Source organism: Burkholderia seminalis (genome assembly GCF_001718535.1).
GTDB lineage: Bacteria > Pseudomonadota > Gammaproteobacteria > Burkholderiales > Burkholderiaceae > Burkholderia > Burkholderia seminalis.
On the sequence record NZ_CP013398.1, the window covers coordinates 1359058 to 1414892 of the forward strand.

Below are 55835 nucleotides of genomic sequence, written 5' to 3' on the forward strand. Positions count from 1 at the left end.
CGCGGCCATGCCGGGTGCGAACGCGACGATCTCGATCGCATTGTCGGTGGCGCCGACGTTGAGTGCCGGGAACGTGCCGTGCCGCACCGCGCGGATGCCGGTCGGGCGTTCGCCGAGCAGGTTCGCCACTTGCCGCTGCACGCGGGCGAATTCGTCGAACAGGTCGTTGCCGAAATGGATACCGCTCATGGGGGTCCTCCTGAACAGGGAACACGGGAGACGTGACGGCGCGACGCCTGCGGCGGGCGCGACGGGGGCTCCACTGGATCGAAACGGAGGCAGTGCAACGGATGAGGCACTGCCCGACGACGGGTAATTAGTGGCCGCCATCGCGCATTTCAAGAGGGAATCCGCAATCCGCGTCAACGCATGCGCACGGGATTCGATGCGACAATCGCCGCGAGCTATCCGCAGAACAACCACACGGGACAACCATGGACATTCGACGTATCGCGATCGTCGGCGCCGGCGTGATCGGCGCGAGCTGGGCGGCTTTCTATCTGACGCAGGGTTTCGACGTCGTCGCGACCGATCCGGCGCCGCAAGCCGACGCGCGGCTGCGCGACGCGCTGGCCGCGTTTCTCGGCGAGCGTGCCGCCGAACTTTCCTCGCGGTTGTCGTTCGACGCCGATCTGGTGCGCGCGCTCGACGGCGTCGACTTCGTGCAGGAGAACGGCCCGGAGCGGCTCGACCTGAAGCGTGCGCTGTACCGCCAGATGGACGACGTGCTGCCCGCGCACGTACCGATCGCATCGAGCTCGTCGGGCCTGAAGATGTCCGACATCCAGACCGCGTGCGCGAAGCATCCGGAGCGTTGCCTGATCGCGCATCCGTTCAATCCGCCGCACCTGATTCCGCTCGTCGAGCTGGTCGGCGGCGATGCGACCGGCCAGGACGTGATCGCGCGCGTTAAGGATTTCTACGACGCGCTCGGCAAGCAGACGATCGTCCTCAACAAGGAGATGACCGGCCACGTCGCGAACCGGCTCGCGGCCGCGCTGTTCCGCGAGGTGTATCACCTCGTCGGCGAAGGCGTCGTGAGTGTCGCCGATGCGGACAAGGCCGTCGCGTGGGGGCCCGGCTTGCGCTGGGGGCTGATGGGGCAGTGCCTGACCTATCACCTCGGCGGCGGCGCGGGCGGGATCGCGCACTTCCTCGAACACCTGTCGGGGCCGATCGCGAGCTGGTGGGACGACCTCGGCACGCCCTCGTTCGATCCGGAGGTCGATCGCCAACTGAACGAAGAACTGCGCGCGATCCAGGGCGAGCGTTCGATGCAGGCGCTGGCGGCCGAGCGCGACCGCTTGCTCGTCGAGCTGATCGATGCGCGGCGCCGCAGCTTCCTGCCCTGAGCGCGCGGCTTATTGCTGCGACGCGGCCTGCGGTGCGGGCGGCGCATGCGCGAGCCAGGCAGGGCTCGCGGCCTGCACGAGTTCGCGGTTGCGTGCCCGCGTGGCGGCATCCGGCGGGTAGTTGCCGTCGTTCGTCGGCAGTTCGCCGTCGAGATAGGCCTGCTTGAGCTGGTCGATGACTTCCGCGCGTGTCAGGCCCTGGGCGGGCGCCGACGCGTCGGTTTGCGCAAAGGCGGGGGACAGCAGCGCGGCTGCGGCGGTCGCGACGGCGAATCGCAAGACGTTCATGGTGGGCTCCGATCAAGGGACGGGGTACCGGATGCGCGCGGCGATCGCCGTGCCTGCCGATGGGTCCCATTGTCGCGAGCGGGTGCTGCGCGGACGATGACGCGTTCCGGGCAAAGCTGTCAGGTGCGGGCGCGGCCGTGCATGCGCGCGGCGCGCCCGGTGCGCCCGGTGCGGTTACAACCCGGCCGCCGCCGCGATCAGCGTGGCTTCGAGCGCGAGCGTCGAGCGCGACGCGGCTGCCGGCCGGTCGATCACGTATTCGAGTTCGCCGAGTTCGGGCAGCCCCGCGTCGAGCCGGGCGAGTCCGGCCGGGATCACGTAGCCGGCGAACGCGCTGACGCCGAGCCCCGCGCTCGCGGCCGCGCGCAATACCGCGACGCTGCTGCTGACCACCGCGATCCGGTACGGCCGCCCGATGGCCTCGAGCGATTCGAGCACGCGGCGGCGCGACACGCTCGGCTCCGGATGCATCGCGAGCGGCAGCACGGCCTCGTGGCCGGTGAGCCGCGATTCGGGGCCGGTGCACCAGTACAGCGGTTCGCTGCGGATCACGCGGCCGCGCCGGCTGCCCGCGATACGCTTCGCGAACACCAGGTCGTGCCGGCCCTCGTCGAGCGCATCGAACAGGTCGCCCGACAGCCCGGTCGAGATCGCGAGCTCGACGTCCGGATTGCGCTGCACGAAGCTCGCGAGCGCGGCCGTCAGGTGGGCGGACGCGAAATCCTCCGACATCGCGAGCCGCACCTTGCCCGACAGCGGCGGCCCGCACACCGACGTGACGGCTTCGTCCATCAGCTCGAGGATGCGCACCGCGTAGCGGAACAGCGCGTCACCGTGCTGCGACAGGTGCACGTTGCGCGTGTCGCGTTCGAACAGCGGCCGGTCGAGCAGCTCCTCGAGGCGGCGGATGTGCTGGCTGACGGTCGACTGCGACAGGCTCACGCGCTCGGACGCGGCGGTGAAGCTGCCGGATTGGGCGACGGCGACGAAGCTGCGCAGCAGCTCGGGCGGTAACGGACGCATTGCTAAATCCACTGAATCGGTTTCGACAACTTCATAAATGGCGGGAATCGGCGGCGCTAGTATCGGATCACGCGCCAGTGCGGCCCGCAACGGGGGCACCGGCGCGTAGCCCGCGTCGTGCCGGCGGCTGCCTCGATCAGTCTACGGCATCCGGCGTCCGGCCCGAAACCGCATCATCCCATCGACCGCCCGAGAACAGGCCCGCCAGACGGGCCGCCGGGCCGCGGCGCACCGCCGCAGGAGACAAGTCCGTGCACGGGATCGCCGTGCGGGGCCGGCTCCCGCGTGCGTCCGGCGCCCGTCACGAAGAGACTGGAGACGACTCATGATCATCTACGGAACCGCGCTGCTGGCGTTTTGCCATCTGGCCGGACTGTTTCTCGGCGACCTGCTCGGCAGCGCGATCGGCGTGAAGACCAATGTCGGCGGCGTCGGCATCGCGATGCTGCTGCTGATCTGCCTGCGCCTGTGGCTGCACCGGCGCGGCTGGCTGCCGAAGGAGACCGAGGCCGGCGTCGGTTTCTGGGGCGCGATGTACATTCCGGTCGTCGTCGCGATGGCCGCGAACCAGAACGTCGTCGCCGCGCTGAAGGGCGGTCCCGTCGCGCTGCTGGCCGCCGTCGGCGCGGTTGCGATCTGCGCATGCTGCATCGCGGTACTGGTGCGCACCGGGCGCGACGACACGGCCTTCGCGGGCGTGCCGCAATTCGAAGAACAGTGACGGAGGCCGCCATGCTGCAGATGCTCGAAAAAACCGTCGCCCACAACGGGCTCGTCGCGTCGTTCGCGCTGGTCGGCCTGATCATGTGGCTGTCGTCGATCGCGTCGCGCAAGCTGACGTTCGGCCGCGTGCACGGCTCCGCGATCGCGATCGTGATCGGTCTCGCGCTCGCGTACGTCGGCGGCGCGTTCACCGGCGGCGAAAAGGGAATCGCCGACGTGCCGCTGTTCGCGGGTGTCGGCCTGATGGGCGGCGCGATGCTGCGCGATTTCGCGATCGTCGCGACCGCGTTCGAAGTGCAGCCGACCGAGGCGCGCAAGGCCGGGCTCGTCGGCGTCGTGTCGCTGCTGCTCGGCACCGTGCTGCCGTTCATCGTCGGCGCATGCATCGCGCGCGCGTTCGGCTACACCGACGCGGTCAGCATGACGACGATCGGCGCGGGCGCCGTCACCTACATCGTCGGGCCCGTCACCGGCGCGGCGATCGGCGCGAGTTCCGACGTGATCGCGCTGAGCATCGCCACCGGGCTCGTGAAGGCGATCATCGTGATGGTCGGCACGCCGGTCGCGGCCGGCTTCATGGGCCTGAAGACGCCGCGCTCCGCGATGATCTTCGGCGGCCTCGCGGGCACCGTCAGCGGCGTGAGCGCGGGGCTCGCCGCGACCGACCGCCGGCTGGTCCCGTACGGCGCGCTGGTCGCGACGTTCCATACGGGCGTCGGCTGCCTGCTCGGGCCCTCGGTGCTCTACTTCACGACCCGCGCGCTGGTCGGCGCATAGCGCCCCGCGGTGCGGCTCCCGCGCGTGGGCCGCATCCATCGCGGCGTCCTCTGAGTCGCATTCGTCAACATCATCAATCGGCGGCGGCGCCCGGCTTAGAATGCCGCTGAACCATCGAAGCGGGAGAACTGTTCATGACGGGATGGAATCACGCGCGGCAGGCGCGCGATGCACGGCTCGCGGCCGGCGCGGCTTACGCGCAGGGCAAGCGGGTCGATGCGCGCGACACCGTCGCGTTGCTCGAAGCGGTGCTGCGGCCCGGCGACCGCGTGTGCCTCGAAGGCGACAACCAGAAGCAGGCCGACCTGCTCGCGACGGCGCTCGCCGACGTCGACAGCGCGAAGATCCACGACCTGCACATGGTGCAGTCGGGCGTCGTGCTGCCCGAGCATCTCGACGTGTTCGAGCGCGGCATCGCGAAGCGCCTCGATTTCGCGTACTCGGGCCCGCAGTCGCAGCGCATCGCGAAGCTGCTGTTCGGCGGCAAGATCGCGCTCGGCGCGGTGCATACCTATCTCGAGCTGTTCGCGCGCTACTTCATCGATCTGACGCCGCAGGTCGCGCTGATCGCGGCGGTCAGCGCCGACCGTGACGGCAACCTGTACACGGGCCCGAACACCGAGGACACGCCGACCGTCGTCGAGGCCACGGCATTCAAGGACGGCATCGTGATCGCGCAGGTCGATCGCATCGTCGACAAGGTGCCGCGCGTCGACATCCCGGGCGACCGCGTGCATTTCGTCGTCGAGGCCGGCCGGCCGTTCTACGTCGAGCCGCTGTTCACCCGCGATCCGGCCGCGATCACCGAAACGCAGATCCTCACCGCGATGCTCGCGATCAAGGGCATCTACGAGCCGTACGGCATCAAGCGCCTGAACCACGGGATCGGCTTCAACACGGCCGCGATCGAGCTGCTGCTGCCGACCTACGGCGAGAAGCTCGGGCTGAAGGGCAAGGTCTGCACGCACTGGGCGCTCAATCCGCATCCGACGCTGATTCCCGCGATCGAGTCGGGCTGGGTCGAGCAGGTGCACTGCTTCGGCTCCGAAGTCGGGATGGACGACTACATCCGCGAACGGTCCGACGTGTGGTTCACGGGCCCCGACGGGTCGCTGCGCTCGAATCGCGCGTTCTGCCAGACGGCCGGCCTCTACGCGTGCGACATGTTCATCGGCTCGACGCTGCAGATCGACCTGTCCGGCCATTCGTCGACGGTCACGGCCGAGCGCATCGCCGGCTTCGGCGGCGCGCCGAACATGGGCAGCGACGCGCGCGGCCGGCGCCATCCGAGCGCGCCGTGGCTGAAGGCCGGCGCGGAAGCCGACCCCGACACGCCGGCGGCGCTCAGGCGCGGCCGCAAGCTCGTCGTGCAGATCGGCGAGACGTTCGGCGACAAGAACGTGCCGATGTTCGTCGAGAAGCTCGACGCGCTGAAGCTCGCCGACAAGCTGCAGCTCGACCTCGCGCCGATCATGGTCTACGGCGACGACGTCACGCACATCGTCACCGAGGAAGGGATCGCGAACCTGCTGATGTGTCGCGACAAGGACGAACGCGAGCACGCGATCCGCGGCGTCGCCGGTTATACGGAGATCGGCCGCGGCCGTGACCGGAAGATGGTCGAGCGGCTGCGCGAACGCGGCGTGATCCGCCGCCCGGAGGATCTCGGCATCGATCCGCTCGACGCCGACCGTCGCTGGCTCGCCGCGCGTTCGATCAAGGATCTCGTGCACTGGTCGGGCGGGCTCTATGCGCCGCCGGCGCGGTTCCGCAACTGGTGAGGAAGAGGGCATGGAACAGTTGAACTATCGCTTCACCGCGCGCGAACGCGCGAAGGGCGAGCAGGCCGCGGCGCTCGTCGGCGTGGTCGCGTCCGGCAATCTCGAGGTGCTCGTCGAGCGCGTGCTGCCGGGCAACGAATGCGAGATCGACATCCGCACCGCGGCGGTCGGTTTCGGTGCGGTATGGCAGGCCGTCGTGTCGGATTTCGTCGAGCGGCGCACGCCGGGCGGCCTGAAACTGTCGATCAACGACGGCGGCGCGCGGCCCGACATGGTGTCGCTGCGGCTCGCGCAGGCCGTGCGCGCGATCGAGGGGGATGCACGATGAGCGACGTGATCCACGACGCACCGGCGTTCGTCGCGAACGGCGCGAGCTGGTACGAGGCGTCGGCGCGGCAGCGCATCGACGGACTGCTCGACACGGGCAGCTTCGACGAATTCCTCGGGCCGGCCGAGCGCGTGACGAGCCCGCACCTGCCGCTGTTCGACCTGCCGCAGCAGTTCGACGACGGGATGGTGGTCGGCCACGGGCGGCTCGATGGCCGGCCGGTGTTCGTCGCCGCGCAGGAAGGCCGCTTCATGGGCGGCGCGTTCGGCGAGGTGCACGGCGCGAAGCTCACCGGGCTGCTGCGCGCCGCGCGCGAAATCGGCAAGCCGGTGCTGATCCTGTTCGATACGGGCGGCGTGCGGCTGCAGGAAGCGAACGCGGGCGAGCTCGCGATCGCCGAGATCATGCGTGCGCTCGTCGACGCGCGCGCGGCCGGCGTGCCGGTGATCGGGCTGATCGGCGGGCGTGCGGGCTGCTACGGCGGCGGCGGGTTGCTCGCCGCGTGCTGTTCGGCGCTCGCGGTGTCGGAGCAGGGGCGCATCAGCGTGTCGGGCCCCGAAGTGATCGAGACCAATCGCGGCGTCGAGGAATTCGATTCGAAGGATCGCGCGCTGATCTGGCGCACGATGGGCGGCAAGCACCGGCGGCTGATCGGCGGTGCCGACCGTTACGTGGCCGACACGCCGGACGCGTTCCGCGCGGCGGCGCTCGAGCTGATCGGCCGCGCGCCGAGGTTCGATGCGGCGATGCTGCGCGCGGAACAGGCGCGCCTGGAAGCGCGTGTCGCCCGGTTCGGCGCATGCAGGGATGCGCTCGACGTGTGGCGCATGCTCGGGGCCGATCAGCCCGAGGCGATTCCCGGCATGCCCGACGACGCATTCGCCATGCTCGCCGACCAGTTACAGGAGCCGCAGCATGACGGTCGATGAAGTACTGAATTCGCTGTTTCCGAAGGGCCATTCGATCGTGCGTCACGGCGGCCTGCTGACCGGCCATGCGGAACTGGCCGGCGCGCGGGTCGACGTGATCGGCGTCACCGACCGCTTGCCGTTCGGCATCGACGAAGCGCTGACGCTCGCGTCGCAGGTGCTCGACACGGTCGCGCGCGGCGGCGACACGCCGATCGTCGTGCTCGTCGACAGCGACAGCCAGCGGATGAGCAAGCGCGACGAGCTGCTCGGCCTGAACGAAGGGCTGTCGCATCTCGCGAAGTGCCTGATGCATGCCGATCTCGCCGGGCACCGGACGATCGGCGTGCTGTACGGCCACACCGCCGCCGGCGCGTTCATCGCGACCGCGCTCGCGACGCGCACGCTGCTCGCGGTGCCGGGCGCCGAGCCGGAGGTGATGGACCTGCCGTCGATGTCGCGCGTGACCAAGCTGCCGATCGACGTGCTGAAGGAGATGTCGCGTACGACGCCGGTGTTCGCGCCGGGGCTCGACAATCTCGTGAAGATGGGCGCCGTCGACGCCGTGCTCGACCCGGCCCGCGCGCTCGACGCACAGGTCGGCGAATGGCTCGGCAAACCGGCCGACCGAATCGACCGGCGCGCGTCGCGCGGCCGGCCGGTCGCGACCGACGTCGCGCAGCGCGTCGAGGCACTCGCGCGTGCCGCGCGCTGAGCTGCCGCTGCGCCGCCACACGCTCGTCACGCTGACGGCGGCCGGGTGGGACGCGGCGTTCGCGCGCGACCGCGCGCTCGCGGGCGATCCGCTCGTGCGCGCATGGGCCGGACGCGGCTGGCCGCTGATCGTGCGCCGCGCGTCGCCGGATGAAGCCGGCGCCGGCCGCGTGCCGCTCGGCATGCCGCTGCCGCCGGCGGCGGGCAAGCGGCGTATCGCGCTGAACGTCGCCGCCGACGCGCTCGCGACGGTCGGCCCGCTGCCCGCGCTGGCCGATGTGCTCGGCGCCGCGCCCGACGCATGGCACGTACCGCTGCGCGCGCTCGACGCGCTCGGCGCGCGCAGCGGCGTGCAGGGGCGCGTGTTCGGCAGCCTCGCGTGGCAGGCACTGACGGGCGAGCCGTACCTGGGCCCGTCGTCCGACCTCGACATCGTGTTTCCGCTGCCGGATGCCACGTCGCTCCGGCCGTTGCTCGACGGTCTCGCGGCGATCGACGCGCACGCGCCGATGCGCATCGACGGCGAACTGCTGCGCGCCGACGGCGCGGGCGTCAACTGGCGCGAACTGCATGCGCGGCGCCCCGAAGTCGCGGTCAAGACCGCGGTCGCCGTCGAATTGATGGCGGCCGACGCATTCGCCGGAGGCGCGCGATGAGCGCATGGGCTGCCTGCCGCGTAGCGGCGCCGTCGGATGCCGAGCGCATCGCCGCGCTGGCCGAGCGCAGCCTCGTGCTCGAGATCGAGACTTATCCGAAGCCGGGTCTCGTCAGCCATGTCGACACCGGCAGTCACACCGACATGGATGCCGCGACGTTCGCGCGCAGCGCCGCGGTGCTGCGGCCGTACTTCGCGGCACTCGCCGACGCGGGCGCACGCGACGCGGACATGGCGGTGCTGCGCAAGATCGGCCTGCGTGCCGAACACGCGATGCTCGCCGCGACCGGCGGCGTCAATACGCATCGCGGCGCGATCTTCGGGCTCGGGCTGCTGTGCGCGGCCGCGGGCCGGCGCGCGGTGCCGGGCGCGGTGCCTAACGGGACGACGCTCGGCGCGTTCGTCTCCGGCCGCTGGGGTGCCGACATCCTCGGCGGCCCGCGTTTGCCCGACAGCCATGGCGAGCGGGCGAGCCGCCGCTACGGAGTCGGCGGCGCGCGTCGCGAAGCGGCTGACGGCTTCCCGACCGTGTACGGGGTCGGGTTGCCCGCGCTGCGCCGCGCGCGGCGCGACCTGCCCGGCGATCCGGAAGCCGCGCGCGTCGACGCGTGCTTTGCGCTGATCGCCGCGCTCGACGACACGAATCTGTTGCACCGGGGCGGGCAGCACGGCCTCGATTTCGCGCGGGCGACCGCTCGTGCGTTCGTCGCCCGCGGCGGCGTGCGGGCGCGTGACTGGCGGCTGCGCGCGGCCGCCGCGCACCGTGCGTTCGTCGCACGCCGATTGAGCCCGGGCGGCGCGGCCGACCTGCTCGCGATGAGCGTATTCGTCGATGCGCTCGACGCCGACGGGCACCCGCGATGACGCTGGCCATCCTCTGTTCGGGGCAGGGCGCGCAGCGCGCCGACATGTTCGACCTGACGGGCGCCGCGCCGCAGGCCGACGCCGTGTTCGCCCATGCCGGCCGGCTCCTTGGCGACGATCCGCGCGCGTGGGTCCGGCAGGCCGGGCCGGACGCGCTGCGCGAGAACCGCGCCGCGCAGATCCTCTGCACGACCCAGGCGCTCGCGGCCGCCGCGCTGCTCGATACGGCGTGGCCGCGCCGGCGCTGCGTCGCCGGCTACAGCGTCGGCGAGGTCGGTTCGTGGAGCGTCGCGGGGATGATCGAGCCGCATGACGCGCTCGACCTGGCCGATGCGCGCGCGCGCGCGATGGATGCGGCGAGCGGCGGCGACGAGCGGATGGTGTTCGTGCGCGGCCTGACGCGCGCGCGGCTCGCGTCGTTGTGCGACGGCCGCGATGCGGCCATCGCGATCGCGAATCCCGGCGACGCGTTCGTCGTCGCGGGGCGCCAGGCCGACGTCGATGCGGTGGCCGACGATGCGGCGCGCGCCGGCGCATTGCGCGTCGCACCGGTCTGCGTGCGGATCGCGTCGCACACGCGCCGGCTCGCGGCGGCCGTGCCGGTGTTTCGCACGGCGCTTGCCGCGACGCACGTCCGGCGGCCGCTGCCCGGCACGCGGCTGTTTTCCGGGATCGACGGGGCGTCGGTGCTCGACGTCGACGCGGGCCTCGACAAGCTCGCGCGGCAGATCGCGGAGCCGGTCGAGTGGGCGGCCTGTCTCGCCGCCTGCGTCGAGGCCGGTGCGACGGCGTTTCTCGAACTGGGCCCCGGGCGCGCGCTGGCCGAGATGGCCGGCGGCGCGTACCCGGCGTTGCCGGCGCGCAGCCTCGCGGATTTCCGTTCCGTCGACGGCGTGACGAGCTGGCTCGCGCGCGTCGCGGCCTGACCCGCGGCTCGAAAAACGGGCTGAAACACAGTCGTCGCGCCCGCGTTCCAGGCGGGGTGTTGCGCCGGCGCAGCAGCGTCGCAGCCGGTGCTTGCCACGCGAATTGGCATCGCTACAATGGCGCCCGCCATGAGACCAGCCGCCATCCTTCTCGCCGCGCTGTGCTGCGCGACGAGCGCCCACGCCAGCCAGATTCCGTCCGACGCCGCGTCGGTCGGCACATACTTTTCGTATGACAACGCGGCGGCCGACGCGACCGTCGACCTGATCGAACAGGCCCAGCGTCGCGTGCTGCTGGCGGGCTATACGCACGTGCCGCCGGCTGTCGCGGGCGCGTTGCGCGCGGCCCGTGCGCGCGGAGTCGAGGTGCGTGTCGTGCTCGTGCGCTCGCCGCGCGCGGGCCGCTACAGCGGCGCCGGTTTTCTGAAATCCGCGGGCATCGACGTCGCGATCGATTCACGGCATGGCGATCCGGCACCGCGCTTCGTGATCGTCGACGACAGCGTCGCGCTGACGACGCTGTCCGACGGTGCGGCCGCCCATGCGGAAACGGTGAATGTGTTCCAGCGCGCGCCCGAGCTTGCGCAATCCTATGCGCAGTCGTTCTGGCGGCTGTACCGGCAGGCCGGCGGCCTCTGATCCCTTCCTTCGGCGTCGCGTGCGCCGGTATGGCCCTGCTTGCATCGGCGCGGCCGATGCACCATGCTCGTTGACAAGGCGCCGGCGCAGGTTTCGCGCATCCGGCGCAACGGCAGGGAGCCGATCGTGACCGAGTGTTTTGCCGATCGCGCCGATGCCGGCCGCCAGCTGGCCGACGCATTGCGCGATTACGCGGGGCGGAGCGACGTCGTCGTGCTCGCGTTGCCGCGCGGCGGCGTGCCCGTCGCGTATCCGGTCGCCTGCGCGCTGCGCGCGCCGCTCGACGTGCTGGTCGTGCGCAAGCTCGGCGTGCCGTTCGATCCCGAGCTCGCGATGGGTGCGATCGCGACCGGTGGCGCGATGTATCTGCAGCGTTCGGTGATCCGCTCGATGGGCGTGTCGGACGGGCAGCTCGCCGACGTGATCGTGCGCGAGACGGCCGAGCTGCATCGCCGTGAGGCGTTGTATCGCGGCGCCGTGCCGCCGCTGCCGGTCGACGGACGCATCGCGATCGTCGTCGACGACGGCGTCGCGACCGGCGCGTCGATGCGCGTCGCGCTGCAGGCGTTGCGCGAGCGCCGCCCCGCACGCATCGTCGCGGCGGTACCGGTCGCGCCGGCGAGCGCGCGGCACGCGTTCGACGATCTGGCCGACGCCTTCGTCACGGTGTCGCAGCCGCTGCGGTTCTTCGGGATCAGCCCGTTCTACGCCCGCTTCGAGCAGACGAGCGACGACGAGGTGCGCAGGCTGCTCGACGCGGCGCGCCACTGAAGCCGCATCACGGCCGCCTGGCGCGGCGCGTGCGCGGGCGGGCCGCTTCCGCCAGCGCGAACACGCGCTGCAGCGCCGGATGGACGTCGCCGCGCCAGCGCGGCCCGGTAAACAGCCCGTAGTGATCGCAATCGTCGATGTCGACGCGATGGCGTTCGCCGGCCGTGAGGCCGCGGCACAGGTCGAGCGCCGCGTGCGTCTGGCCGGCGCCCGTGACCGCGTCGCGCGCGCCTTCGACGGTCAGCAGCGCGACGCCGCGCAGCGCGGCCGGCTCGACGCGCGTGCCGCCGACGTCCCACGTGCCGGTCGCGAGGCTCATGCGCTGGAACACGATGTCGACCGTGTCGAGGAAATAATCGGCCGGCATGTCGAGCAGCGCCGTGTATTCGAGCAGCGCCCGTCGCGCACCGGCGAGCCCGGCCATGTCGAAGCGTGACGCGGCCAGCGCGTAGGCCTCGATCAGCGTGAGGAAGCGCTGCGGATACAGCAGCGCGATCTCGCCCTGCTGCAGGTAGGTCGGGAACACGTGGCGGCCGTGCCCCGCGAAACCGGGCGGCACGATGTCGATCAGGTGGCGGCGGCACCAGTCGAGCGAGTGGGTGGCGGCGGCGGTGCCGAGTGCGCTCGGGTTCCGGCGCGCGTCGAGCGGGCCGCCGATCAGCGTGATGCTCGCGGGCGGTGCGAGGCCGCGCGCGGCACGCAGCGCGAGCGCGCCGAGCGCCGGCACGGTGGCCTGGCACACGGCGACGACGTGCAGCGGCCGGGCGTCGTGCGCGAGGCCGTCGACGAAGCCGTCGAGCAGCGCGACGTACTCGTCGAGCCCGAAGCGGCCTGCTGCAGGCGGCACGTCGCGCGCATTGCGCCAGTCGGTCACGCAGACGTCGCCGTCGGCGAGCAGCGTCTCGACGGTTTCCCGCATCATCACGGCCGCGTGCCCGGCGAGCGGCGCGCACAGCAGCACCGTGCGCCGTGCGTCGGCGCGCACGAAGCGCCGCAGGTCGCAGAACGGCGTGCGGGCGACGACGCGTTCGTCGACGGCCGGCCGCCCGATGTCGAAGCGCGGCGGCCCGGCCGACGGGCCGAGCAGCGGTTCGAACAGGTCGTCGTAGCACGACGACGCAGCGTGCGGCAGCGTGGCCGCGGGCCATGCGTCGAACGCGTGCCGCGTCGCCGCGCGCCAGGCGCGCATCCATTCCCGCTGCTGCTCGACGAGGGCATACCACATGGCGAACCTTGGGGCGGAAGGGGGCGTGAATCTTCATTATGGTCACTGTGGCCGCGCAGCGGGAGCCGAAAGCGCGGCCGTCTGCTTAGCATCAAGCGTGCGGGCGCGCTGGCCGGTGCGGCGCGACACTGCTACAGTCGTCGGTCCCATCCCCCCCAGAAGCGGAGCGTTTGCGATGAAGCTGATCGGCATGCTGGATTCCCCGTTCGTGCGCCGTGTCGCCATTTCGGCGAAGCTGCTCGACCTGCCGTTCGAACACCATTCGATCTCGGTGTTTCGTCATTTCGAGCAGTTCGGCACCTTCAACCCGGTCGTCAAGGCGCCGACGCTGGTGACCGACGACGGCTCGACGCTGATCGATTCGTCGCTGATCGTCGACTATCTCGATCATTGCGTCGCGCCCGAGCGGCGCCTGCTGCCCGACACCGCCGATGCGCGGTTGCGCGTGCTCGTGCCCGTCGGGTTCGCGCTGGCGGCGGCCGAAAAGACCGTCCAGGTCGTCTACGAGCAGGCGCTGCGACCGGCCGACAAGCAGCACGCGCCGTGGCTCGAGCGCGTGCTGGGCCAGCTTGAGGCCGCATACGGCGCACTGGAGCCGCTCGTCGCGGCCGCGAACGGCTGGTTAGGCGGTGCGCGCCTGCTGCAATCCGACGTGACGGTCGCGGTCGCATGGCGTTTCACGCAATTCATGGCGGCCGATTACCCGGCGCTCGCGCGGATCGATCCGGCCCGCTATCCGGCGCTGGCCGCGCATTCGGCACGGGCCGAGACGCTGCCGGCATTCGTCGAAACGCCGCTCGCGTAGGCCGAGTGCCTTGTCCGGCAAGGGTTTGCCGATTGTTCGCAACCGCTGACAAGTGACTTCGCATTCGCGCTGTTTATCCGGAAGCGGCCGGTCCCTAGAATCCACTCCATCGAATGACGCATTGCCAGATGGAGCCGATGATGAAAGCCCTGATCGAATCGAGCCTGTACCACCCGTCCGTCGTGTTGCCGCTCGCCGCGCTGACGCAGCTGATGGTCGAGCGCGATTTCAATCTCGGCCAGGTCGGATTGATCATGGCGACGCGCGGTGCCCAGGCGGCCGTGTCGCGTTCGCGCGAGCTGATCTTCTGCCGCCATTGCGAAGCGCGCGCGTGAAGGCGGCCGCATCGAAAGGATGAAAAAAAGCCCGGCCGGCGCAAGCCGGTCGGGCGGATCGGGTTCGATCGAGCCCCGGCTGCGGCCGGGGCTTTTTCATTGGGCGACGCTCACGCCCGTGCCGGCGTCGCGACGTCGTACATCTGCGGCGCATCGTCCTCTTCACGCAGCTTGCGCGCGAGCTGGTGCGCCTCGCGACGCGTCGCGACGGCCGGCGGCGAGCCCTTCAGCGGCTGGCGCGCGGTTTCGGCGAGCGCGACGACCGACACGATGCCGATCACGGCGGCGCCCATCATGTAATACGCGGGCATCATCAGGTTGTGCGTCACGTCGACGAGCCACGCGGTCATCAGCGGCGTCGTGCCGCCGAACAGCGATACCGACACGTTGAAGCCGATCGCGAGCGCGCCGTAGCGGATCTCGGTCGGGAACAGCGCCGGCAGCGCCGACGGCATCACGCCGGTGAAGCACGACAGCAGCACGCCGAGGATCAGCAGGCCGCCGAACACCGACGCCGTGGTGCCCGCGTGAATCAGCATCATCGACGGGATCGACAGCACGAGCAGGCCGACACAGCCGGCGAGCATCACGGGCTTGCGGCCGATCTTGTCCGACAGGCGGCCGGCGTACAGCGTCATCGGCATCATCAGCACCATCACGATCAGCACGAGCACGAGGCTGTGCGATTCGTCGAAGTGCAGCGTCGACGACATGAAGCTCGGCAGGTACGACAGCACCATGTAGTCGGTCACGTTGAAGATCAGCACGAGGCCGACGCACAGCAGCAGCGCACGCCAGTTGCGCATCAGCGTCTCGCGGAACCGCGCCTTCGGCACGGCCTTGTCCTGCGCTTCGCGCTCTTCGGCCTGGCGCTTGAACGCGGGCGTTTCCTCGAGCCGCATCCGGATGTAGAGGCCGATCAGGCCGAGCGGGCCGGCGATCAGGAACGGCACGCGCCAGCCCCACGACAGCAGCGCTTCCTGCGACAGCGACGCGGTGAGCAGCGCGACGACGCCGGCGCCCATCACGTAGCCGATCAGCGTGCCGAACTCGAGGAAGCTGCCCATGAAGCCGCGGCGCTTGTCGGTCGAGAATTCGGCGATGAAGGTGGCGGCGCCGCCGTACTCGCCGCCGGTCGAGAAGCCCTGCACGAGGCGGGCGACAAGCAGCAGCACGGGCGCCATGATGCCGATCGACGCGTAGCTCGGGATCAGGCCGATCGCGAAGGTGCCGACGGCCATCATGATCATCGTCGCGGCGAGCACGCGCTGGCGGCCGATGCGATCGCCGAGCGGGCCGAACACCATGCCGCCGAGCGGGCGCACGAGGAACGCGGCCGCGAACGTGCCGAAGGTCGCGAGCAGCTGCGCGGACGGGCTGCTGGACGGGAAGAACACCTTGCCGAGCGTGACGGCGATGTAGCTGTAGACGCCGAAGTCGAACCATTCCATCGCGTTGCCGATGGCCATCGCGCTGACGGCGCGCTTGAGCAGGCTCTGGTCGACGACGGTGATGTCGTCCGCGGCGAGCGGAGCCTCGCCGGACGGCGAAGCGGTGGAAGAAGCAGCGGTCGGGCTGACGTGTGTTGCGGTCAAGGTCATGCACTCCTTTGACTGCGCCGGAACGGGCGGGCCGTCCGACACGGTTTGCCGGCGAGCGCGATGTCGGGTGCGGCGCGTCGGGGCAGACCATTAAGCGCTTACTGCACAAGGGGCAGCAAAAGGCCGTAAGGGGCTGCTTCGACGCGGGCCCGATGGGCCGTCGCGACAGTGCGCTCATGAAGAATGGGCCGCGTGATGCAGGCGGCGGATGCCGGTGCGGACGAAGGGTCCGGTGTTCCGGCAACGCCCCGGAGGGGCAACGAAACGAGAAAAGCGGGCCTGTCGGGCGGGCTTTCCTGTGGGTGCAATTTCGGTCGAAAGGCCGGCCCGCAACGCGCGGACGGGTTTCTCCCGAAATCGAATAGACAGAGATTGAATGTTGAAACAGGCGACATGATAGCACGATGACGGATGATCGTGCAAATTGCCGGGAGACGCCCGCCTGGCGGGGGATTCGGCGCGGCCTGCTCGGGTATGATCGGCGACGCGCGGCGGGGCCGTGCAGCGCCCGGCGACGGGGGCCGAATTCACGAGGAACCGGATGACCGAACTGATCAGGATCGCGGCGCTGTTCGCCGCTACCGCGCTGGCCGAAATCGTCGGCTGCTACCTGCCGTGGCTCGTGCTGAAGGACGGGCGTCCGGCCTGGCTGCTGGTGCCGGCCGCGCTCTCGCTCGCGCTGTTCGCGTGGCTGCTGACGCTGCACCCGAGCGCGGCCGGGCGCACTTATGCCGCGTACGGCGGCGTCTACATCGCGGTGGCGCTGGTGTGGTTGCGGGTGGTCGACGGCGTCGCGCTGACCCGCTGGGACGTGGCCGGCGCGGCGCTCGCGCTCGGCGGGATGGCCGTCATCGCGCTGCAGCCGCGCGCGTAAGCGCGGCCGCGGCGGGTATGGGCAGGCGTCAGGCCGCTTCCGCGGCGCCTTCGTCGGCGGACTTGCGCCACACGCAGGTGCCCTTGACCGACTTGTCGAGCTCGTCGAGCTGCGCCTGGTGCGCGGCGAGTTCGTCGTCGCTCGCGACCACGACGGCCAGGTCGAGCGTGGCGAGCGAGACGCGCTGGCCGTTCGCCGCGCCGCCGTCGGCGCCCGCGTCGTCGAGCATGTCGATCACGAGGCTGTCCTGGCCGCGCGTCATCGCGAGATACACCTCGGCGAGCAGCTCCGAGTCGAGCAGTGCGCCGTGCAGCGTGCGGTGCGCGTTGCTGATGCCGAAGCGGTCGCACAGCGCGTCGAGCGAGTTGCGCTTGCCTGGGAACATCTGCTTGGCCTGCACGAGCGTGTCGATCACGCCGCCGCAATGTTCGGTGAACGGCGGCAGGCCGAGCCGCGCGAATTCCGCGTCGAGAAAGCCAAGGTCGAACGGCGCGTTGTGGATGATCAGCTCGGCGTCCTTCACGAAGTCGCGGATCTGGTCGGCGACTTCCGCGAATTTCGGTTTGTCGCTGAGGAATTCGGTCGTGAGGCCGTGCACCGCCAGCGCGCCCGGATCGCTGTCGCGCTCGGGGTTCACGTAGAAATGCAGGTTGTTGCCGGTGAGCCGCCGGTTCAGCAGCTCGACGCAGCCGATTTCGATGAGGCGGTCGCCCGTGCGGGCGTTCAGGCCGGTGGTTTCGGTATCGAGAATGATCTGGCGCATGTCGGGGAAAACGAAGAAAACAGGGGAACGGCCGGCGTTCAGGCCGTGAGCGATTCGACGCCGCGATTGGCGAGCGCGTCCGCGCGCTCGTTTTCGGGGTGGCCCGCGTGGCCCTTGACCCAGCGCCACTCGACTTCATGCTGCGCGACGAGCGCGTCGAGCCGCTTCCACAGGTCGGCGTTCTTCACGGGTGTTTTCGCCGCGGTGACCCAGCCTTTTTTCTTCCAGCCGTGGATCCACTCGCTGATGCCTTTCTGCACGTACTGCGAGTCGGTATGGACGATCACCTGGCACGGCCGCTTCAGCGCTTCGAGCGCGGCGATCACGCCCATCAGCTCCATGCGGTTGTTGGTCGTGTTCGGTTCGCCGCCGAACAGCTCCTTCTCCTTGTCGCCGTAGCGCATCAGTGCGCCCCAGCCGCCGGGGCCGGGGTTGCCCTTGCAGGCGCCGTCGGTATAGATGTCGATGGTATCGATTGTCATGAATGTTCTTGATGGGTGGTCGGGGAGGCCGCCGGCGTCAGGCCCGGGGCGAGCACGGGCTTCTTCATCTTGATCTGGCCGACGAGGCGCATGCCGCGCACGCGCTTGACGGCCGTCACCATGTAGACGGCGCCGAAGATCGGCCACCAGCGGTCGCCGGCGGCCTCCATGAAGCCGTAGCGGGCCAGCCACTTGTCGGTGACGAGCGGCGGGCGGTAGCAGCCGAAGCGGCCGCGTTCGAGGTCGAAACCGAGCAGCTTGATCCAGTCCTTGAGCCGGATGAACGCGATCTGGTCGCGCGTGGCCGGCACGAACGGGTGGTTCGCCATGCGCCCGAACGACTGGCGCATGCCCCACAGGCTGAGCGAATTGAAGCCGGTGATCACGAGCTGGCCTTCCGGCATCAGCACGCGCTCGGCCTCGCGCAGCAGGCGGTGCGGGTCGGACGTGAATTCGAGCGTGTGCGGCATCACGATCAGGTCGACGCTCTGCGACTCGAACGGCAGGTCGAGCAGGTCGCACCAGGTCGTGCTGCGATCGGCGGGCGCATGCTCGGGTGCGTGCGCCTCGCGTGCCCACGGGTACTGGTACGGCGCGCTCGCGCCGCTCGCCGGGTCGAGCACGAGGCCGCGATACGGCATGCGGTTCTCGCGCAACGCGTCGAGCTGCGGCAAGCCGAGCTGCAGCGCGTGGAACCCGAAGACGTCGGACACGATCCGGTCGAGCTGCGCCTGCTCCCAGCCCAGCACGTAGCGGCCGGGAGGCGAGTCGGTCCAGGCGGGCCAGTCTATAATTTGACGGTCAGACATAACGATGATTGCGCGCCCATGAACGAGCTGGAATACGTGCCGGTTCCGGCATTCGAAGACAACTATATCTGGCTCGTCTCGGACGGCCGCGATGCAATCGCCGTCGATCCGGGTGAAGCCGCGCCCGTACGCCGGGTTCTTGCCGAACGAGGCTGGCGGTTGACCGCTATTTTACTCACGCACCACCACGCCGACCATGTCGGCGGTGTCGAGGCGCTGCGCGATAGCCAACCGGCCGATGCGCCGCTGGCGGTATACGGCCCCGCGGCCGAAGCGATCGGCGTGGTCACGCGGCCGCTGGCGGGCGGCGATCGCGTGACGCTCGACGCGCCGGCCGTCGCGTTCGACGTGCTCGACGTACCCGGTCATACGCGCGGCCACATCGCCTATTTCCAGGCGGCCGGGCCGCGCAACGCGGCGCCGCACGTGTTCTGCGGCGACACGCTGTTCTCGTGCGGGTGCGGCCGCCTGTTCGAAGGCACGCCCGCGCAGATGCTCGCGTCGCTCGACGCGCTCGCGGCGCTGCCGGGCGACACGCGCGTGCATTGCGCACACGAATACACGCTGTCCAATATCCGCTTCGCGCTCGCGTGCGAGCCCGGCAATGCGGCGCTCGCCGCGTGGCGCGACGAAGCGCAGGCGCTGCGCGCGCGTGGCGTGCCGACGCTGCCCACTACGATTGCTCACGAGCGTGCCGTTAACCCGTTCATGCGGGCGGACAGCGCGGCGATACATGCCACGCTCGAGGCCGAGCTGCACGAAACAGTGCCGGATCGTCTGGCGGCATTCACGCTGATGCGCGAGTGGAAAAACCGGTTCCGATGATGATTTCCGGAGGACTCCAAAGCTCAAGCGGTGTCTGTAAAAATTGCTCCAAATGTAGGATTTCGCTGAGTTTTCGGTGTTTTTATTGACGTGAAGCACGCACTTCCGTAGTATCGCCTGCAATTTCCAGCCGTCGGAAGCCGAGATTTTCATGCGACTTATATTGAGTGCGATGGTGGTCCTGCTACTCGCCGCTTGTGCGAGCCAGGCGCCTGTCGCCAACAACGCCGCCGATTCGCAGGCGACGTCCAACTACCTCCGTAAATCAGCCACCGCCAAAGAAACTGTCGACGTCGACAAGCAATCCGTCGGCGACCTGACCAGTGCCGACTCCGATCTGTGGGGGCGCATCCGCCGCGGCTTCCAGATGCCCGACCTGCAGAGCGACCTCGTCGACATGCAGACGACCTGGTACACGCAGCGTCCGGATTACGTGCAGCGCATGACCGAGCGCTCGCAGAAGTACCTGTATCACATCGTCGAGGAGCTCGAGGCGCGTCACATGCCGACCGAGCTCGCGCTGCTGCCGTTCATCGAGTCCGCGTACAACCCGCAGGCGCTGTCGGTCGCGAAGGCGGCCGGCATGTGGCAGTTCATGCCCGGCACGGGCCGCACGTACAACCTGAAGCGCAACATGTGGCAGGACGAGCGCCGCGACGTGCTCGCGTCGACGAGCGCCGCGCTCGACTACCTGTCGCGCCTGCATGACATGTTCGGCGACTGGTATCTGGCGCTGGCCGCGTACAACTGGGGCGAGGGCAACGTGCAGCGCGCGATCGCGCGCAACCAGGCGGCCGGCCTGCCGACCGACTACCAGAACCTGCGGATGCCGAACGAGACGCGCAACTACGTGCCGAAGCTGCAGGCGGTGAAGAACATCATCGCGAGCCCGCAGCAGTATGGCCTGACGCTGCCGGACATCCCGAACCACCCGTATTTCGTGACGGTCACGACCGCGCGCGACATCGACGTCGCGGTTGCCGCGAAGCTCGCGAACCTGTCGCTCGACGAGTTCCGCTCGCTGAACCCGTCGTTCTCGAAGCCGGTGATCCTCGGGGCGACCGAGCCGCAGATCCTGCTGCCGTTCGACAACGCGTCGGCGTTCGAGAAGAACCTGAAGACCTACAACGGCCAACTGTCGACGTGGACCACCTATACGGTGAGCGAGCGCGCGCGCCCGGCCGCGATCGCCGAGAAGATCGGCGTGGACGCCGATACGCTGATGTCGGTCAACAAGATTCCGGCCGGCATGCGCCTGAAGCCGGGCTCGACGATCGTCGTGCCGCGCGGCGACGACGATGACGAGGACATCAGCGCCGACGTCGCCGAAAACGGCGCGCTCGCGATGGAACCGGACGTACCCGACACGCGCAAGATGCTGATCCGCGTGCGCCGCAAGCAGTCGATGGCGGCGATCGCCGGCCGCTACGGCGTGTCGGTCGGTCAGTTGAAGGCGTGGAACCGCACGCACCGCGATCTCGCGATGCCGGGCCAGGCGCTCGTGCTGCACGTGCCGGTCGGCCGTTCGGTGCCGGCGGAACCCGGCCCGGAGCGGATCGCGACGTCGTCCGCCGGGGCGCACATCGAGCGTGCAAGCCTCGCGGTGGGCGGCAAGTCGCACGGCGCGAAGCGCGGTGCGGCAAAGCCGGCCGCCAGGTCGGCGAAGGCGGCGCCCGCGAAGGCCGCGCCGGCCAAGGCCGCGGCACACAAGGGCAAGAAGAAGTAACGCGGCTGCCCCGCGCAGCGGGCGGCCGGTCGGGTTCGCGCGATTGCGCTATCATCCGACGAAATGCGACGAAGCGCCGTCACCGAGGTGACGGCGTTTTCGTTTGTGCGCGGTGCGAGGGCGCCGTTTCGGATGTCTTCATATAACGAGGGGAAGTGATGTCGTCGGTGCAGGTGAGGGTGCTCGCGCTGTTTTCGGTCGGGTATTTTGTGTCGTACGTGTTTCGCGGCGTCAATCTGGGCTTCGCGCCGTTCGTCACGCACGAGCTCGGGCTGTCGGCCGCCGATCTCGGCCTGCTGACCAGCCTCTATTTCCTCGGCTTCGCGGGCGCGCAGATTCCGGCCGGCGTGATGCTCGACCACTTCGGCCCGCGTCGCGTGACGGCCGGCATGCTGCTGTTCGCGGCGGCCGGTGCGGCCGTGTTCGGCGCCGCGCACGGCCTCGGCACGATGATGATCGGCCGGCTGCTGATCGGCGTCGGCGTATCGGTATGTCTCGGCGCGGCATTCAAGGCACTCGCGCAGCATTTCCCCGTCGGCCGGCTGCCGCTCGTCAACGGCCTCGTGATGGCCGTGGGCGGCCTTGGCGGCGTGATGGTCGGCTCGCCGCTGACCTGGCTGCTCGGCTGGGCGAGCTGGCGCGCGATCTGTTTCGGCCTCGCGGTGCTGACGGTGGCCGTCGCGGCGTCGATCGGCTTCGGTGCGCCCGAGGCGAAGCAGGCGCGCCACCAGGGCGGCCTCGTCAGCCAGTTCAAGGGCACGTGGCACATCCTGAGCAGCCGCGCGTTCTGGAAGATCTCGTCATTCTCCGTCGTCACGCAGGGCGTGTTCTACGCGATGCAGTCGCTGTGGGTCGGGCCGTATCTGCGCGATGTCGCCGGTTTCGATGCGGCGCATGCCGCGCGCCTCGTGTCGGTGCTCGGCTTCGCGATGATGGCCGGCTGCGTCGGCTTCGGCGCGGCCGCGCGCGTGCTCGAGCGGCGCGGCGTGTCGGTCTACGCGTTCTGCGGCGTCGGCATGGCGCTGTTCGTCGCGACGCAACTGGCGATTGTCGCGCGCGTGCCGCTGCCGCCGGCCGCGCTGTGGGCGGCATACGGGATGTTTGGCGGCGTCGGCATCCTGACCTACGCGGTGATGGCCGGACACTTTCCCGCGCATCTGATCGGCCGCGCGAACACGACGCTCACGCTCGTGATCTTCCTGCTGATCTTCGCGTTCCAGATCGGCGTCGGCGCGGTGCTGTCGCACTGGCCGGCGGTCGACGGCCGTTATCCGGCGGCCGCGCACTTCACCGCGTGGGGCGTGTTGCTCGCGCTGCAGCTCGCGAGTGCGGCCTGGTACGTGTGGCCCGCGCGCGGCGCTGGCCAAGCGCACTGATCCGGCGGTACGCTGGCGGGTAGGGCGGTCCTGGAAACGGGGCCGCAGCGCGCCGCGCCGTGCGGCAGGGCGCGGCGCGCGTACGATCGGACGGCCATATCCATTGAAGATAGGGCCATTTTCAGGCTATAATTTGAAAGTTTGTGCTGATCAACCTCGCACCCTAGCGCCTACCTCTTTCATCCCGTTCATCCGCCGCACGCCGCCTGCCGGGCGATGCCGCGAAGCCTCGTGCGCCACGCGCCGGGTTCGCGACTCGACAACGCAGGCCGCGTCCAGCAAGCGACCACGCGCGCCCACGCAGCGCGGCGCTCGCGCGGCAGGGTAAACAGGTCGGCAGCAGGGTGTTCCCCAAGGAGCCTCCCGTGTTGCCGTCTTTTTCTCCCGCCTTGCTTGCACTCGCCGACGGCACGGTCTTTCGTGGTTATTCGATCGGGGCCGAAGGCCACACGATCGGCGAAGTCGTGTTCAATACCGCGATCACCGGCTATCAGGAAATCCTGACTGACCCGAGCTACTCGCGCCAGATCGTCACGCTCACCTACCCGCATATCGGCAACGTCGGCGTCAACGCCGAAGACGTCGAAGCCACGAAAGTCCATGCCGCCGGCCTGATCATCCGTGATCTGCCCACGCTCGCGTCGAATTTCCGCATGGACCGCACGCTCGGCGACTACCTGCGCGACGAAGGCGTCGTCGCGATCGCCGGCATCGACACCCGCAAGCTGACCCGCATCCTGCGCGACAAGGGCGCGCAGAACGGCTGCATCCTGACCGGCTCGGACGACGCAGCGAAGGCGATCGAGCTCGCGCGCTCGTTCCCGGGCCTCGCGGGCATGGACCTCGCGAAGGTCGTGTCGACCACGAAGCCGTTCGAGTGGAAGCAGACCGAATGGCGCCTCGAAGGCGGCTACGGCATGCAGGAAGCGCCGAAGTATCGCGTCGTCGCGTACGATTTCGGCGTCAAGTACAACATCCTGCGCATGCTCGCGGAGCGCGGCTGCCACGTGACGGTGCTGCCGGCGCAGGCGAGCGCGGCCGATGCGCTCGCGCTGAATCCGGACGGCATCTTCCTGTCGAACGGCCCCGGCGATCCGGAGCCCTGCGATTACGCGATCGCCGCCACGAAGGAATTCATCGCGCGCGGGGTGCCGACCTTCGGCATCTGCCTGGGCCACCAGATCATGGGCCTCGCGGTCGGCGCGAAGACGCTGAAGATGAAGACGGGCCACCACGGCGCGAACCATCCGGTGAAGGATCTCGGCGACGGCCGTGTCGTGATCACGTCGCAGAACCACGGCTTCGCGGTCGACGCCGATTCGCTGCCGGCCAATGCGCGCGTGACGCACGTGTCGCTGTTCGACGGCACGCTGCAGGGCTTCGAGCTGACCGACAAGCCGGCATTCTGCTTCCAGGGCCACCCGGAAGCGTCGCCCGGCCCGCACGACATCGGCTACCTGTTCGACCGTTTCACCGCGCTGATGGACGCGGCGAAACAGCGCAACGCCTAAGTCACTGACGCAACCGAAGGACGGGAGATTCACATCATGTTCGGCCACGCACTCGGCATCACGGATATCTGGACCTACGTGTTCGGCGTGATCTTCATCATCCTGCTGCCGGGACCGAACTCGATGTACGTGCTGTCGCTGGCGGCGCAGCGCGGCGTGAAGGCCGGCTACCGCGCGGCCTGCGGCGTGTTCGTCGGCGATACGGTGCTGATGGTGCTGTCCGCCGCGGGCGTCGCGTCGCTGCTGAAGGCGAACCCGCTGCTGTTCTCCGTCGTCAAGTACGGCGGCGCCGCGTATCTGCTGTACATCGGCACCGGGATGCTGCGCAGCGCGTGGCGCAAGCTGCGCGCGCGCGGCGACGCACCGGTCGATGCGCCGCAGGCGGTTGACGGCGAGCGGCCCTTCCGGAAAGCGCTGATCGTGAGCCTGCTGAATCCGAAGGCGATCCTGTTCTTCATCTCGTTCTTCATCCAGTTCGTCGACCCGGCATTTCCGCATCCCGCGCTGTCGTTCGTCGTGCTCGGGGCGATCGCGCAATGCGCGAGCTTCCTGTACCTGAGCACGCTGATCTTCGCGGGCGCGCGGCTCGCCGAGCATTTCCGCCGCCGCCGCAAGCTTGCGGCAGGCGCGGCGAGCAGCGTGGGCGGCCTGTTCATCGGTTTCTCGGTGAAGCTTGCGCTCGCGACCATGAGCTGAGCGCTGCCGGCCGACCCACGACAACGATTACTTATTGAATTCACAAGCCATGCCAAAACGCACAGACATCAAGAGCATCCTCATCATCGGCGCCGGCCCGATCATCATCGGCCAGGCGTGCGAGTTCGACTACTCGGGCGCGCAGGCTTGCAAGGCGTTGCGTGAGGAGGGCTACAAGGTCATTCTCGTCAACAGCAACCCGGCGACGATCATGACCGACCCGAACACGGCCGACGTGACCTACATCGAGCCGATCACGTGGGAAGTCGTCGCACGCATCATCGAGAAGGAGCGCCCGGACGCGATCCTGCCGACGATGGGCGGCCAGACAGCGCTGAACTGCGCGCTCGACCTGCATCACCACGGCGTGCTCGAGAAGTTCGGCGTCGAGCTGATCGGCGCGTCGCCGGAAGCGATCGACAAGGCGGAAGACCGCCAGAAGTTCAAGGAAGCGATGACCAAGATCGGTCTCGGCTCCGCGAAGTCGGGCATCGCGCACTCGATGGAAGAGGCGACCCAGGTGCATGCCGAGATCATGGCCGGCACCGGCGGCAGCGGCTACCCGGTCGTGATCCGTCCGTCGTTCACGCTCGGCGGCTCGGGCGGCGGCATCGCGTACAACCGCGAGGAGTTCGAGGAGATCTGCAAGCGCGGTCTCGACCTGTCGCCCACGCGCGAGCTGCTGATCGAAGAGTCGCTGCTCGGCTGGAAGGAATACGAGATGGAAGTCGTGCGCGACCGCGCCGACAACTGCATCATCGTCTGCTCGATCGAGAACCTCGACCCGATGGGCGTGCACACCGGCGATTCGATCACGGTCGCGCCGGCGCAGACGCTTACCGACAAGGAATACCAGATCCTGCGCAACGCATCGCTCGCGGTGCTGCGCGAGATCGGCGTCGACACCGGCGGCTCGAACGTGCAGTTCTCGATCAACCCGAAGGACGGCCGCATGGTCGTCATTGAAATGAACCCGCGCGTGTCGCGTTCGTCGGCGCTCGCATCGAAGGCGACGGGCTTCCCGATCGCGAAGGTCGCCGCGAAGCTGGCGGTCGGCTACACGCTCGACGAGCTGAAGAACGAAATCACCGGTGGCCAGACGCCGGCGTCGTTCGAGCCGACGATCGACTACGTCGTCACGAAGATCCCGCGTTTCGCGTTCGAGAAGTTCCGTGAAGCCGATTCGCGCCTCACCACGCAGATGAAGTCGGTCGGCGAAGTGATGGCGATCGGCCGCACGTTCCAGGAATCGTTCCAGAAGGCGCTGCGCGGCCTCGAGGTCGGCGTCGACGGTCTCGACGAGAAGTCGACCAACCGCGACGAGATCGCGATCGAGATCCACGAGCCGGGCCCGGACCGCATCTGGTACGTGGGCGACGCATTCCGCATCGGCATGACGGCCGAGGAAATCTTCGCGGAAACCGCGATCGACCCGTGGTTCCTCGAGCAGATCGAGCAGATCATCCTGAAGGAAAAGGCGCTGTCGGGCCGCACGCTCGCGTCGCTGACGTTCGACGAGCTGCGCTACCTGAAGCAGAGCGGCTTCTCCGACCGCCGCCTCGCGAAGCTGCTCGGCGCGACGCCGGAAGACGTGCGCAAGCGTCGTATCGAACTGAACGTGCGCCCGGTCTACAAGCGCGTCGACACCTGCGCGGCCGAATTCGCGACGAAGACGGCGTACATGTACTCGACCTACGAGGAAGAGTGCGAGGCGCAGCCGACCACCAACAAGAAGATCATGGTGCTGGGCGGCGGCCCGAACCGGATCGGCCAGGGCATCGAGTTCGACTACTGCTGCGTGCACGCGGCGCTCGCGATGCGCGAGGACGGCTACGAAACGATCATGGTCAACTGCAACCCGGAAACGGTGTCGACCGACTATGACACGTCCGACCGCCTGTACTTCGAGCCGCTGACGCTCGAAGACGTGCTCGAGATCGTCGACAAGGAAAAGCCGGTCGGCGTGATCGTCCAGTACGGCGGCCAGACGCCGCTGAAGCTCGCGCTCGACCTCGAGGCGCACGGCGTGCCGATCGTCGGCACGTCGCCGGACATGATCGATGCGGCCGAAGACCGCGAGCGCTTCCAGAAGCTGCTGCAGGACCTCGGCCTGCGCCAGCCGCCGAACCGCACCGCGCGCGCCGAAGAAGAAGCGCTCGCGCTCGCGGACGAAATCGGCTACCCGCTCGTCGTGCGCCCGTCGTACGTGCTGGGCGGCCGCGCGATGGAAATCGTCCACGAGCCGCGCGACCTCGAGCGCTACATGCGCGAGGCCGTGAAGGTGTCGAACGATTCGCCGGTGCTGCTCGACCGCTTCCTGAACGACGCGATCGAATGCGACGTCGACTGCATCTGCGACGGCGAAGCCGTGTTTATCGGCGGCGTGATGGAGCACATCGAGCAGGCGGGCGTCCACTCGGGCGACTCGGCATGCTCGCTGCCGCCGTACTCGCTGTCGAAGGAAACCGTGGCCGAGCTGAAGCGCCAGACGGGCGCGATGGCGAAGGCGCTGAACGTGGTCGGCCTGATGAACGTGCAGTTCGCGATCCAGCAGGTGCCGCAGGCGGACGGTTCGAAGCAGGACATCATCTACGTGCTGGAAGTGAACCCGCGCGCATCGCGCACGGTGCCGTACGTGTCGAAGGCGACCAGCCTGCCGCTCGCGAAGATCGCGGCGCGCGCGATGGTCGGCCAGAAGCTCGCGCAGCAGGGCGTGACGAAGGAAGTCGAGCCGCCGTACTTCAGCGTGAAGGAGGCCGTGTTCCCGTTCGTCAAGTTCCCGACCGTCGATCCGGTCCTCGGGCCTGAAATGCGCTCGACCGGCGAAGTGATGGGCGTCGGCCAGACGTTCGGCGAAGCGCTGTTCAAGTCGCAGCTCGCGGCCGGCTCGCGCCTGCCGGAGTCGGGCACGGTGCTGCTGACCGTGATGGACGCGGATAAACCGAAGGCCGTCGAAGTCGCGCGCATGCTGCACGACCTCGGCTACCCGATCGTCGCGACGAAGGGGACGGCTGCCGCGATCGAAGCGGCTGGCGTGCCGGTGAAGGTCGTGAACAAGGTGAAGGACGGCCGTCCGCACATCGTCGACATGATCAAGAACGGCGAGATCGCCCTCGTGTTCACGACCGTCGACGAGACGCGCCAGGCGATCGCCGATTCGCGTTCGATCCGCATGAGCGCGCAGGCGCACAAGGTCACGTACTACACGACGATGTCGGGCGCGCGCGCGGCCGTCGAAGGCTTGCGCTACCTGAAGGATCTGGAAGTCTATGATTTACAAGGTCTTCACGCTCGCCTAAACTAAGCAGTCAGTTACCTGTCGAAGCAACACGTGCCGCGATTAGGCGGTGTTTCCAGTGCATCGGAAACGCGCTTAATCGCGGTGATTTTTTTTAAAGCCGTTTTTAGCGATTGAGCCGTTTATGAGCACCATTCCGTTGACAAAGCGTGGCGCGGAGCAACTGCGCGATGAATTGCAGCGCCTCAAGTCCGTCGAGCGGCCGGCCGTGATCAACGCGATCGCGGAGGCCCGCGCACAGGGCGACCTGTCCGAAAACGCCGAATACGATGCCGCGAAGGAAAAGCAGGGCTTCATCGAGGGTCGTATCGCGGAAATCGAATCGAAGCTGTCGGCCGCGCAGGTCATCGATCCCACCGTGCTCGACGCGGAAGGCCGCGTGGTCTTCGCGTCGACCGTCGAGCTCGAGGATCTCGAATCGGGCGACACCGTCAAGTACCAGATCGTCGGCGACGACGAAGCCGACATCGATCACGGCCTGATCTCGGTCAGCTCGCCGATCGCGCGCGCGCTGATCGGCAAGTCCGAAGGCGACGTCGCGGCCGTGCAGGCGCCGAGCGGCGTGCGCGAGTACGAAATCATCTCGGTCAGCTACATCTGAAGCGGGGCGACGTGATGCCGCATCGCGTGTTCCGCCTGCTGTCGGCCGTGTGGGTTGGCAGCCTGCTGACGATCGGGTATGCGGTCGCGCCCGTATTGTTCAAGACGCTGGAGCGGATGACGGCCGGTTCGGTCGCCGCCCAGCTGTTCCGTATCGAGGCGATCCTCGGCGTCGTGTGCGGCGTGCTGCTGCTCGCGCTGTCGAACCAGCAGGTGCGGCGCGGCAGCAGCGAATATCGCCGCGTGCGCTGGGTCGTCGCCGCGATGGTCGGGTGCGTGCTGGTCGGGTATTTTGCGCTGCAGCCGTTCATGAACGCGCTGCGGGTGGCCGCGATGGAGGCGGGCACCGATATCGCGAATTCGCCATATGCAAGCCGCTTCGGGATGCTGCACGGCGTCTCGAGCGTGTTCTACCTCGTCGAGAGCGTGCTGGGGCTGATGCTGATCTGGCGTCTGCCGGCACGCGACGCCTGAGCGCCGCGCGGGCAGCGCGGCACGGGATGGCCCGTGCCGCATGCGTGATTACTTGTCCTGGAACGGCCGCTTGGTGCTGGCCTGGCGCTTTTTCGCCCGCTTCACGTTGCCGCCGGCCGTCACGCGCTCGTTGCCGCGCACGACGACCTTCGTCGGCTTCGGGCGACGCACGGGGCTCGCGTTCGGCGACACCTTGACGACCTTGACGGTGCGCGGTGCGCGGCCTTTCCTGTCGTCGGCGGCTTCGGCCGCGCTCGGCAGCGTGCCGGCACGACGGCCGCGGGCCGGGGCCGCCGCGGCGGCTTCGGGCTTCCAGATCACCAGCAGCTTGCCGATGTGCTGGATCGGCGCGGCGCTCAGGCGGTCGCAGATCTCGTCGTAGATCGCGATGCGCTCGTCGCGTTCGTCGCCGAACACGCGGATCTTGATCAGCTGGTGCGCGTTGAGGTGCACCTTGATTTCCTTCAGCACGGCGTCGGTCAGCCCTTCGGCGCCGATCAGCACGACGGGCTTGAGCGCATGGGCCTGGGAGCGCAGCGCGGAGCGCTCGGCGGGAGAAAGCGAAAGGGCGGGCATGGGAATGTCGAAATCTAAATAAGGGCGCGCTGACTGAATGGCGATCGCGGGAAGTTACCGCGTCAGCCGTGCGCCGAAACCACGTAAAATCGCGGCTTGGGCCTGAAAAGGGGCCGCAGCCGCGCGAAGAAGACGCGTATTATCCGCTAAAAGCGCGGCTTCACGAAGCAATTGGCAGCAATCTCTCTCTCGAATGGCAAAAAACCGCTTCAACCAGCACTGGCTGCACGACCACATCAACGACCCGTACGTCAAAATGGCGCAGCGGGAGGGCTATCGCGCGCGCGCCGCGTACAAGCTGAAGGAAATCGACGAGCAGGACAAGCTGATCCGTCCGGGCCAGGTGATCGTCGACCTCGGCGCGACGCCGGGCAGCTGGAGCCAGTATGCCCGCAACAAGCTCGCGCAGGGCAAGAAGCGTGACGCGGAGCGCGAAGGCGGCATCGACGGCACGATCGTGGCGCTCGACATCCTGCCGATGGAGCCGATCGCCGACGTCCACTTTCTCCAGGGCGACTTCCGCGAGGACGATGTCCTTCACCAGCTCGAGGAAGTGCTCGAAGGGCGCGCGGTGGACCTTGTTATTTCCGACATGGCCCCCAACCTCTCCGGCGTGGCCTCGGCAGACGCGGCGCGCATCGAGCATCTCTGCGATCTGGCGCTCGAATTCGCGCAGAATCATCTGAAGCCGGACGGTGCGCTGCTCGTGAAGTGCTTTCACGGCAGCGGCTACAGCCAGATCGTCGAGAAATTCAAACAGCAGTTTAAGACCGTCGCGCCGCGCAAGCCGAAGGCGTCCCGCGACAAATCGTCCGAAACGTTCATTTTGGGTCGGCATCTGAAGCATCCGCGGTGACGCGGAGCGGGATACCGCAAACGGGCTCCGGCCCTTGCCAGACAAGCGAAGCGCTATCGCGGCGGTTGTCAATGCTTATGGCGGGGGTGGTCGGACTGGATTAGAATGACCGAGGGGCGCCGCAAGGAAAATGTAGGCGCTCGTCTACGAGTGAAGGAGTGGTGCTTTGAACAACAATATGTTTTCGAAGGCAGCGGTGTGGCTGGTGATCGCACTGGTGCTGTTTACGGTGTTCAAGCAGTTCGACAAGCCCCGCGTCCAGGAAGGCGTGTCCTATTCGCAGTTCATGGACGACGCCAAGAACGGCAAGGTCAAGAACGTCATCGTTCAGGGGCGCAACCTCACCGTCACTCCGGCTGATGGCCAGAAATACCAGATCGTGTCGCCCGGCGACATCTGGATGGTCGGCGATCTGATGAAGTACGGCGTGCAGGTCAGCGGCAAGGCCGACGACGAGCCGAACGCGCTGATGTCCGCGCTGTACTACCTCGGGCCGACGATCCTGATCATCGTGTTCTGGTTCTACATGATGAGGCAGATGCAGGGAGGCGGCAAAGGCGGCGCATTCTCGTTCGGGAAATCGCGTGCGCGGCTGATCGACGAGAACAACAACGCGGTGAACTTCTCCGACGTCGCGGGCTGCGACGAAGCGAAGGAAGAAGTGTCCGAGCTCGTCGACTTCCTGCGCGATCCGCAGAAATTCCAGAAGCTGGGCGGCCGCATTCCGCGCGGCGTGCTGCTGGTCGGCCCGCCGGGTACCGGCAAGACGCTGCTGGCCCGCGCGATCGCCGGTGAAGCGAAGGTGCCGTTCTTCAGCATCTCGGGTTCGGACTTCGTCGAAATGTTCGTCGGCGTCGGTGCGGCCCGTGTGCGCGACATGTTCGAGCAGGCGAAGAAGCATGCACCGTGTATCGTGTTCATCGACGAAATCGACGCGGTCGGCCGTCATCGCGGCGCCGGCATGGGCGGCGGCAACGACGAGCGCGAGCAGACGCTGAACCAGATGCTCGTCGAGATGGACGGCTTCGAGGCGAACTCCGGCGTGATCGTGATCGCCGCGACCAACCGTTCCGACGTGCTCGACAAGGCGCTGCTGCGTCCGGGCCGTTTCGACCGCCAGGTCTATGTCGGCCTGCCGGACATCCGCGGCCGCGAGCAGATCATGCGCGTGCACCTGCGCAAGGTGCCGATCGCGAACGACGTCGACGCGGCCGTCATCGCACGCGGCACGCCGGGCTTCTCCGGCGCCGATCTCGCGAACCTCGTGAACGAAGCCGCGCTGTTCGCCGCCCGCCGCGGCAAGCGCATCGTCGAGATGCAGGACTTCGAGGACGCGAAGGACAAGATCTTCATGGGTCCGGAGCGCAAGTCGGCCGTGATCCGCGAGGAAGCGAAGCGTGCGACCGCGTATCACGAGTCGGGCCACGCGGTGATCGCGAAGCTGCTGCCGAAGGCCGACCCCGTGCACAAGGTCACGATCATTCCGCGCGGCCGTGCGCTGGGCGTCACGTGGCAGTTGCCGGAGCACGACAACGAGACGTACTCGAAGGACTACCTGATGGATCGCCTCGCGATCCTGTTCGGTGGTCGCGTGGCGGAAGAGCTGTTCATGAACCTCGTCAGCACCGGCGCATCGGACGACTTCAACAAGGCGACGCAGACGGCGCGTGCGATGGTCGCCCGTTTCGGCATGACCGACGCGCTCGGGCCGATGGTCTACGTCGACGACGAAAACGATGCATCGCCGTTCGGCCGCGGTTTCACGCGCACGATTTCGGAAGCGACGCAGCAGAAGGTCGACTCGGAAATCCGTCGCGTGCTCGACGAACAGTACGGCCTTGCGCGCCGTCTGCTCGAGGAGAACCGCGACAAGGTCGAGGCGATGACGGCCGCCCTGATGGAGTGGGAGACGATCGACGCCGATCAGATCAACGACATCATGGAAGGTCGTCCGCCGCGTTCGCCGAAGAGCTCGGCGGCGGTCGGCGGCGATTCGTCGGGCGGTGGCAGCAGCGCCGAGGTCAAGCCCGGCAACGCACCGGCGCCGGCTACGCCGGCGGCGTAATCTCTCCGCTTTAGCACCGTTCACGGGCTGGTGTGGCTTCACACCGGCCCGTTTTGCATTCATCCACGCCAGTCGCTCGTGTCCGATTCCGCTGTGTCCCCGTTCATTCCCGCGCCCCTCCAGTGCGGCCGCTTCGAGCTGACGTTCGAGCGCCCGCTCGTGATGGGCATCCTCAACGCCACGCCCGATTCGTTCTCCGACGGCGGCCGCTTCCTCGCGCGCGACGATGCGCTGCGCCAGGCCGAGCGGATGATTGCCGACGGCGCGGATATCCTCGACATCGGCGGCGAATCGACGCGCCCCGGCGCACCGCCCGTGCCGCTCGACGAGGAGCTGGCGCGCGTGATTCCGCTCGTCGAGGCGCTGCGGCCGCTGAACGTGCCGCTGTCGATCGACACATACAAGCCGGCCGTGATGCGCGCGGCGCTGGCCGCCGGCGCGGACCTGATCAACGACATCTGGGGGTTCCGCCAGCCAGGCGCGATCGACGCGGTGCGCGAGGGCAACAGCGGACTGTGCGCGATGCACATGCTCGGCGAGCCGCAGACGATGCAGGTCGGCGAACCCGACTACGGCGATGTGGTGACCGACGTGCGCGATTTTCTCGCCGTGCGTGCGCAGGCGCTGCGCGACGCGGGCATTGCCCCGGAGCGGATCTGCGTCGATCCCGGTTTCGGGTTCGGCAAGGCGGTCGTCGACGACAACTATGCGCTGCTGGCCGCGTTGCCGGACACGGCGCCCCTGCGGCCCGACGGACGGGCATATCCGATACTCGCGGGCATGTCGCGCAAGTCGATGCTCGGCGCGGTGATCGGCGGCAAGCCGCCGATGGAGCGCGTCGCGGCGAGCGTGGCCGCCGCGTTGTGCGCGGTCGGGCGCGGTGCCGCGATCGTGCGCGTGCACGACGTCGCGGCGACGGTCGATGCATTGAAAGTGTGGAATGCCGTGCGCGAAGCCGCGCGGCAACGATAAGTCAAAAGACGAAGGAGAAAGGATCCCATGGGACGTCGATATTTCGGCACGGACGGCATTCGCGGCACGGTGGGCGAGGCACCCATCACACCGGATTTCGTGTTGCGTCTCGGTTATGCGGCGGGCAAGGTGCTGGCCGGTTCGGCCGACGTCGCGGCGGGCGCGCGTCCGACCGTGCTGATCGGCAAGGACACCCGCGTGTCGGGCTACATGCTCGAGGCCGCACTCGAGGCCGGCTTCTCGGCGGCGGGCGTCGACGTGATGCTGGCCGGCCCGATGCCGACGCCGGGCGTCGCGTACCTGACGCGCGCGCTGCGCCTGTCGGCCGGTGTCGTGATCAGTGCATCGCACAACCCGTATCACGACAACGGGATCAAGTTTTTCTCGGCTGACGGCAACAAGCTGCCCGACGACACGGAAGCCGCGATCGAAGCGTGGCTCGACAAGCCGCTCGAGTGCGCGTCGTCCGACGGCCTCGGCAAGGCGCGCCGCCTCGACGACGCGGCAGGCCGCTACATCGAGTTCTGCAAGAGCACGTTCCCGGCCGCGTTCGACCTGCGCGGGCTGAAGCTCGTGATCGATTGCGCGCACGGCGCCGCCTACCAGATCGCGCCGCACGTATTCCACGAGCTTGGCGCGGACGTGATCCCGATCGGCGTCGCGCCGAACGGCTTCAACATCAACGACGGCGTCGGTGCGACCGCGCCGGACGCGCTCGTGCGCGCGGTGCGGGCGAACCACGCCGATCTCGGCATTGCGCTCGACGGCGATGCGGACCGCCTGCAGGTCGTCGATTCGACCGGTCGCCTGTACAACGGCGACGAACTCCTCTACGTGCTCGTGAAGGACCGGATCGCGACGGACGGCAAGGTCGACGGCGCGGTCGGCACGCTGATGACGAACCTCGCGGTCGAAGTCGCGTTGCAACGCGAGGGCGTGAAGTTCGTCCGCGCGGCGGTCGGCGACCGCTACGTGCTCGAGCAGTTGCGCGAACACGGCTGGCAGCTCGGCGCGGAAGGGTCGGGCCACATCCTGTCGCTCGACCGGCATTCGACCGGCGACGGCATCGTGTCGGCGCTGCTCGTGCTGGCCGCGCTGAAGCGCGGCGGCCGTACGCTCGCGCAGATGCTCGACGGCGTCACGCTGTTCCCGCAGAAGCTGATCAACGTGCGGATGAAGCCGGGTGCCGACTGGAAGGGTAGCGCATCGATTCGCGCGGCGATCGACGCGGCGGAGGCCGCGCTCGCCGGCAGCGGTCGCGTGCTGATCCGCGCATCGGGCACCGAGCCCGTGCTGCGCGTGATGGTCGAGGCGCAGCAGGCGGCCGACGCGGTGCGCCATGCGGAGACGATCGCCGACGCGGTGCGCGCCGCGACAACCTGATGCGGGATGGCGGCGCGCGGCAGTCCCGTCGCCCGCGCGCCGGCGTTCCGACGAATGACCAGGCGGCGCCTTCGGGGCGCCGCCATTTCGTCAGACGCAAAGGTTTGCGATATATAGATGTGTTTTGGGCGTGTGTTTCCGCACGCGCATGCTTCCGACCAGATAAATCCTCCGACCCCGGATATCCGGCCCGCCACCGGCAGGGCTTCCCGCCTCGCCGGCGCCCCGCGGCGATCCGCCGGTCCACCCGCGAATCGGGTGTCCGCCCGGTCCTTGCCAGGCAGGCAATTCTTGCCGCCATGGCCGTTCCGGTGCCGCCCAGGCGCCGCCCGCGCCCCCTCGCTATTCCCTTTCAACCAGTCATGTTACTGTCACGCCAGTTTCATCGATTGTCACATTACCGTCATGAGGAGCCCCTAACCTTCGCGGTGCCGTAGTCATCCGCTCACACACTGGAGGTCTCATGAAATTGATGCAAACCGCGATTGCCGGCCTGGCTGGCGCGCTTTTCGCCGTCGCCGCCCACGCTGCCGACATCACGGGCGCAGGCAGCACGTTCGCGATGCCGATCTATACGAAATGGGCTGCCGACTACCAGCAGTCCGGCGGTTCGAAGGTCAACTACCAGGGCATCGGCTCGTCGGGCGGCCTGAAGCAGATCATCGCGAAGACGGTCGATTTTGCCGGTTCGGACGCTCCGCTGAAGGATGAAGAGCTTGCGAAGGAAGGCCTGTTCCAGTTCCCGACGGTGGTCGGCGGCGTGGTGCCGGTCGTCAACGTGCCGGGCGTGAAGGCCGGCGAACTGACGCTGTCGGGCCCGGTGCTCGGCGACATCTACCTCGGCAAGATCAAGAAGTGGAACGACCCGGCGATCGCCGCGCTGAACCCGAAGGTCAAGCTGCCGGATACGGACATCGCCGTGGTTCGCCGCGCTGACGGTTCGGGCACCAGCTTCATCTGGACGAACTACCTGTCGAAGGTCAACGACGAGTGGAAGTCGAAGATCGGCGAAGGCACGACGGTCAACTGGCCGACGGGCACGGGCGGCAAGGGCAACGACGGCGTCGCGGCCTTCGTGCAGCGCCTGCCGGGCGCGATCGGCTACGTCGAATGGGCGTACGCGAAGAAGAACAACATGGTCTACACGGCCCTGAAGAACTCGACGGGCACGGTGGTCGAGCCGAAGACGGAAACGTTCAAGGCGGCCGCGGCCGGCGCGAACTGGTCGAAGTCGTTCTACCAGATCCTGACGAACCAGCCGGGCAAGGACGCATGGCCGGTCGTCGGCGCGACGTTCGTGCTGCTGCACGCGAAGCAGGACAAGCCGGAGCAGGGCGCCGAAACGCTGAAGTTCTTCAGCTGGGCGTTCAAGAACGGCGAGAAGGCTGCCGACAGCCTCGACTACATCTCGCTGCCGTCGGCGGTCGAGACGGAAATCCGCAAGCAGTGGAAGACGAAGGTGACGGACGCTTCGGGCAAGTCGGTCGCCGCCGAGTAAGCAATGCAGCGGTTCGCTGCCCGGCCGCGCCGGCCGGGCAGTGTGTGCGGTAAAGCCGGGCGTCATGGCGCCCGGCGATCAAAAGCAGGCACCCATGTCTGATATTTCCTACACGTCCTCCCGATCGTCCGACGGTGCGCAGCGCGCGCCGGGTCGTCTCGGGGATGTCCTGTTCGGCGGCCTCGCTCGGCTCGCCGCGATCGTGACCCTGCTGCTGCTGGGCGGGATCATCGTTTCCCTGATCGTTGCGTCGATGCCGACCATCGAGAAGTTCGGCCTCGGCTTCCTGTGGCAATCCGAGTGGGATCCCAACTCGGACATCTACGGCGCACTCGTGCCGATCTACGGCACGATCGTGACGTCGCTCATTGCGCTCGTCATCGCGGTGCCCGTCAGCTTCGGCATCGCACTGTTCCTCACCGAATTGTCGCCCGTCTGGCTGCGCCGCCCGCTCGGCATCGCGATCGAGCTGCTCGCCGCGATTCCGTCGATCGTGTACGGCATGTGGGGCCTGCTCGTGTTCGCGCCGATCTTCGCCGAATACTTCCAGAAGCCGATCGGCCGCCTGTTCAAGGACGTCTGGGTGCTCGGTCCGCTGACGGCGGGCCCGCCGATCGGCATCGGCATCCTCGCGGCCGGCGTGATCCTCGCGATCATGATCATCCCGTACATCGCGTCGGTGATGCGCGACGTGTTCGAGGTCACGCCCGTGCTGCTGAAGGAATCCGCGTACGGGATCGGCTGCACGACCTGGGAAGTGATGTGGAAGGTCGTGCTGCCCTACACGAAGACCGGCGTGATCGGCGGCGTGATGCTCGGCCTCGGCCGCGCGCTCGGCGAAACGATGGCCGTGACCTTCGTGATCGGCAACACCAACCTGCTCGACAGCGTATCGCTGTTCGCGCCGGGCAACAGCATCACGTCGGCGCTCGCGAACGAATTCGCCGAAGCGCAGCCGGGCCTGCATACGTCCGCGCTGATGGAACTCGGCCTGATTCTCTTCGTGATCACGTTCATCGTGCTGTCCATCTCCAAACTGCTGCTGCTTCGTCTCGAGAAGGGAGAGGGCAAGAAATGAGCGAGCCCATCATGAATTTCCCGGGAGCCGACGGCGCCGTGCTCGACGCGATGCGCAACCGCCTGCAGCGCAAGCGCAAGGCGATCAACGCGATCGCGCTTACCGCGTCGCTCGGCGCGATGGCGTTCGGCCTGCTGTGGCTCGTGTGGATTCTCTACACGACGGTGCACCTCGGTATCGGCGGCCTGTCGCTGCAGCTGTTCACCGAATCGACGCCGGCGCCGAACACGGAAGGCGGCGGTCTCGCGAACGCGATCGTCGGCAGCCTGCTGCTGTGCGGATTCGGCACGCTAGTCGGCACGCCGATCGGCATCCTCGCGGGCGTTTATCTCGCCGAATACGGCCAGAAGAACCTGCTGGCGAGCACGATCCGCTTCATCAACGACATCCTGCTGTCGGCGCCGTCGATCGTCATCGGCCTGTTCGTGTACGCGATCGTCGTGGCGAAATCGGGACGCTTCTCGGGCTGGGCCGGCGTCATCGCGCTCGCCCTGCTGCAGATTCCGATCGTGATCCGCACGACCGAGAACATGCTGAAGCTCGTGCCGAATGCGCTGCGCGAAGCGGCCTTCGCGCTCGGTACGCCGAAGTGGCGGATGGTGCTGAAGATCACGCTGCGCGCATCCGTCGGCGGGATCGTGACGGGCGTGCTGCTCGCGGTCGCACGGATTGCCGGCGAAACGGCGCCGTTGCTGTTCACCGCGCTGTCGAACCAGTTCTTCTCGTGGGACATGAGCCAGCCGATGGCGAACCTGCCGGTCACGATCTACAAGTTCGCGATGAGCCCGTTCGCGGAGTGGCAGTCGCTCGCATGGGCGGGCGTGTTCCTGATTACGCTCGGGGTGCTAGGACTCAACGTCCTGGCGCGCTCGATCTTCTCGAAAAAGTAACGGCGGAGCAATCCGATGAATATGGCAGAGAGCCACCTGAATCCCGTCGAGCGCACCGCTGCGCCGGCCGGCACGCATGACGCGGCGAACGATCGCCCGCTCGCGCCGCTGAACGCGAAGATCGAGGTCAACAACCTCAACTTCTTCTACAACAAGTTCCATGCGCTGAAGAACATCAACCTGCGTATTCCGGACGGCAAGGTGACCGCGTTCATCGGCCCGTCGGGTTGCGGCAAGTCGACGCTGCTGCGCACGTTCAACAAGATGTTCGCGCTCTACCCGGAGCAGCGCGCCGAAGGCGAAATCCTGATGGACGGCGAGAACCTGCTGACGACGAAGCGCGATATCTCGCTGCTGCGCGCGCGGATCGGCATGGTGTTCCAGAAGCCGACCCCGTTCCCGATGTCGATCTACGACAACATCGCGTTCGGCGTGAAGATGTTCGAAAAGCTCACGCGCTCGGAAATGGACGACCGCGTCGAGTGGGCGCTCACGAAGGCTGCTCTGTGGAACGAAGTGAAGGACAAGCTGGGCCAGAGCGGCTACGGCCTGTCGGGCGGCCAGCAGCAGCGCCTGTGCATCGCGCGCGGCATTGCGATCCGTCCGGAAGTGCTGCTGCTCGACGAGCCGTGCTCGGCGCTCGACCCGATCTCGACGGGCCGCATCGAAGAGCTGATCGCGGAGCTGAAGAGCGACTACACGGTCGTGATCGTCACGCACAACATGCAGCAGGCCGCACGCTGCTCGGATTACACGGCCTACATGTACCTGGGCGAGCTGATCGAGTTCGGCGAGACCGAAAAGATCTTCATCAAGCCGGTGCGCAAGGAAACGGAAGACTACATCACCGGCCGTTTCGGTTGATGACGGAGAACAACAGCCATGTCGGATAAACATCTGTCGAGCCAGTTCGATGCGGACCTGAATGCCGTGTCGTCGAAAGTGCTGGAAATGGGCGGCCTCGTCGAGTCGCAGATCGTCGGCGCGATGTACGCGCTGAACGAGTTCGACCGCGAGACGGCCGAGAAGGTGATCGCGGCCGAGGAAACGCTGAACGCGATGGAAGTCGACATCGACCAGGAGTGCGGCAACATCATCGCGCGGAGGCAGCCGGCCGCGCGCGATCTGCGCCTTTTGATGTCGATTTCGAAAACGATTACGAACCTCGAGCGCGCCGGCGACGAGGCCGAGAAGATCGCCAAGCGCGTGCGCCGCCTGGTCGACGAGCCGGCCGCGCGCGCGGTCAACATCGCCGAGATCAAGGTGTCGGGCGAGATGGCCGTGACGATCCTGCGCCGCGCGCTCGACGCGTTTGCGCGCCTCGACACGGTCGCGGCCGCGCAGATCGTCAAGGACGACAAGGAGATCGACCTGGAATTCCGCGCGTTCGTGCGCAAGCTCGTGTCGTACATGCAGGAAGATCCGCGCACGATCTCGGTCGGCCTCGAGTACCTGTTCATCGCGAAGGCGATCGAGCGGATCGGCGACCACGCGAAGAACATCGCCGAATTCATCATCTACATCGTGAAGGGCACGGACGTGCGGCACCAGCCGCGCGACACGCTCGACCGTGAAGCCAACAGTTAATACGACCCAGCACAGGAAAAACAGAGGTGCCGATGCCCAGCAACATTCTCGTCGTTGAAGATGAGCCCGCGATTTCCGAACTGATCTCGGTGAATCTCCAGCACGCCGGTCACTGCCCGATCCGTGCGTACAACGCCGAACAGGCGCAGAACCTGATCAGCGATGTGCTGCCCGATCTCGTGCTGCTCGACTGGATGCTGCCGGGCAAGTCCGGTATTGCGTTCGCGCGCGACCTGCGCAACAACGAACGGACCAAGCACATCCCGATCATCATGCTGACTGCCCGCGGCGACGAGCAGGACAAGGTGCTCGGCCTCGAAATCGGCGCGGACGACTACGTGACGAAGCCGTTCTCGCCGAAGGAGCTGATGGCGCGGATCAAGGCCGTGCTGCGCCGCCGTGCGCCGCAGCTGACCGAGGACGTCGTGTCGATCAACGGGCTGCGCCTCGACCCGGCCACGCATCGCGTCGCCGCGCACGGCGATGGCAGCGAGATCAAGCTCGATCTCGGCCCGACCGAGTTCCGCCTGCTGCATTTCTTCATGACGCATCCGGAGCGTGTCCACAGCCGAACGCAACTGCTCGACCAGGTATGGGGCGACCACGTGTTCGTCGAGGAGCGTACCGTCGACGTGCACATCAAGCGATTGCGCGCGGCCTTGAAACCGGCCGGTTGCGATGCGATGATCGAGACCGTGCGCGGCAGCGGCTACCGGCTCGCCAAGCACGCGTAACGTATCCGCGCATGCCGTGTGCCACGGCATGCCGTTCATTCTTTCGGACGCTGAATCATGAACATCATCTGGGCGCGCTTTCTGGTGTCGCTCGTGCTGCTCGTGCTGATCGGCGTATTGGTCGGCGTTTTCGCCGGCCCGACCGCGGGCCTCGTGTTCGTGGTCGTGATGCTGGTCGCGCAGGGCTTTTTCAGCACCTTCCATACGCAGCGTCTGTGGCGCCTGCTCGACGCGCCCGTCTACGGCGAAGTGCCGAGCGCGCCGGGCATTTGGGGCGAAATCTACTATCGCCTGCACAAACTCGCGAAGCAGTGGCATGCGCAGGTGCGGCAGGTCGAGCAGCAGCATTCGCGCTTCATCCAGGCGATCCAGGCGTCGCCCAATGGCGTCGCGATGCTCGACGACCACGACCAGATCGAGTGGTGCAACGCGATCGCCGAGGTTCATTTCGGCCTCGACGCGAAGCGCGATCTGCGCCAGCACATCACGAACCTGGTGCGCCATCCCGATTTCGTCCGCTACCTGAATGCGCAGCTTTACGACGAGACGCTCGTGATGCGCGGCATGGGCGACTCGCGGCAGAACGTGCTGGAAGTGCAGGTGTTTCCGTACGGCGAGAACCGCAAGCTGCTGCTCACGCAAGACATCACCGAGCTCGAACGCACCGACGCGATGCGGCGCGACTTCGTCGCGAACGTGTCGCACGAGCTGAAGACGCCGCTCACCGTGCTGTCGGGCTTTCTCGAGACGATGCGCGAGTTGCCGCTGAACGAGGAAGACCGCGCGCGTTATCTCGACATGATGGAGCAGCAGGCGTCGCGCATGCGGCACATCGTGACCGACCTGCTGGTGCTCGCGAAGCTCGAAGGCGAGAGCAAGCCGCCGCTCGATCACGCGATCGACATGCGCGCCGTGTTCGACCATCTGAAGGAGGATGCGCAGACGCTGTCGAACGGGCATCACGACATCGCGTTCATGATCGACGAGACGCTCGGCGTCACGGGGGCGCAGACGGAGCTGTTCAGCGCGTTCGCGAACCTCGTCACGAACGCGATCCGCTATACGCCGGAAGGCGGCAAGATCGTCGTCACGTGGCGGCGCGAGGGCGTGCAGGGCGTGTTTTCCGTCACGGACAGCGGCTTCGGCATTCCGGCCGCCGACCTGCCGCGGCTCACCGAGCGCTTCTACCGCGTCGACCGCAGCCGTTCGCGCGACACCGGCGGCACGGGCCTCGGGCTGGCGATCGTCAAGCACGTGCTGCAGCGGCACGACGCGCACCTGTACGTGCAGAGCGAGGAAGGGCGCGGCAGTACGTTCACCGCGCGGTTCCCGGGTTCGCGCGTCATCGCGATCCGGCCGGCCGCGTACGAGGCGTGACCGCGTAGCGTTCCGACGTTCGAAACAAAAGAGCAGCCCGCGGGCTGCTCTTTTTCATGCGCGAGGCTTCGCGCGACTGGCGGCGCGCCGACGGCTCACGAGCAGAACTTCGCGAGCAGTCCGAGCTGCGCGTTGCGGAGCGTCTTGCCGGCGCGACGGCGGCGGTAGTGGCCGTCGCTGTGCATCTGCCATGCCGACTGGTTGTCGCCGAGACACACCGACAGGCCTTCGGCGATCACGCGCCGCTTGAGCTTGCGCTCGCGGACCGGGAACGCGACTTCGACGCGGCGGAACAGGTTGCGGTCCATCCAGTCGGCGCTCGACAGATAGACGTCCTCGGCGCCGCCCGCATGGAAGTAGTAGATCCGGTGGTGCTCGAGGAAGCGGCCGACGATCGAGCGCACCGTGATGTTTTCCGACAGCCCCGGCACGCCGGGCTTCAGCGCGCAGACGCCGCGCACGATCAGGTCGACCTTCACGCCGGCCTGCGACGCTTCGTACAGCGCGGCGATCACCGACGGCTCCAGCAGCGCGTTCATCTTCGCGACGATGCGCGCACGCTTGCCGGCGCGCGCATTGTCGATTTCCGCGCCGATCGCGTCGATGATGCGCGGATGCAGCGTGAACGGCGACTGCCACAGCTCGTGCAGCGTGAGCTCGCCGCCGATTCCCGTCAGTTGCTGGAAAACGTGGTGGACGTCCTCGCAGATCTTCTGGTCGGCCGTCATCAGCCCGAAGTCGGTGTAGAGGCGCGCCGTGCGCGGGTGGTAGTTGCCGGTGCCGAGGTGCACGTAGCGGCGCAGCGATGCCTTGCCGCCCTGCACGACGCGCCGCACGATCAGCATCATCTTCGCGTGGCACTTGTGGCCGACCACGCCGTACACGACATGCGCGCCGACGGCCTCGAGCTGCGACGCCCAGTTGATGTTGGTCTCCTCGTCGAAGCGCGCGAGCAGCTCGACGACGACGGTCACTTCCTTGCCGTTGCGCGCGGCTTCCATCAGCGCGTCCATCAGCGGCGAATCGGTGCCGGTGCGGTAGATCGTCTGCTTGATCGCGACGACGCTCGGGTCCCTCGCGGCCTGCTGCAGCAGTTCGAGCACGGGCTGGAAGCTCTCGTACGGGTGGTGCAGCAGGATGTCGCCGTCGTCGATCGCGTCGAACATCGTCGGCGCGTTCGTGATCGCGGCCGGGGTCGACGCGGTGAACGGCGCGAACTTCAGGTCGGGGCGGTCGACGAGATCGGGAATCTGCATCAGCCGCACGAGGTTCACGGATCCGGCCACGCGGTAGCAGTCCTTTTCGCCGAGCTCGCTTTCCTCGAGCAGGCGGCGCACGATGTGCGCCGGCGTGTCGGCCGACACTTCGAGACGCACCGCGTTGCCGAGGTGGCGTGCGGGCAGCTCGCCCTGCAGCGCGACGCGCAGGTTCGTGATTTCGTCCTCGTCGACGAACAGCTCGCTGTTGCGCGTGATGCGGAACTGGTTGCAGCTCTTCACGACGAGTTGCGGGAAGAGTTCGCCGACGAAGCGCTGCATGAACGAACTCAGCAGCACGAAGCCGTGCTCGAAGCCCGACAGCGCGTGCGGCATGCGCACGACACGCGGCAGCGCACGCGGCGCCTGCACGATGCCCATCACCGCCTGGCGGCCGAACGCGTCGCGGCCTTCGAGCTCGACGACGAAGTTCAGGCTCTTGTTGAGCACGCGCGGGAACGGGTGGGCCGGATCGAGGCCGATCGGGGTCAGCACGGGCAGCAGCTCGTCGAGGAAGTAGCGCCGCGCCCATTCGAGCTGCTCGTCGTTCCACGTGTCGCTCGCGTGGAAGTAGATGCCTTCCTGTTCGAGCGCGGGCAGCACGGTTTCGTGCAGCATCGTGTACTGTCGATGGACGAGCCGCTGCGCGCGTTCGACGACGAGGTCGTAAGCGTGCTGCAACGACATGCCGTCGGGCGTCAGCGCGCCGGGATTGTCGCGGATCTGTTCCTGAAGGCCGGCCATCCGGACTTCGAAGAATTCGTCGAGGTTGCTGCTGGTGATGCAGATGAAGCGGAGGCGCTCGAGCAACGGGACTTGCGGATCGGCCGCCTGGGCCAGCACGCGCTCGTTGAAACCGAGGATGCCGAGTTCACGATTGAGAAGCGGATAACGGACGGACATCGGCAGAGTAGGGGGCAGTTCAGGCGATGATTCGAAAGGACGCTCGGAAACTCTCACGGTACGATGACGTGCTGATGACAATCATGTATTTATATCGGGAAATTCTACGCCTTAACCATTTCGTCGCATAAATGTTTCGGCTATATGGAATCGAGCAGTGTGCATACCCGTGAAGCGTGGTAACGGCAAGCGTTCCACGCTTAAAATGTCGCCTTTGATTGATCGCCCTGGGTTGCCGGTCCGGCTGCCGCGGGCGACCGCGCACGGAGCCCCCTTCTGATGGTTACAACCCCCCACTTGCTGGCTGCCGTGGATCTCGGCTCGAACAGCTTCCGGCTGATCGTCGGGCGCGTCGAGGAAACGCCGGCGGGCAGCCAGATCTATCCCGTCGACGCGTTGCGCGAACCGGTTCGGCTGGCCGCGGGCCTGTCGAGCGACAAGATGCTCGATCGCGCGTCGCAGGAGCGTGGCTGGGAGGCGCTCAAGCGGTTCGGCGAGCGCCTGCGCGATTTTCATCCCGACCATGTGCGTGCGGTGGCGACCAACACGCTGCGCGTCGCGAAGAACGCCGCCGAATTTCTCGGCGAGGCCGAAGCGGCGCTCGGTTTCCCGATCGAGGTGATCGCGGGCCGCGAAGAAGCGCGGCTGATCTATGCGGGCGCCGCGCACTCGGTGCCGGCGAGTGCCGGCAAGCGGCTCGTCGTCGACATCGGCGGCGGCTCGACCGAATTCATCATCGGCTCGCACTACACGCCAATCGTGATGGAGAGCCTGTATATCGGCTGCGTGAGCCACAGCCGCAGCTTCTTTCCGGCCGGCAACGTCGACGAATACACGATGCGGCAGGCCGAACTCGCGGCCAAGCGCGAGATCCAGATCATTTCGAGCGAGTACAAGAAGGCCGGCTGGGACCAGGCGATCGGGTCGTCCGGCACCGCGCGTGCGCTCGCGGAACTCGTCGAGGCGAACGGATTCAACGATCCGGGCATCACGCACGGCATTTCGCGCGGTGGCCTGGAGCGGCTGAAGCGCGCGCTGATCAAGTCGGAGAACGTCAACCGGCTCAAGCTGATCGCGTTGAAGCCCGATCGCGTGCCGGTGCTCGCCGGCGGCCTCGCGATCATGCTCGCGGTGTTCGAGGAGCTCGGCGTCGATTACGTCGATACGACCGACGGCGCGCTGCGCCTCGGCGTGCTGTACGACCTGCTCGGCCGGACGCAGCACGAGGACATGCGCGCGGTGACCGTCGAGGGCTTCACGCGCCGCTACGGCGTCGATCGTGCGCAGGCCGAGCGGATCGGTGCGCTTGCGGTGCGTTTCTACGACGAACTCGAGGAAGACGACGAAGAGGCGCGCGAGGAAGGGCGGATGTTCCTCGGCTGGGCGGCCGCGTTGCACGAGATCGGCCTGTCGATCTCGCACAGCGCGTATCACAAGCATTCGGCCTATATCGCGAGCAATGCGGACATGCCGGGTTTCTCGCGCACCGACCAGGCGCGGCTGGCCGCGCTCGTGCTCGGTCATGCGGGCAAGCTCGGCAAGCTGTCGCAGGCGCGCGACGTCGAGTGGCCGCTGCTGTTTTGCCTGCGGCTCGCGGCGCTGCTGTGCCGGCGCCGGACCGATGCGGGGCTGCCCGACATTTCCGTTTCGCAGATGAAGAAGGGCGGGTACGAAGTGCGCCTGCCGAGCGCGTGGGTCGAGCAGAATCCGTTGACCGACTACAGCCTCAGCCAGGAGGCTGCCGAGTGGGAGAAGGTCGGGATCCCGTATCGCGTGGTGTACACCGGCGCGTAATGGCCGCAAGCGTGGCCTGGAAGCCGTTGGGGCGGGAGCGTGGCTGCGGTGGCCCGAGGCGTGCCGCACGACCGTCCTGACGGCTCGCTCAATCCGACGAGCAGACGATCGCGGTCAGAAACGGGAACGCCTGCTTGACGGTCGCGTCGCTTCCGGCCTTGCGCACGGCTTCCTCCACCGCACTCTTCGTGCCGCGTACCACGACGCCGTAGGCCCAGTCGCCGATCGGCGTGCCGTCGCCCGGACGGAAGATCGGGTCGTTCGCTTGATAGCCCAGCACGACATAGACGCCGAAGCCGTACGCCGTCAGCGAGCGGTTCGTGCGGAATGCGTTCACGGAATTCGATTCGACGTGCATCGGCTCCGACTGGATGTCGCCGGCGGCGAGCAGCGGCGCGACGAACTTGTGGCCGGTCGAATGGCAGTCGAGCGCGTCGTCGAGCGCTTTCGCCGACGCGGGGCCGGCGGTCGCGAGCACGAGCAGCGACGCGCAGAGGGCGGTTTTGACGATGTTGTTTTTCATGCGCGGATGCGGGTTGTTCATACGCATTATCGCGTGTTCCCGGAAGTGTCGCGCGCGGGTGCGGGCAGGGCCGGAGCGTTGTCGCGTCGGTGCCCCAATGAATCCCTACAATGAACGGAAGTGCGTGAGCCGGGAATCCGTGCGGGCGGCGCAGGGCCCAGAAACGGAAAAGGGGCTACGGTATTAACCGTAACCCCTTGATTCCTTGGTCGGAGCGATAGGATTCGAACCTACGACCCTCTGATCCCAAATCAGATGCGCTACCAGGCTGCGCTACGCTCCGACGAGCCAAAGATTATATCGTTGCATGATCGATTCGGTCAATCGCGACATGCGGGTAAATGCCGCGGCGGCGAACCGACCGCGATTTGCGACAATCCACGGGATGATCGGCCGGCCGCGACGCATGCGTGCGCGGACGCTCGCCGAAGCAAGGAGAACATCATGATGAACCTGATCCTGTGGCGTCACGCCGAAGCCGAAGACTATGCGACCAGCGATCTCGCGCGCCAGCTGACCGTCCGTGGCCGCAAGGACGCGCAGGCGATGGCCAAATGGCTGCGCGGCAGGCTCGAGACGAACAGCGTGATCCTCGCGAGCCCGGCGGCTCGCACCGTGCAGACGGTCGAGGCGCTGACCGACCAGTACCGGACCGTCGACGCGCTCGCACCGGGCGGCAGCGTTGACGACGTGCTGGCAGCGGCAGGCTGGCCGGACGGCATCGCGCCGACGGTCGTGATTGTCGGGCACCAGCCGACGCTCGGCAGCGTCGCCGCGCAATTGATTACCGGCAGCGACGACAGCTGGAGCGTCAGGAAGGGCGGCATCGTGTGGCTCGCGAGCCGCACGCGTGACGGCAGTCGGCAGGCGGTATTGCGGGCGGTATTGACGCCGGAACTGGTGTGAATCGCGGCTGAATAGGTTTGAAGGGATTGATCATACGGTTTCGCAAGCTTTCTGCTAAAGTCAATTCGGCGACACGTCATTGAAAGGACACGGTCGTGCCACATAACGGTCACGGCCGGTTACTACATTGGCGGGCATGTCGCCTTATTCCTTACGACCAGGAAAGCCTAATGCGAGAACTGCCGACGCCTACGCTCCCTTTTGCCTCGCTGCCCCTCGACACGTCGCGGCGCCACCTGCCGCGCGCCAGTGAAACCGTCACATCGGAGTATCGCCTGCGCGCCGCATGGGCGCGTACGGAAGACGAATTGCGCGAAGCCCAGCGCCTGCGCTACAGCGTGTTCGCCGAAGAGATGGGCGCGCAGGTCAGCGGTCCCTCCGGTCTCGACGTCGATCCGTTCGATGCGTACTGCGACCACCTGCTGGTGCGCGATCTCGACACGCTGAAAGTCGTCGGCACGTACCGCGTGCTGCCGCCGCACCAGGCGGCGCGGGTCGGCCGCCTGTATGCCGAGGGCGAATTCGACCTGTCGCGCCTCACGCACCTGCGCGGCAAGATGGTCGAGGTCGGCCGCTCGTGCGTGCACAGCGACTACCGCAGCGGCGCGGTCATCATGGCGCTGTGGGGCGGTCTCGGCGCGTACATGATGCAGAACGGCTACGAGACGATGCTCGGCTGCGCGAGCGTGTCGATGGCCGATGGCGGCCACTATGCGGCGAACCTGTACCAGTCGCTGTCGGCAGGCTCGCTGACGGCGCCCGAGTACCGCGCGTTCCCGCACACGGCGCTGCCGGTCGACGAACTGCAGACGGGTACCGTGGTCGCACCGCCGCCGCTGATCAAGGGCTACCTGCGTCTCGGCGCGAAGATTTGCGGCGCCCCGGCCTGGGATCCCGACTTCAACTGCGCGGATTTCCTGACGCTGTTCCGCCTGTCCGACATCAACTCGCGCTACGCCCGCCACTTCCTGGGCTGAACCGTCCGAACCGCGGCGCGCCCGCATCCGGATGCGCGCAAGCGAACGCCGTCGCGCGCCATTGGTCATGCGACGGCGTTCGTGCATTCGGCCCTGATAATTTCCGCGGTATGCGATTGCCGGCGTGCCACGGGATGGCACGTTTCAGGACGGCCCGGATCGTCGATACGGGCCGGACTGCGGGGCGGCTCGCTCAGTGCTTGCGCCGCCAGTCGAGCAGGTGATGTTCCGCCATCCAATGGTGGATCATCCCTTCGCCGCCATGGCTGCGCTTGTATTCGCGCGACTCGAAGTACGACAGCGCGACCAGCACCATCAGGCCAATGAACAGGCCGATCAGGCCCGCAATTTCTTCAGACGACATGGCAGCCTCCTTTCCACGGCACAGCGCCATGCGTACATAGTAGGACATGCGCGGCACGACCCTGAAACCGGATTTCCGCTAGACTCGGCGCGGTCCCGGCGCGCGATGGGCGCACCGTTTTCCGGAGCCACACCCGATGACCCGTTTCATGCTGGCCGTGCTGGCCGCATCCCTGCTTGCCGCCTGCACCAGCGATCCTCGCCAGGCCCGTCGCGGCCACCCGCCGGAAGACCCGGCCGACTATCACGGCGTGCCGACCGACATGACGCCGCCGTCGATGCTCGACGCGCCGCCGCCGAAACCGACGCAGTAACGACAGGGTTCGCCGTCACGCGCGGGCGGCGGACGCGGCGTGTGCGTCGGCGCCGATGCGCCGCAGCAGCCCGGGCAGGTAACGCGCGAGCGTCGCGCCGCGCGCGGCCATGAACAGCAGCAGCGCGAACCACAGACCGTGATTGCCGAACGTGCCGACGGCCGCGAACGTGGCAACAATGAAGATCGAGAGCGACACGACCATCGCGCGCATCAGCGATCGCGTTTGCGTCGCGCCGATGAAGACGCCATCGAGCAGGAAGCCCCAGACCGACACGATCGGCGAGATCGCAGCCCACGGCAGATAGCGCAACGCGACGGCGCGGATCTCGGCCTGGTCGGTCAGGCGCGCGACGATCCAGCCGCCCGCCGCCCAGTAGGCGAGCGCGAACAGCAGCGCGCCGAGCGCCGACCAGAGCAGCGTGACGCGCACGGCCTGCCGAAAGGCGCGGCGGTCGCGCGCCCCGGCGGCCGCACCGACGAGCGCCTCGGCCGCATGCGCGAAGCCGTCGAGGCCATAAGCCATGAAGGTCTGGAAATTCAGCAGCAGCGCGTTTGCCGCGAGCGTCGCGTCGCCTTGTCTTGCGCCGAGGTGCGCGAACCAGCCGAACGCGCCGAGCAGGCACAGCGTACGCAGGAAGATGTCGCGATTGAGCGCAACTAGGCGCTTGAGCGCGGCGCGCTCGGCAAGTGCGCGTACCGCGATCGGCGCAAGACCGCGCGGGCGCAACCGCCACAGCATCCACGCACCGAGCGCGAAGCCGCAAGCGTCCGCGGTGGCGGTCGCGGCGCCGATGCCGGCGCTGCCCCAACCGAAGCCGTACACATAGAGCAGGACGGCACCGATGTTCACCGCGTTGATGAACACCTGCGCGACCAGCGCCAGCCGCACACGCTGTACGCCGAGCAGATAGCCGAGCACGACGTAGTTCGCGAGCGCGAATGGCGCGCTCCAGATCCGCGCATGACTGTACGCGAGCGCCGTCGAGCGGACGGCGTCGCTGCCGCCGAGCGCGGACAGTGCGAACGACAGCAGCGGCACCTGCAGCGCGAGCACGGCGCTACCGAGCGCGAACGCGACGATCAGCGCGCGCAGCAGGTTCAGGCGAATACCGGCGGTGTCCCCGGCGCCGTGCGCCTGTGCGACGAGGCCGGTCGTCCCCATCCGCAGGAAGCCGAAACCCCAGAACACGAAATTGAAGAACAGCCCGCCGAGTGCGACGCCGCCGAGATACTGCGCGCCGTCGAGGTGGCCGGCGACGGCCGTGTCGACGGCGCCGAGGATCGGCTGGGTCAGGTTCGCCAGGACGATCGGGAAGGCGAGCGCGAGGACGCGCCGATGCGTGACGGTGGCCGAACCAGCGCCGGCTCCGTGCGCTAACGCGGATTCGGACATGGCGGACGCGTCAGGCGCGTTCCTGCACGCAGACCCACGGCGAGACGACGACCGCCCACAGCTCCGGGTTGCGCGCCGCGTAGTCGGCGGCGGTCTCGGCGGGCATGCGCGCGACGAGACCGGCCGACAGCCAGCGCGTGACCTGTTCGGCATCGTCGCTGGCGACGGCTTCCGCGACGCTGACGAGATCGAGGTCGCGCGCGACGGACAGCAGCTTGCCCTGCGCGAAGAAGCGTTCGAGATCGCACCAGTCGATCTTCGCGGTTTCGCCGAGGAGTTTGGCGTAGAGCGGGCTGTGCGACGCGCCCGCGGCGGATGGCTGATCTGAGGACATCGTTTTCTTGGAAAAACTGCGTGGCGCCACTATAAACCATCCGGCCGCACGGGCCGAGCCGGAGGTGAGCGGCCTACGCGTCGCGCAACGCGCGGCGCACGATCTTGCCGGTCGCGGTCATCGGCAGGCTGTCGACGAACGCGATCGCGCGCGGGTATTCGTGTGCGGCGAGCCGCGTGCGCACGTGGGCCTGCAGCGCGAGGACAAGCGTGTCGTCACCGACGTGGCCGGGGTTCAGCACGACGAACGCCTTGACGATCTCGGTGCGCGTCGCGTCGGGCACGCCGACGACGGCCGCCATTCGCACCGCCGGATGCGTGAGCAGGCAGTCCTCGATCGGCCCCGGGCCGATCCGGTAGCCGGCGCTCGTGATGACGTCGTCGTCGCGGCCGACGAAGCGCACGAAACCGTCGGCGTCGAGCGTGCCCGTATCGCCGGTCAGCAGGTAGTCGCCCGCGAACTTGTCGCGCGTCGCATCCGGGTTGCGCCAGTATTCGAGGAACATCACCGGGTCGGGGCGGCGTACCGCGATGCGACCTTCGACGCCCGGCGGCAGCGGCGTGCCGTCCGCGTCGACGATCGCGACCGCATGACCGGGTACCGCCTTGCCGATGGCGCCGGGCCGCGCGTCGAACAGCGCCGCGCAGGACGACAGCACCATGTTGCACTCGGTTTGCCCGTAGAACTCGTTGATCGTTACGCCGAGCGCGTCGCGCCCCCAGGTCGTCAGTTCGGTGCCGAGCGATTCGCCGCCGCTCGCGACCGATTTCAGCGACAGCGCATGGCGTTCGCGCGGAGCCGCTACGGTGCGCATCAGCTTTAGCGCGGTGGGCGGCAGGAACGCATGCGTGACGCCGTGCCGCGCCATCAACGCAAACGCCGCGTCGCCGTCGAACTTCTCGAAGCGGCGCGCGAGCACCGGCACGCCGTGATGCCACGACGGCAGCAGCACGTCGAGCAGGCCGCCGATCCATGCCCAGTCGGCCGGCGTCCAGAACAGGCGTGCATCGCGCGGGAAGCATTGCTGCGACATCTCGACACCGGGCAGGTGGCCGAGCAGCACGCGATGGGCGTGCAGCGCGCCTTTCGGTTTGCCCGTCGTGCCGGACGTGTAGATGATCACCGCCGGATCGTCGGCGGCCGTATCGGCCGGCACGAACTCCGGCGTTTCGGCGGCGAGCGCCGCGTCGTAACGCAGCACGCCCGGCGCGTCGGGCGCATCGTCGCCGACGCAGTAGACGGTACGCAGCGTGGGCAGCTGCGCGCGCAGCGGCGCGATTTTCGCGTAGCCGGCCGCGTCGGTGACGAGCGCGGCGGCCCCGCTGTTCGCGAGCCGGTATTCGAGTGCATCGACGCCGAACAGCGTGAAGAGCGGCACCGCGATCGCGCCGAGCTTGTACGCCGCGAGATGCGCGACAGCCGTTTCGGGACCCTGCGCGAGAAAGATGCCGATCCGGTCGCCGCGTTGCAGGCCCGCACGCGCGAGGCTGTTCGCGAAACGGTTAGAGGCATTCTTCAGATCGTCGAACGTCATCCGAAACACGTCGCCTTGCGCCGTTTCGTAGATCAGCGCGAGGCGTCCGCTGCCGTCGGCCCATTTGTCGCAGACGTCCACGCCGATGTTGTAGCGCGCCGGAATGTTCCACTGGAAGCGGGAGAGCAGGTCGTCGTAGCGGTCGGCGGCGGGCAGCATCGATTGTCTCCTGGGTGTCGATCGTGGCGTCGGGCGCACGGCTTACATCAGGTTTTCACGCAGACGAATCCACAATGGGGTCTGCTGATAGGGAATGCTCGGGCTCGTCCAACGGCCGACGCTCGGTGCACGATTCCGGAATGACGCATAAGATCACGACAAAACAGTGATGTGACCATGGATTTGCTTCTGATAGCTGCGGGGTTCAGCCTGATCGGAATCGGTGCGCTGGTGGCGTTTGCCAGTCACGTCGATCCGTTGTCCGGCCGTTTCACCGGACGTCTGCGCAAGCGCTGACTCGACCATTCCCGTTTTTCGCCGCGACGGCACGCGATGCGCGCCGGCATCGCGTGTCGTCCGTTGGTCGCTCAGCGGGCCGGCAGGTAACGAGACGGGTCGATCGACCGGCCGCCGTAGCGCAGCTCGAAATGCAGCGCGACGCGATCGCTGTCGCTGTTGCCCATCTCCGCGATCGACTGCCCCTGCGTGACCGACTGGCCTTCCTTCACCAGCAGCGCGCGGTTGTGCGCGTAGGCGGTCAGGTAGTCGGCGTTGTGCTTCAGGATGATCAGGTTGCCGTAGCCGCGCAGCCCGTTGCCGGCATAGACCACGACACCCGGCGCGGCCGCGACCACCGGCGTGCCCGGCGCGTTCGCGATGTCGATCCCCTTCGATTTCGAGCCGTCGAACGTGCGCACCACGTTGCCGGCCGCCGGCCAGACCAGCGCGATGCTCGTGGCCGGTTTCACGGCCGATTCGACCGGCGCGGAAGGGGCCGGGCGGGCGCGTCCCGCACTGCCGGTGCCGGTGGTCGACGGCGTCGATGCGGTGGCCGTGCCGGGCGGCGGCGCGACGCGCAGCACTTGACCGACTTCGATCGCATCGGGGTTCGCCATCTGGTTCCAGCGCACGATGTTCTGTACCGACGTGCGGTTGTCGCGCGCGATCTTGTAGAGCGTGTCGCCACGCTCGACGCGATAGAACCCGGGGCCGACGGGCGCGGAGCCGCACGCGACGAGCAGGGCCGCGCAGGCGGCCGCGAAGAGTCGCTTCGTTGTTGTTCCGAACATTGAACCTCGCAAAACCCCGCCGCGCGTGACGCGGCAGGCAACACAAAACGTCCGATTTTAACGGGTTCGACCCGAGCACCGCAGTTTCGTGCCGCTGCCGGGGCCCTTGCGCGCCCGTTCGGCGCGCCGATCAGCCGGCGAGCGGCCGCACGCGAATGCGCAGCGCGGCCGTTTCGGTCGCGCCCGGCGCAAGCATGCGCAGCCCGAGGCCGTTGTGGATCGCATCGGGCAGGCCGAGCCACGGCTCCACGCAGTAGAAGTCGGAATCCGGCTTTTCGGTCCAGGTCGTGACTGCGTACCAGGGGATCGAGCCCGGCGCGTCGAGCGCGATCTCGATCGTGCGGCCGCGGCCCGGCATCACGATGCGCACTGGCGCGGACGGTTCGCCGTCGAGGCAGTGGAAGCGGTCGAGGATGTCCGGATTGTCGAGGCGGTAGCGGGCTTCGCCGGGTTCGAGCGGGCTGATCGAGCCGTCCGGACGCTGCTGGCAGCTGCGGGTCGGCGGCAGTTCGAGGGTGGTTTCCGCGCGTTCGCCATGCGGCAGCGCGAAATAGAAATGATGGCCGGCGTAGTAGGGCAGCGGCGTGTCGCCGCGGTTGGTCGTCGTCAGCGCGACGTCGAGCGTATGCGCGTCGGCCAGCCGGTAGGTCGTCTCGAACCGGAAGTCGAACGGGTAGCTTGCGCGCAGGGCGTCGTTCGCGTCGAGCGTCATCGACAGCGCGGCACCGTCGGCGGACGGATGCGCGTCGAACGGCAGGTCGCGCGCGAAGCCGTGCATCGGCAGATCGCGGACCACGCCGGCGGCGTCGCGCCAGCGGCCGAGTGCTCCGTCGACGCGGTGGCGGCCGAGGAACGGAAACAGCAGCGGATTGCCGCCGCGCACGCGTGCGAGGTTGCTCCAGTCGGCCGTTTCCGGCCAGAAGATGACCGGTTCGCCGTCGACGTGCCAGGACAGCAGGCGGCCGCCGAATTGCGGAGCGACCCGGACGAGCGACGGGCCGGCGTGAAGTTCGTGGATATCGTGTTGCTGGAAGATCGGCATGGCGAATCGGGTTGGGCGGGTGGACGGAGCAACGCGCGTTCCATTATCGGGCCGCGGCTGCTCGGGGAAAACCCTTCTCGGGAAATTGCGAGTTTTTAACATTGTCAACGGTCGGGATAATGCCTCTAAACCGGTGATGTTGCCGGGTCATGACACTTCGTGGAGGGGGCCATGGATCTGGCAATGGCAATGGGTATCGCACTGTTCGGCATGTTCACTGGCAGCACGGTATTATTTTTCTATCAGCTCGGCCGCTGACGGCAATTCCTGCCGAAGTCGACAGGCCCGCCATGCGAATGGCGGGCTTTTTGCTTTCTGGGCCCTTACAAATTGCAAGCGTTTGTGTGCATTGCCGCAATAACCTGCCAAATGCCTTGGCGCGGTAATCCTGGCTCGGCATAATCGGGGCGCGTTTTTCGGACGCGCATCGCGTCGTCCGTCTTTCTCCCCGCTTAATCTCGACTAAAAGGACCGACGCGTGAGCCTCTGGTTTCTGGTATTCCTGAGCGTCCTGCAGGGCGTCACCGAACTCTTCCCCGTCAGCAGCCTCGGCCATACGTTGCTGGTGCCGGCGCTGTTCGGCATGCATATCGACAAGCACGCGCCGCAACTGCTGCCGTTCCTCGTGGCGCTGCACCTCGGCACCGCGCTCGCGCTGCTGTGGTACTTCCGCGCGCGCTGGATCGCGCTGATCGGCGGCTTCTTCGCGCAGCTCGGCGGCCGCAAGAACGACGACGGCCACCTGATGTGGGCGCTCATCATCGGGACGATCCCGACCGGCATCGTCGGGCTGCTGCTCGAGAAGCGTATCGAACGCGTGTTTCATGACCTGCGGATCGTGGCGATCGCGCTGATCGTGAACGGCGTGCTGCTGTGGCTCGGCGATCGCATCCAGCGCAGCCGCGCGCACCAGGCGCCCGAGAAGATGACGTTCAAGCAGGCGTTCTTCGTGGGTCTCGCGCAGATCGGCGCGCTGATTCCGGGTTTCTCGCGCAGCGGGCTGACGATGATCGCCGGCAATGCGGCCGGGTTGACGGCCGAGAAGGCGGCGGAATTCTCGTTCCTGCTCGGCACGCCGATCATCTTCGCGGCGGGCGTGC

At 67.7% G+C, this 55835-nt stretch carries 56 protein-coding genes and 1 tRNA gene (2 of these 57 only partly in view); 39 read left to right on the plus strand and 18 right to left on the minus strand.

All coding sequences use genetic code 11. The annotated features are described in order from the left end of the window. Window positions 1–189, minus strand: partial view of an Hsp20/alpha crystallin family protein gene (locus WJ12_RS06215; RefSeq protein WP_069245605.1) — the 5' end (the start) only. The gene continues 252 nt to the left of window position 1, outside the view; the window shows 189 of its 441 coding nt (coding positions 1–189); its start codon is at window positions 187–189; its stop codon lies off the left edge, out of view. Window positions 190–434: 245 nt separating this feature from the next. On the opposite strand from WJ12_RS06215, the gene WJ12_RS06220 reads away from it, so the two are divergent. Further along, window positions 435–1352 carry a 3-hydroxyacyl-CoA dehydrogenase NAD-binding domain-containing protein gene (locus tag WJ12_RS06220; protein WP_034186628.1) on the plus strand — a complete coding sequence of 306 codons (918 nt, stop codon included), beginning with the start codon at window positions 435–437 and terminating at the stop codon, window positions 1350–1352. A gap of 9 nt (window positions 1353–1361) precedes the next feature. Here WJ12_RS06220 and WJ12_RS06225 read toward each other — a convergent pair whose 3' ends face one another. Together WJ12_RS06225 and WJ12_RS06230 are read right to left on the minus strand one after the other, a co-directional pair. Beyond that, window positions 1362–1640 carry a DUF4148 domain-containing protein gene (locus tag WJ12_RS06225; protein ID WP_049031214.1) on the minus strand — a complete coding sequence of 93 codons (279 nt, stop codon included), beginning with the start codon at window positions 1638–1640 and terminating at the stop codon, window positions 1362–1364. A 174-nt stretch (window positions 1641–1814) separates the two neighbouring features. Further along, on the minus strand, window positions 1815–2663 hold the full coding sequence (locus WJ12_RS06230; RefSeq protein ID WP_059560550.1) for a LysR substrate-binding domain-containing protein: 849 nt from the start codon (window positions 2661–2663) through the stop codon (window positions 1815–1817). Between the two features lie 325 nt (window positions 2664–2988). Here WJ12_RS06230 and madL point away from each other — a divergent pair, with 325 nt between their 5' ends. The 11 genes from madL to WJ12_RS06285 all read left to right on the plus strand — a co-directional run bounded on the left by madL (window position 2989) and on the right by WJ12_RS06285 (window position 11749). Continuing rightward, window positions 2989–3384 carry a malonate transporter subunit MadL gene (gene madL, locus WJ12_RS06235; RefSeq protein ID WP_034186756.1) on the plus strand — a complete coding sequence of 132 codons (396 nt, stop codon included), beginning with the start codon at window positions 2989–2991 and terminating at the stop codon, window positions 3382–3384. Window positions 3385–3395: 11 nt separating this feature from the next. Next, window positions 3396–4163 (plus strand): malonate transporter subunit MadM, encoded by a 768-nt coding sequence (gene madM, locus WJ12_RS06240; protein ID WP_034186631.1) that lies wholly within the window; start codon window positions 3396–3398, stop codon window positions 4161–4163. A 134-nt stretch (window positions 4164–4297) separates the two neighbouring features. Next, entirely contained in the window at window positions 4298–5944 is a 1647-nt protein-coding gene (gene mdcA, locus WJ12_RS06245) for a malonate decarboxylase subunit alpha (protein ID WP_034186632.1), read from the plus strand. A 10-nt stretch (window positions 5945–5954) separates the two neighbouring features. Then, window positions 5955–6272, plus strand: a complete 318-nt coding sequence (gene mdcC / locus WJ12_RS06250) for a malonate decarboxylase acyl carrier protein (RefSeq protein WP_034200771.1) — start codon at window positions 5955–5957, stop codon at window positions 6270–6272. Continuing rightward, window positions 6269–7201 (plus strand): biotin-independent malonate decarboxylase subunit beta, encoded by a 933-nt coding sequence (locus WJ12_RS06255; RefSeq protein WP_069245606.1) that lies wholly within the window; start codon window positions 6269–6271, stop codon window positions 7199–7201. Before mdcC ends, WJ12_RS06255 begins: the two co-directional genes overlap by 4 nt. After that, a complete protein-coding gene (gene mdcE, locus WJ12_RS06260) occupies window positions 7188–7895 on the plus strand; it encodes a biotin-independent malonate decarboxylase subunit gamma (protein WP_069245607.1) in 708 nt (235 codons plus the stop codon). Before WJ12_RS06255 ends, mdcE begins: the two co-directional genes overlap by 14 nt. Beyond that, the gene (mdcG, locus tag WJ12_RS06265) at window positions 7882–8550 is read left to right on the plus strand and encodes a malonate decarboxylase holo-[acyl-carrier-protein] synthase (protein WP_034186636.1); all 669 of its coding nucleotides are present in this window, start codon (window positions 7882–7884) and stop codon (window positions 8548–8550) included. Before mdcE ends, mdcG begins: the two co-directional genes overlap by 14 nt. Next, a complete protein-coding gene (gene mdcB, locus WJ12_RS06270) occupies window positions 8547–9413 on the plus strand; it encodes a triphosphoribosyl-dephospho-CoA synthase MdcB (RefSeq protein WP_034186637.1) in 867 nt (288 codons plus the stop codon). Before mdcG ends, mdcB begins: the two co-directional genes overlap by 4 nt. Further along, window positions 9410–10339: an acyltransferase domain-containing protein gene (locus tag WJ12_RS06275; RefSeq protein ID WP_034186638.1), complete on the plus strand. Its 930-nt coding sequence runs from the start codon at window positions 9410–9412 to the stop codon at window positions 10337–10339. Before mdcB ends, WJ12_RS06275 begins: the two co-directional genes overlap by 4 nt. 117 nt (window positions 10340–10456) lie before the next feature. Beyond that, entirely contained in the window at window positions 10457–10978 is a 522-nt protein-coding gene (locus tag WJ12_RS06280) for a phospholipase D-like domain-containing protein (RefSeq protein ID WP_034186639.1), read from the plus strand. A 126-nt stretch (window positions 10979–11104) separates the two neighbouring features. After that, entirely contained in the window at window positions 11105–11749 is a 645-nt protein-coding gene (locus tag WJ12_RS06285; RefSeq protein ID WP_404823989.1) for a phosphoribosyltransferase, read from the plus strand. Window positions 11750–11756: 7 nt separating this feature from the next. On the opposite strand, the gene WJ12_RS06290 is transcribed toward WJ12_RS06285, so the two are convergent. Continuing rightward, window positions 11757–12974, minus strand: a complete 1218-nt coding sequence (locus tag WJ12_RS06290) for a polyhydroxyalkanoate depolymerase (protein ID WP_034186640.1) — start codon at window positions 12972–12974, stop codon at window positions 11757–11759. A 175-nt stretch (window positions 12975–13149) separates the two neighbouring features. Here WJ12_RS06290 and WJ12_RS06295 point away from each other — a divergent pair, with 175 nt between their 5' ends. Next, on the plus strand, window positions 13150–13779 hold the full coding sequence (locus tag WJ12_RS06295) for a glutathione S-transferase family protein (RefSeq protein WP_034186641.1): 630 nt from the start codon (window positions 13150–13152) through the stop codon (window positions 13777–13779). 128 nt (window positions 13780–13907) lie between these two features. Then, complete coding sequence (locus tag WJ12_RS06300) at window positions 13908–14114, plus strand: hypothetical protein (RefSeq protein WP_034186642.1); 207 nt, start codon at window positions 13908–13910, stop codon at window positions 14112–14114. A gap of 110 nt (window positions 14115–14224) precedes the next feature. On the opposite strand, the gene proP is transcribed toward WJ12_RS06300, so the two are convergent. After that, window positions 14225–15715: a glycine betaine/L-proline transporter ProP gene (gene proP, locus WJ12_RS06305; protein ID WP_034186643.1), complete on the minus strand. Its 1491-nt coding sequence runs from the start codon at window positions 15713–15715 to the stop codon at window positions 14225–14227. A gap of 541 nt (window positions 15716–16256) precedes the next feature. Here proP and WJ12_RS06310 point away from each other — a divergent pair. Continuing rightward, on the plus strand, window positions 16257–16589 hold the full coding sequence (locus WJ12_RS06310; RefSeq protein WP_034186644.1) for a YnfA family protein: 333 nt from the start codon (window positions 16257–16259) through the stop codon (window positions 16587–16589). 28 nt (window positions 16590–16617) lie between these two features. Here the strand turns inward: WJ12_RS06310 and dnaQ are convergent, their stop codons facing one another. Genes dnaQ through WJ12_RS06325 form a run of 3 tightly spaced genes read right to left on the minus strand, consistent with a single transcriptional unit; the run spans window position 16618 to window position 18643 of the window. Next, a complete protein-coding gene (gene dnaQ / locus WJ12_RS06315; RefSeq protein ID WP_059560541.1) occupies window positions 16618–17352 on the minus strand; it encodes a DNA polymerase III subunit epsilon in 735 nt (244 codons plus the stop codon). Window positions 17353–17390: 38 nt separating this feature from the next. Further along, window positions 17391–17834 carry a ribonuclease HI gene (rnhA, locus tag WJ12_RS06320; RefSeq protein WP_021163370.1) on the minus strand — a complete coding sequence of 148 codons (444 nt, stop codon included), beginning with the start codon at window positions 17832–17834 and terminating at the stop codon, window positions 17391–17393. Further along, window positions 17831–18643, minus strand: a complete 813-nt coding sequence (locus WJ12_RS06325; protein ID WP_034186646.1) for a class I SAM-dependent methyltransferase — start codon at window positions 18641–18643, stop codon at window positions 17831–17833. The genes rnhA and WJ12_RS06325 overlap by 4 nt, the downstream gene beginning before the upstream one ends. An 18-nt stretch (window positions 18644–18661) precedes the next feature. On the opposite strand from WJ12_RS06325, the gene gloB reads away from it, so the two are divergent. The 8 genes from gloB to WJ12_RS06365 all read left to right on the plus strand — a co-directional run bounded on the left by gloB (window position 18662) and on the right by WJ12_RS06365 (window position 29149). Further along, window positions 18662–19468, plus strand: coding sequence for a hydroxyacylglutathione hydrolase (gloB, locus tag WJ12_RS06330; RefSeq protein WP_034186647.1), 807 nt, complete (start codon window positions 18662–18664; stop codon window positions 19466–19468). Window positions 19469–19619: 151 nt separating this feature from the next. Next, entirely contained in the window at window positions 19620–21194 is a 1575-nt protein-coding gene (locus WJ12_RS06335) for a transglycosylase SLT domain-containing protein (protein WP_034186648.1), read from the plus strand. A gap of 158 nt (window positions 21195–21352) precedes the next feature. Next, window positions 21353–22570 (plus strand): MFS transporter, encoded by a 1218-nt coding sequence (locus WJ12_RS06340; RefSeq protein WP_034186649.1) that lies wholly within the window; start codon window positions 21353–21355, stop codon window positions 22568–22570. A 365-nt stretch (window positions 22571–22935) separates the two neighbouring features. Continuing rightward, window positions 22936–24081, plus strand: coding sequence for a glutamine-hydrolyzing carbamoyl-phosphate synthase small subunit (gene carA / locus WJ12_RS06345; RefSeq protein WP_049033901.1), 1146 nt, complete (start codon window positions 22936–22938; stop codon window positions 24079–24081). A gap of 36 nt (window positions 24082–24117) precedes the next feature. Further along, window positions 24118–24777 (plus strand): leucine efflux protein LeuE, encoded by a 660-nt coding sequence (leuE, locus tag WJ12_RS06350; RefSeq protein WP_034186651.1) that lies wholly within the window; start codon window positions 24118–24120, stop codon window positions 24775–24777. Window positions 24778–24826: 49 nt separating this feature from the next. After that, window positions 24827–28081 (plus strand): carbamoyl-phosphate synthase large subunit, encoded by a 3255-nt coding sequence (carB, locus tag WJ12_RS06355; RefSeq protein ID WP_049033904.1) that lies wholly within the window; start codon window positions 24827–24829, stop codon window positions 28079–28081. A 118-nt stretch (window positions 28082–28199) separates the two neighbouring features. Next, on the plus strand, window positions 28200–28676 hold the full coding sequence (gene greA, locus WJ12_RS06360) for a transcription elongation factor GreA (protein WP_021163362.1): 477 nt from the start codon (window positions 28200–28202) through the stop codon (window positions 28674–28676). A 14-nt stretch (window positions 28677–28690) separates the two neighbouring features. Further along, window positions 28691–29149: a DUF4149 domain-containing protein gene (locus tag WJ12_RS06365; protein WP_034186653.1), complete on the plus strand. Its 459-nt coding sequence runs from the start codon at window positions 28691–28693 to the stop codon at window positions 29147–29149. A 48-nt stretch (window positions 29150–29197) separates the two neighbouring features. On the opposite strand, the gene WJ12_RS06370 is transcribed toward WJ12_RS06365, so the two are convergent. Further along, window positions 29198–29725: a YhbY family RNA-binding protein gene (locus tag WJ12_RS06370; RefSeq protein WP_034186654.1), complete on the minus strand. Its 528-nt coding sequence runs from the start codon at window positions 29723–29725 to the stop codon at window positions 29198–29200. Between the two features lie 193 nt (window positions 29726–29918). Here WJ12_RS06370 and WJ12_RS06375 point away from each other — a divergent pair, with 193 nt between their 5' ends. From WJ12_RS06375 to phoR, 11 genes are all read left to right on the plus strand, one after another. After that, window positions 29919–30581, plus strand: a complete 663-nt coding sequence (locus WJ12_RS06375) for an RlmE family RNA methyltransferase (RefSeq protein ID WP_034186655.1) — start codon at window positions 29919–29921, stop codon at window positions 30579–30581. A 166-nt stretch (window positions 30582–30747) separates the two neighbouring features. Beyond that, window positions 30748–32646, plus strand: coding sequence for an ATP-dependent zinc metalloprotease FtsH (gene ftsH / locus WJ12_RS06380; RefSeq protein WP_034186656.1), 1899 nt, complete (start codon window positions 30748–30750; stop codon window positions 32644–32646). Window positions 32647–32808: 162 nt separating this feature from the next. Next, window positions 32809–33618 carry a dihydropteroate synthase gene (gene folP / locus WJ12_RS06385; RefSeq protein ID WP_437341336.1) on the plus strand — a complete coding sequence of 270 codons (810 nt, stop codon included), beginning with the start codon at window positions 32809–32811 and terminating at the stop codon, window positions 33616–33618. Between the two features lie 27 nt (window positions 33619–33645). Continuing rightward, window positions 33646–35001: a phosphoglucosamine mutase gene (gene glmM, locus WJ12_RS06390; RefSeq protein ID WP_059560538.1), complete on the plus strand. Its 1356-nt coding sequence runs from the start codon at window positions 33646–33648 to the stop codon at window positions 34999–35001. A 463-nt stretch (window positions 35002–35464) separates the two neighbouring features. Then, the gene (gene pstS, locus WJ12_RS06395; RefSeq protein WP_069245608.1) at window positions 35465–36499 is read left to right on the plus strand and encodes a phosphate ABC transporter substrate-binding protein PstS; all 1035 of its coding nucleotides are present in this window, start codon (window positions 35465–35467) and stop codon (window positions 36497–36499) included. 94 nt (window positions 36500–36593) lie between these two features. Continuing rightward, complete coding sequence (gene pstC, locus WJ12_RS06400) at window positions 36594–37577, plus strand: phosphate ABC transporter permease PstC (protein ID WP_059557054.1); 984 nt, start codon at window positions 36594–36596, stop codon at window positions 37575–37577. After that, the gene (gene pstA, locus WJ12_RS06405) at window positions 37574–38467 is read left to right on the plus strand and encodes a phosphate ABC transporter permease PstA (protein WP_034186661.1); all 894 of its coding nucleotides are present in this window, start codon (window positions 37574–37576) and stop codon (window positions 38465–38467) included. The genes pstC and pstA overlap by 4 nt, the downstream gene beginning before the upstream one ends. 15 nt (window positions 38468–38482) lie before the next feature. Then, complete coding sequence (pstB, locus tag WJ12_RS06410; protein WP_034186662.1) at window positions 38483–39331, plus strand: phosphate ABC transporter ATP-binding protein PstB; 849 nt, start codon at window positions 38483–38485, stop codon at window positions 39329–39331. A gap of 18 nt (window positions 39332–39349) precedes the next feature. Beyond that, complete coding sequence (phoU, locus tag WJ12_RS06415) at window positions 39350–40054, plus strand: phosphate signaling complex protein PhoU (RefSeq protein ID WP_034186663.1); 705 nt, start codon at window positions 39350–39352, stop codon at window positions 40052–40054. Window positions 40055–40086: 32 nt separating this feature from the next. After that, window positions 40087–40788, plus strand: a complete 702-nt coding sequence (gene phoB, locus WJ12_RS06420; protein WP_006750313.1) for a phosphate regulon transcriptional regulator PhoB — start codon at window positions 40087–40089, stop codon at window positions 40786–40788. Between the two features lie 57 nt (window positions 40789–40845). Continuing rightward, entirely contained in the window at window positions 40846–42165 is a 1320-nt protein-coding gene (phoR, locus tag WJ12_RS06425; RefSeq protein ID WP_059557053.1) for a phosphate regulon sensor histidine kinase PhoR, read from the plus strand. A gap of 95 nt (window positions 42166–42260) precedes the next feature. On the opposite strand, the gene ppk1 is transcribed toward phoR, so the two are convergent. Then, on the minus strand, window positions 42261–44324 hold the full coding sequence (ppk1, locus tag WJ12_RS06430) for a polyphosphate kinase 1 (protein WP_034186665.1): 2064 nt from the start codon (window positions 44322–44324) through the stop codon (window positions 42261–42263). Between the two features lie 279 nt (window positions 44325–44603). Here ppk1 and ppx point away from each other — a divergent pair, with 279 nt between their 5' ends. After that, window positions 44604–46118: an exopolyphosphatase gene (gene ppx, locus WJ12_RS06435; protein ID WP_034186666.1), complete on the plus strand. Its 1515-nt coding sequence runs from the start codon at window positions 44604–44606 to the stop codon at window positions 46116–46118. Window positions 46119–46206: 88 nt separating this feature from the next. Here ppx and WJ12_RS06440 read toward each other — a convergent pair whose 3' ends face one another. After that, window positions 46207–46641 carry a hypothetical protein gene (locus tag WJ12_RS06440; RefSeq protein ID WP_059557062.1) on the minus strand — a complete coding sequence of 145 codons (435 nt, stop codon included), beginning with the start codon at window positions 46639–46641 and terminating at the stop codon, window positions 46207–46209. 206 nt (window positions 46642–46847) lie between these two features. Continuing rightward, window positions 46848–46924: transfer RNA gene (locus WJ12_RS06445), tRNA-Pro, on the minus strand. 161 nt (window positions 46925–47085) lie between these two features. Here WJ12_RS06445 and sixA point away from each other — a divergent pair. Both sixA and WJ12_RS06455 read left to right on the plus strand, forming a co-directional pair. Next, window positions 47086–47547, plus strand: a complete 462-nt coding sequence (gene sixA, locus WJ12_RS06450) for a phosphohistidine phosphatase SixA (protein ID WP_034186762.1) — start codon at window positions 47086–47088, stop codon at window positions 47545–47547. Window positions 47548–47717: 170 nt separating this feature from the next. Continuing rightward, complete coding sequence (locus WJ12_RS06455) at window positions 47718–48524, plus strand: GNAT family N-acetyltransferase (RefSeq protein ID WP_034186675.1); 807 nt, start codon at window positions 47718–47720, stop codon at window positions 48522–48524. 193 nt (window positions 48525–48717) lie between these two features. Here the strand turns inward: WJ12_RS06455 and WJ12_RS35815 are convergent, their stop codons facing one another. Then, entirely contained in the window at window positions 48718–48888 is a 171-nt protein-coding gene (locus WJ12_RS35815; RefSeq protein ID WP_162840567.1) for a hypothetical protein, read from the minus strand. A 136-nt stretch (window positions 48889–49024) separates the two neighbouring features. On the opposite strand from WJ12_RS35815, the gene WJ12_RS36330 reads away from it, so the two are divergent. Next, the gene (locus WJ12_RS36330; protein WP_167361866.1) at window positions 49025–49201 is read left to right on the plus strand and encodes a hypothetical protein; all 177 of its coding nucleotides are present in this window, start codon (window positions 49025–49027) and stop codon (window positions 49199–49201) included. 15 nt (window positions 49202–49216) lie between these two features. Here WJ12_RS36330 and WJ12_RS06460 read toward each other — a convergent pair whose 3' ends face one another. From WJ12_RS06460 to WJ12_RS06480, 5 genes are all read right to left on the minus strand, one after another. Beyond that, complete coding sequence (locus tag WJ12_RS06460; RefSeq protein ID WP_059557051.1) at window positions 49217–50596, minus strand: MATE family efflux transporter; 1380 nt, start codon at window positions 50594–50596, stop codon at window positions 49217–49219. Between the two features lie 10 nt (window positions 50597–50606). Next, on the minus strand, window positions 50607–50930 hold the full coding sequence (locus WJ12_RS06465; RefSeq protein ID WP_034186677.1) for a DUF2288 domain-containing protein: 324 nt from the start codon (window positions 50928–50930) through the stop codon (window positions 50607–50609). Between the two features lie 73 nt (window positions 50931–51003). Next, window positions 51004–52623 carry an acyl-CoA synthetase gene (locus WJ12_RS06470; RefSeq protein ID WP_059557050.1) on the minus strand — a complete coding sequence of 540 codons (1620 nt, stop codon included), beginning with the start codon at window positions 52621–52623 and terminating at the stop codon, window positions 51004–51006. A 368-nt stretch (window positions 52624–52991) separates the two neighbouring features. Then, on the minus strand, window positions 52992–53693 hold the full coding sequence (locus WJ12_RS06475) for a peptidoglycan DD-metalloendopeptidase family protein (RefSeq protein WP_034186679.1): 702 nt from the start codon (window positions 53691–53693) through the stop codon (window positions 52992–52994). A 130-nt stretch (window positions 53694–53823) separates the two neighbouring features. Next, window positions 53824–54735 (minus strand): aldose epimerase family protein, encoded by a 912-nt coding sequence (locus tag WJ12_RS06480; RefSeq protein ID WP_059557049.1) that lies wholly within the window; start codon window positions 54733–54735, stop codon window positions 53824–53826. A gap of 478 nt (window positions 54736–55213) precedes the next feature. On the opposite strand from WJ12_RS06480, the gene WJ12_RS06485 reads away from it, so the two are divergent. Next, window positions 55214–55835, plus strand: partial view of an undecaprenyl-diphosphate phosphatase gene (locus WJ12_RS06485; RefSeq protein ID WP_021157259.1) — the 5' portion only. Its footprint extends 209 nt past the window's final position; the window shows 622 of its 831 coding nt (coding positions 1–622); its start codon is at window positions 55214–55216; the stop codon falls past the right edge of the window.

Bases quoted from the DNA above. Each gene is read 5' to 3' on its own strand.
- WJ12_RS06220 (WP_034186628.1), top strand. From the start codon at position 435: ATGGACATTCGACGTATCGCGATCGTCGGCGCCGGCGTGATCGGCGCG.
- WJ12_RS06225 (WP_049031214.1), bottom strand. From the start codon at position 1,640: ATGAACGTCTTGCGATTCGCCGTCGCGACCGCCGCAGCCGCGCTGCTG.
- WJ12_RS06230 (WP_059560550.1), bottom strand. From the start codon at position 2,663: ATGCGTCCGTTACCGCCCGAGCTGCTGCGCAGCTTCGTCGCCGTCGCC.
- madL (WP_034186756.1), top strand. From the start codon at position 2,989: ATGATCATCTACGGAACCGCGCTGCTGGCGTTTTGCCATCTGGCCGGA.
- madM (WP_034186631.1), top strand. From the start codon at position 3,396: ATGCTGCAGATGCTCGAAAAAACCGTCGCCCACAACGGGCTCGTCGCG.
- mdcA (WP_034186632.1), top strand. From the start codon at position 4,298: ATGACGGGATGGAATCACGCGCGGCAGGCGCGCGATGCACGGCTCGCG.
- mdcC (WP_034200771.1), top strand. From the start codon at position 5,955: ATGGAACAGTTGAACTATCGCTTCACCGCGCGCGAACGCGCGAAGGGC.
- WJ12_RS06255 (WP_069245606.1), top strand. From the start codon at position 6,269: ATGAGCGACGTGATCCACGACGCACCGGCGTTCGTCGCGAACGGCGCG.
- mdcE (WP_069245607.1), top strand. From the start codon at position 7,188: ATGACGGTCGATGAAGTACTGAATTCGCTGTTTCCGAAGGGCCATTCG.
- mdcB (WP_034186637.1), top strand. From the start codon at position 8,547: ATGAGCGCATGGGCTGCCTGCCGCGTAGCGGCGCCGTCGGATGCCGAG.
- WJ12_RS06275 (WP_034186638.1), top strand. From the start codon at position 9,410: ATGACGCTGGCCATCCTCTGTTCGGGGCAGGGCGCGCAGCGCGCCGAC.
- WJ12_RS06280 (WP_034186639.1), top strand. From the start codon at position 10,457: ATGGCGCCCGCCATGAGACCAGCCGCCATCCTTCTCGCCGCGCTGTGC.
- WJ12_RS06290 (WP_034186640.1), bottom strand. From the start codon at position 12,974: ATGTGGTATGCCCTCGTCGAGCAGCAGCGGGAATGGATGCGCGCCTGG.
- WJ12_RS06295 (WP_034186641.1), top strand. From the start codon at position 13,150: ATGAAGCTGATCGGCATGCTGGATTCCCCGTTCGTGCGCCGTGTCGCC.
- WJ12_RS06300 (WP_034186642.1), top strand. From the start codon at position 13,908: ATGGAGCCGATGATGAAAGCCCTGATCGAATCGAGCCTGTACCACCCG.
- proP (WP_034186643.1), bottom strand. From the start codon at position 15,715: ATGACCTTGACCGCAACACACGTCAGCCCGACCGCTGCTTCTTCCACC.
- WJ12_RS06310 (WP_034186644.1), top strand. From the start codon at position 16,257: ATGACCGAACTGATCAGGATCGCGGCGCTGTTCGCCGCTACCGCGCTG.
- dnaQ (WP_059560541.1), bottom strand. From the start codon at position 17,352: ATGCGCCAGATCATTCTCGATACCGAAACCACCGGCCTGAACGCCCGC.
- rnhA (WP_021163370.1), bottom strand. From the start codon at position 17,834: ATGACAATCGATACCATCGACATCTATACCGACGGCGCCTGCAAGGGC.
- WJ12_RS06325 (WP_034186646.1), bottom strand. From the start codon at position 18,643: ATGTCTGACCGTCAAATTATAGACTGGCCCGCCTGGACCGACTCGCCT.
- gloB (WP_034186647.1), top strand. From the start codon at position 18,662: ATGAACGAGCTGGAATACGTGCCGGTTCCGGCATTCGAAGACAACTAT.
- WJ12_RS06335 (WP_034186648.1), top strand. From the start codon at position 19,620: ATGCGACTTATATTGAGTGCGATGGTGGTCCTGCTACTCGCCGCTTGT.
- WJ12_RS06340 (WP_034186649.1), top strand. From the start codon at position 21,353: ATGTCGTCGGTGCAGGTGAGGGTGCTCGCGCTGTTTTCGGTCGGGTAT.
- leuE (WP_034186651.1), top strand. From the start codon at position 24,118: ATGTTCGGCCACGCACTCGGCATCACGGATATCTGGACCTACGTGTTC.
- carB (WP_049033904.1), top strand. From the start codon at position 24,827: ATGCCAAAACGCACAGACATCAAGAGCATCCTCATCATCGGCGCCGGC.
- greA (WP_021163362.1), top strand. From the start codon at position 28,200: ATGAGCACCATTCCGTTGACAAAGCGTGGCGCGGAGCAACTGCGCGAT.
- WJ12_RS06365 (WP_034186653.1), top strand. From the start codon at position 28,691: ATGCCGCATCGCGTGTTCCGCCTGCTGTCGGCCGTGTGGGTTGGCAGC.
- WJ12_RS06370 (WP_034186654.1), bottom strand. From the start codon at position 29,725: ATGCCCGCCCTTTCGCTTTCTCCCGCCGAGCGCTCCGCGCTGCGCTCC.
- WJ12_RS06375 (WP_034186655.1), top strand. From the start codon at position 29,919: ATGGCAAAAAACCGCTTCAACCAGCACTGGCTGCACGACCACATCAAC.
- folP (WP_437341336.1), top strand. From the start codon at position 32,809: ATGGGCATCCTCAACGCCACGCCCGATTCGTTCTCCGACGGCGGCCGC.
- glmM (WP_059560538.1), top strand. From the start codon at position 33,646: ATGGGACGTCGATATTTCGGCACGGACGGCATTCGCGGCACGGTGGGC.
- pstS (WP_069245608.1), top strand. From the start codon at position 35,465: ATGAAATTGATGCAAACCGCGATTGCCGGCCTGGCTGGCGCGCTTTTC.
- pstC (WP_059557054.1), top strand. From the start codon at position 36,594: ATGTCTGATATTTCCTACACGTCCTCCCGATCGTCCGACGGTGCGCAG.
- pstA (WP_034186661.1), top strand. From the start codon at position 37,574: ATGAGCGAGCCCATCATGAATTTCCCGGGAGCCGACGGCGCCGTGCTC.
- pstB (WP_034186662.1), top strand. From the start codon at position 38,483: ATGAATATGGCAGAGAGCCACCTGAATCCCGTCGAGCGCACCGCTGCG.
- phoU (WP_034186663.1), top strand. From the start codon at position 39,350: ATGTCGGATAAACATCTGTCGAGCCAGTTCGATGCGGACCTGAATGCC.
- phoB (WP_006750313.1), top strand. From the start codon at position 40,087: ATGCCCAGCAACATTCTCGTCGTTGAAGATGAGCCCGCGATTTCCGAA.
- phoR (WP_059557053.1), top strand. From the start codon at position 40,846: ATGAACATCATCTGGGCGCGCTTTCTGGTGTCGCTCGTGCTGCTCGTG.
- ppk1 (WP_034186665.1), bottom strand. From the start codon at position 44,324: ATGTCCGTCCGTTATCCGCTTCTCAATCGTGAACTCGGCATCCTCGGT.
- ppx (WP_034186666.1), top strand. From the start codon at position 44,604: ATGGTTACAACCCCCCACTTGCTGGCTGCCGTGGATCTCGGCTCGAAC.
- WJ12_RS06440 (WP_059557062.1), bottom strand. From the start codon at position 46,641: ATGAAAAACAACATCGTCAAAACCGCCCTCTGCGCGTCGCTGCTCGTG.
- sixA (WP_034186762.1), top strand. From the start codon at position 47,086: ATGATGAACCTGATCCTGTGGCGTCACGCCGAAGCCGAAGACTATGCG.
- WJ12_RS06455 (WP_034186675.1), top strand. From the start codon at position 47,718: ATGCGAGAACTGCCGACGCCTACGCTCCCTTTTGCCTCGCTGCCCCTC.
- WJ12_RS35815 (WP_162840567.1), bottom strand. From the start codon at position 48,888: ATGTCGTCTGAAGAAATTGCGGGCCTGATCGGCCTGTTCATTGGCCTG.
- WJ12_RS36330 (WP_167361866.1), top strand. From the start codon at position 49,025: ATGACCCGTTTCATGCTGGCCGTGCTGGCCGCATCCCTGCTTGCCGCC.
- WJ12_RS06460 (WP_059557051.1), bottom strand. From the start codon at position 50,596: ATGTCCGAATCCGCGTTAGCGCACGGAGCCGGCGCTGGTTCGGCCACC.
- WJ12_RS06465 (WP_034186677.1), bottom strand. From the start codon at position 50,930: ATGTCCTCAGATCAGCCATCCGCCGCGGGCGCGTCGCACAGCCCGCTC.
- WJ12_RS06470 (WP_059557050.1), bottom strand. From the start codon at position 52,623: ATGCTGCCCGCCGCCGACCGCTACGACGACCTGCTCTCCCGCTTCCAG.
- WJ12_RS06475 (WP_034186679.1), bottom strand. From the start codon at position 53,693: ATGTTCGGAACAACAACGAAGCGACTCTTCGCGGCCGCCTGCGCGGCC.
- WJ12_RS06480 (WP_059557049.1), bottom strand. From the start codon at position 54,735: ATGCCGATCTTCCAGCAACACGATATCCACGAACTTCACGCCGGCCCG.